The sequence below is a fragment of the Streptomyces monomycini genome (assembly GCF_022271435.1).
Classification (GTDB): domain Bacteria; phylum Actinomycetota; class Actinomycetes; order Streptomycetales; family Streptomycetaceae; genus Streptomyces; species Streptomyces monomycini.
Window position 1 is genome coordinate 344078 of the sequence record NZ_JAFIQY010000004.1, and the last position, 57671, is coordinate 401748.

The following is a 57671-nucleotide window of genomic DNA, read 5'->3' on the forward strand; positions in this document are numbered from 1 at the left end:
CGGCCGGGCGTTCTCCGGCGCGGTCAGCCAGCGCGCCACGGCCGGCTCGAAGCGGATCAGGTCGCTCTTGCCCACGACGACCGCGGCCGGCGCGTTCACGTACGGCCGCCCGTCGCGCGGCACCCGGTCCAGCACGGTGCCGAACGAGCGGTCGCCGAGGTCGTCGGTGTGCTGTTTGGTGCGTTCGCGCACCGCGTCCAGGTACGGCAGCGGCAGCGCGCGCAGCGGGTCGACGACGAAGAGGAACGCGTTGACGGCGGCGAGGAACCGGGTCACCCGGCCGGTGCGTTCCAGGTCCTCGCCCGACAGGTCGAAGAAGACCACCGGCCGGGGCCGGGCCGCGCCGCCCCCGCTGACCAGCAGCCCGTCGGCGAACTCCGCGAAGTCCGTCTGCTCGGTGTGCGCCAGCGTCTCGCCGGCCCGCAGCCTGAGGACCCGTTCGTTGAGGTAGGCGCGGTGCGACTCGGTGTGCAGCGGGGCGGCCTTGAGGCCGTGGGCGTCCAGCGCGCCGCGCTCCACCTCGCCGATCATCGAGGCGAGCAGATGGGTCTTGCCGGCGCGGGAGCTGCCGACCAGGGCCACGGTCAGGGGTTCGCCGTTGGTGAGGTAGGGGGCGGGAAGGTAGTGCTCGCGCAGGTCCGCCGAGTTGTCGCACTTCTGGAACGCCTCGCGGAGGATGTCCTCGTAGCGCAGCTTGTTGTCGTCCTTCCTCGGGAGGACGACGGGGGTGAACTCGAAGTTGGTGTGCTCGTTGCGTTCGTAGAGCTGGTCCGGCCTGAAGGGAATCCGGTCGAGGCAGTACGGGCACACCACTTCCCGGGCGTCGGACTGCGGGGGCTGCGTGCTCACCGGCGCCCTCCCGTGCCCGTACGGCCGGTGCCGAAGAGGGCGCGAAGCCCGCGGCCCGGGCCCCGGCCGCCCGGCTCCGGCACCGCCTCACGGTCGCCGCCCAATTCCAACTCCGCTCGCTTGCGCGCCAGTTCCTCGTCGAAGACGCGGCGGCCCGGCTCCAGGGGGTCGGCCGGCAGCGGGCGGCCCTGGAGCGGGTCCTGCCGGTTGAGCATCCGCAGCACCTCGACGGGGTGGCCGCGCTCTGCGGCCCGGGGCGCGAAGGCGCCGGCCAGCACGCCGAGCGAGGGCAGCCGCGCCAGGTCGCGCGGCGCCCCGTCCGGCTCCCCTTCGCGGCCGGTGACCAGGTGATACATCACCTGGGCCACGCTCCACAGGTCGTCGCGCGGGTCCGCCGTGCCGTGCCCGGCGCGCTGCTCCGGTGAGGCCCAGGGGGCCTCGCCCAGCGCCTCGCGGGGGTGTCCGGCGCGGGTGGCCAGACAGGGCTCGGGCAGCCGGACGTGGCGGCCGTCCCACCGTACGGAGTGCGGGGTCAGCCCTCGGTGCACGACGCCCACGGCTTCCAACAGCCTTACTGCCAGCACCAGTTCGCTGCGGATGCGCTCCTGCTCCTTGACCGTGGCCCGGCCCGCGAGCACAGCCAGGGGGCGGCCGCGCGCGGGTTCGTAGAAGACGAACGGCTCCCGTACGTCCAGGTGGTAACCGCCGAGCCGGGCGAACAGCTGGTGGTACGGGGCGTCGCCGAACGCCCGGCGCACGGCGAGGCCGACGCCCACTTCCGCCTCCAGCCGGTCGCGGGCCCGGTGGTCGCCGCGCACGGTGTGCGCGAGGCGGTACTGCATCACCCGCCAGTCCTCGCCCAGCGTCATCGGCCTGGTGCGCAGCACGTGCCGCTGCTGTCCGGGCGGCAGGTCGCCCCAGTAGGCCGCCAGCAGCCGGGCGGGCGCCCCCTCGTCCGTGAAGAAGGCCAGTTCCGCGCGGTCACGGGCCGGACGGCGGCCGCCCCGCGCGGCGGCCGCCCCGGGCGCCTCGTCCGCGGGCGCGGTGCCGTCGTCCGGCCTGCGGTCAGAGGTCCGCACCGCGTCCTGCCGGTCCGCCCACTCGTCCATGACGTCCCCTCATTCGTTCGCGTTCGCGTTCGCGGGCAGGTCCGGCCCGGTGGTGTCGCCGCCGCGCAGCCGGACCGTGCGCACCGAGCCGGTACGCAGCGGCAGCAGCCGGAAGACGCCCGCGTACCGGCCTGCCGGGGTCCACACCATGTCGTCGGCGCCCGTGGGTTCCTCGGTCTGCCGGGTCACCTCGGGGGCGAAGCACACCCCGCGTCCCGCGTACCGGTCGCGCGAGAGCAGCCGGCGGTGCTCGGCCGCGCAGAGCGGCACCGTGCCGGTGCCGTCGCCGTGTTCGTGGAGTATCCGGGTGACCCGGTCGGGTGCCAGGCCGAGCAGGACGGCCGGGTCCGGCCGGGACGCGGGGTCCCGGGCGAACGCCGGGGCGGCGGCGACACCGTCCCGGGCCAGCCGCGCGGTCTCGTCGTCGATCAGTGCCCGCACCTCCTGGTCGAGGGGCAGGGCGGCGGCCGCGCCGGGGTCCCGCTCGATGGCGCCCCAGTACGGGTCCAGGAGACCGGCGATGCCGTCGGCGAGGTCGCCGACGAGGGTGGCGACCAGTTCGGGCCCGCCGTCGCCCGCTTCGCGCTCCAGCCAGGGCACGGGGACGTCGTCGGGCGGCGGGGCGGCGGGAGCGGCCACGGCGTCGCTCTCCGGCGGCCGGGGCGGCGGCACCGTGTCGGCGAGCGGGTCGCGCCAGGGGGTGTCACGGCCGGTGGCCGGGCCGCCGCCGGGCTCCGGCTCCCCGTCCCAGTCGTCCCAGTCGTCCCACCCCTGGACCGTGGAGTCGTCGTACCGGGGGCCGGCGCTCTCGAAGGAGTCGTACGGGGCCGGCGCCGCGGCGCTCCGCTCGTACGGCGTGCCGAACCAGTCGTCGTCCAGCAGGTCGTCGGCCGGCGGGCTCGCGTCCCGTGCCCGGGCCGCCGGGCCGCCGTCGCGGTCCGGCACGGGTACGGGGTCGCGGCCCTCCGCCGCGGCGGCCGCGCGGCGGATCGTCCCGGCCACCGCCCGCGCGCCGTCGGCGCAGTACAGGCGGGCGTCCGCGAGCAGCCAGTCGTGGGTGACGGCGTCGGCCAGCAGCCCGTCGAGGGAGTCCAGGACGTCCCGTCCCTCGGAGCCGCCGCCCGCCGCCCACCACGCGTCCAGGGCCTCGGTCCAGCGGCGCACCGCCAGCAGCGGCAGCACGATCAGCGCCACCAGCAGGGTGCTCAGCCCGAGCCACGCGGGCACCGCGAGCGCCTGGCCCAGGGTGATCCCGGCGGCCGCGCCGAGCAGCCCGGCGCCCGCCTGCGCCAGGGCGCCCGACTGCCCGCCGCCGTCGAGGTGCCCGTCCCCGGTACGCCCGGGGCGGCGGGCCAGGGCGAGCGTGGTCAGCCCGGCGGCGGCCAGCGCCGCCAGCGGCCCCGACGCCCAGCCGGGGCCCGGCCACAGACCGGCCGCGGCGGCGACGGCGCAGGCGCCCGCCAGTTCCGTGACGGCCGCGCCGCGCACCTCGAACGGCCGGGGTCCGGCCATCCGTCCTGGCAGGTCCGGCGGGCACAGCTCGTCGAGCCGGCCGAGGCGGGCCGCGCTGCCGGTGGGGGTGGCCAGGTCGGCCACCGCGCCGAGCCGGGCCGCCGTCGAGCGCAGCGGCAGCCGCTGCGCCAGCAGGTCCTGCGTGAAGTCGCGCAGGCCGGGGCCGATCCGTTCGCGGTCGGCCTCCGGCACGCGGGGCAGGTCGATGCCGCGCTCGTACAGCCGTCGGCGCTGTTCCGGGGGGAGGCCGACGCCGTCCCCGTCGCGGAGGGTCTCGGCGACGGTCTCGCGGTACGCGGTCAGTTCCACGGCGGCCGCGTCGAGGCTCTCGGCGAGGTCCGCGTCCCCGGCCGCGCCGCGCAGCAGGCCGCCCGCGCCGCGCTGGCGCCCGTACGCGTCCTCGGCCCTCAGCAGCGCCGACTCGCAGGCCCGGTAGCGCTCGTCGGCCTCGCCGCCCGGCCGCCGCCAGTCCCTGCCGCGCACGGGCTCGGTCGTCGCGGCGCCGACCAGCGGCGCCAGGACGGCGGGCACCCCGCCCGCCTCGGTGACCGCGATCCGGCCGCCGGGGTCGTCCTGCCCGACCAGTCCGGCCAGCGCCTGCCGCCAGACCCGGTCGCGGGCCGTGTGCGAGAGGTCGTGCTCCAGGACGCGCAGGGCGGGCACGGCCACGCCGTCGGGCAGGCCCGACACCGCGTTCAGGACGGCGTCGAACACCGAGGGTGCGGCGAGGAGTTCGAGGAGCGGGCGCAGGGCGCCCTCGTCCTCGTCCGGGGCGGGGGCGGCCGCCGTGCCGCAGTGCGGGTCGAGGATCCACAGCACGCCGACGGCGGGCGGGCGCAGCGGGGAGGGCCGGTCCAGGGCCCAGGGCGTCGGCGCGGGCGGCACCGCGACGCCGTCGCCCGGTTCCGCGGGCGGGGCGCCGACCGCGACGCACAGCGCGTGGCCGGTGCCGTAGGCGAGGACCTGTTCGTAGACGCGCTGGTGGCGGGCGAGTCCGGTGGCGGTGTCCACGAGCAGGAAGCGTTCGGCCTCCTGGGCGGGGGCACCGCTGCCCAGCGCGGTGCGGACGGCGCGGTGCAGGCCGTCCGCACCGTCCAGGCCGGCGTGGTCGCCCCGCAGGTCGAGGGTGACGACCGGGGTGGCGGTGCGGGCGCTCACAGCAGGTCCTCCTCCCTCGGCTCGTCGTCCCACGGGTCGGCCCACAGGTCGTGCCCGGCCGCGTCCTCCGGGCGGTCCGCGCCGCCGGGCTTCGGCTGCGGACCGTGCGGATTCTTCGACTGAGGCCCGTGCGGATTCTTCGTGTGCGGGTCGTGCGGGTCGTGCGGATCGTGCGGGACGTGCGAGGCGTGCGGGTCGTGCGAGGCGTGCGGGTCGTTCGACTGCGCCCTGTGGAGATCCTTCGTATGCGGCTCGTGCGGGTCCGGTTCGTACGGCCGGGTCTGCCGCGTACGCGTGTCACCGGCCGGATCGTGCCCGTTGGCCTGGTGCAGGCGCGACGCGGCGGTGCCGGGCTCCCGCAGCTGGGCCTGTGCCTGGGCCAGGGCGCGCAGCGAGGGCCGGTTGGCCCGCAGGCTCCTGGGGAAGCGCAGGTCCAGGGCGCCGTCCAGGGTCGTGGTCCAGAAGTGGAGCAGCGGCTCGATCCAGTCCTGCTCGTCCTCGCTCAGGTCGTGGGCGCGCTGCCGCAGCCGGGCCGCCTCCGCCGGGGCCACCCGGCGCAGGAAGGTCCAGAACAGCCGGTCCGGCTCCCGCGGTGTGGTGCTCAGCCCGTCCGGCAGGGACTCCATCAGCACCGAGCAGAAGTCCTTGACCGCCGATCCGGCGTCCAGCAGCGCCCACCGCTCGTACGCCCGCAGCAGGTCGGACCAGCTGGAGACGTCCCGGTCGTACGGCTGGAGGGCGAGGGTCATGGTGGCCGAGTCGCCGCCGCGCAGCCGGAAGCAGACGGACTCCGGGGAGAGCGGGTCGCCGGTCACCTCGACGCGCCCGTTCCACATGGCGCTCAGCATGCGTTGCAGCACCCGCTGCCGGTCGCTCTCCGTGCTGGCGAGCCAGGAGTCGCGGTAGCCGGTGCGCTGCCGCCACTGGAGGTGGTCCTCGCGGCCCTCGCGGTCCCTGGCCCGGCCCCACAGGCGCAGCACCTGCCGTACCTCGGAGATGTCGGTCAGGCTCATCTCGCTGCGGAACAGCACGACGGTGATCGACTCGGTGACCACGGCGCGGAATTCGGGCGGCAGCCGGTTCTCGTCGCGCGGCAGCAGCAGCGACTGCTCCAGGAAGCGGTCCACGCTGCCCTTGGCCTTGGTCTGCGGGCGGACGATGAGGGTCTTGAGCTTGCCGGTGCCGTCCGGGGTGAAGCCGGCCGGCAGCAGCCCGGCCAGCTGGGAGCGGAACTGCTCCAGCCACTTCTCGTCGACCGCGTCGGCGGCCTCCTCGTCACCGGAGGCCGCCGCGAGGAGGTCGCCGAGGGACGGCAGCAGCGGCCGCTCGTGATGCACGCCGGCCTCGCCGAACAACTTCTTGATCCGGCCCTCCAGGACCTGCTTGACCTCCTTGACGACGGCGCGCGGCGAGCGCTGGACAGCTTCCAGGGCGCGTTCCCAGTGCCGCGGTTCGACGATGCGGACGAGCAGGGTGGCCTCGTCCTGGCTGTCCGGGATGCCCTCGCGCTGGAGGAGGCGGGTCAGGACGTCGTCGTAGAACGCGTCGAGGGAGTTCTGCGGCGGCAGGAGGTAGGACACGCCCGTACGGTCCTCGCGGTACAGCTCCCGGCGCCGCTCGCGGAACAGGCCGTTCTCCCCCTCCTCGTGGTCGCGGAAGGCCCGTACCAGCGCGGCCAGTTCCTTCATGGTCCGGTCGGCGATCGGCCGCCAGCGGGACTCCTGCGCCTTCCACCGCTCGTGCCACGTCCGGTTGGTCGCCCAGCGGTACCAGGCGTCCTGCTCCTGGATCGCGTTCTCCACCTCGGGGTCGCCCCAGCGCGCGGGCACCACGCCGCCCATCCGGCGGCCGATCCGCGGCACCTGCGGCGCGTCGGTGCCCACCCCTTCGGGGCGCTCGGGACGGTTGCGCCGGTTGTCGAGCATCCCCGAGAAGCCCTCCCGGGCCACCCGGTCGCGGTCGCCGGGGTTGCCGGTGAACACCCGCTCCAGCCGGAACGGGTCGTGCTCCTTGAGCAGATGGAGCAGTCCGCGGCGCGGGTTGAAGCGCTCCGCGCTCTCCACCGTGCGGCGGGCGAGGTCCTTGTCGAGCGCGCGCAGCTGGTGCTCCATGTTGGCGCGCCGGTCGTTCAGCTCCTGGCTGATCGCCCGCACGCCCTTGGGCACCTGCTCGGGCGCCCGCACCGGCCGCGGCTCCCGGATCCACACGTCCTCGATGCTCGACTCCTTGAACGCCTCGACGACGAGGGCGCGGTGGTCCTCGCCGCCCTGGCGGGCGCGGTCCAGCAGACCGCGGACGGCGCAGGCCAGCATCCGGGCGGCGACGATCTCGGCGAGTTCGTCGACGGGAACGGTCATGGAGGCCGCGAGGCTGGTGGACATGCCCTGGAGGCCGATACCGGTGGCGGCGGCCGCCGACCGGCTGGCCCCGCGGTTGACGAAGCTGGCGGCGAAGGACTGGTAGGCGTCGTCGGCGCGCCCGCGGCCGTTCTCCTCACCCAGGTCGGTGCCGATCAGCGAGGTCACCATGGCGGTGATGGAGCGGCGCAGGTCGTCGGAGCGCATACCGGCGGTACGGCTGAAGAGGAACGCCGTCTGGACGGTGGAGGTGCGCAGGCTGACCGGCACCATGTCGGGGTACTTCACGCTCAGCGAGCCGCGCTGCTCCACGTCACCGAGGTCCGCGGTGGCGTCCGCCGCGTTCTGGTCGTCGACCAGGTGCGAGAGGTCCACCAGGGCGCGCGCCGCGTTGAGTTCGGCCTCCCGGCCGCCGCCGGCCTCCGGCGGGAACGCCGACGGCATCACGACCAGCGGGTAGATCTTCGCGCCGGGCAGGTTCACCGAGTGGAAGGCGTGTCCGAGCAGGTGCAGGAAGTCGTAGAAGATGCCGGCGCCGGTGCCGCCCGCGACGGAGAACGCCACGAACACGTCGTAGCCGCGGATCTGGCCGCCGCCCAGCTCCTGGAGGTCGCCCGCCGACTTGCTGAGCGCGTCGATCGCCGCGCGCAGCGGGCCGAGCACCTGGTCGGGGCCGTTGCGCAGGGTGGCGAACAGCGCGGCCCGGCCGACGGTGGGCAGCTGGCCCGCGCCGGTGTGCAGCGGGGAGACCCGGGGCTCGTCGACCCGTGGCGGCAGCCAGCCCACGGTCTCCTCGTGCTGCGCGATGCGCAGCATCCGGGTCATCTCGGGTGAGTTGTCGTAGGTGGGCAGCAGGTTGTGCACGGCCCGGGAGGTACGGGCGAACGCCGCCGACTCCGGGCCGCGGGCGCTCAGGTGCGGCAGCCGGTCCAGTTCGGCCTCGCTGAAGTCCGCGTAGACGAACTGCAGGCAGTCCGGCAGCTGGAAGGGGACCCGTTGCTTGCCGCGGCCGACCAGGTCGGTACCGTCCGGGCCGCACAGTTCGCGGCGCAGGTTCCGCTCCAGTTCGGCGCCGATGCGGGCGCCGGTGCCGCCCAGCCCCACGAACAGCATGGGCTGGTAGATCTTCATGTCGTCGCTCCCCTCGTCCGCCCGTCGTGGGCGGCCTGTGCTGCGAGATGTGGTGCCGCCGGTGGTCCGGGCGGCCGGCCGCCCGGACCTCGGCGCCGTGGCGCGGGCGCCTCAGAACGCGGAGTCGTATCCGGACGATCCGCTCGCCCCGCCTGAACCACCTGAACCACCTGAACCACCTGAACCACCTGAACTGCCCGGGCCGCCCGGGCCGCCCGGGCCGCTCGCCCCGGCCGGTCGGCCGGTGCCGTTGGCCGGGGCGCCGCGCCGGCCCCGCCCGTTCACTCCGCCGGATGCCGCGGTGCCGCCCCGGCCGACGCGCCCGCCGAACAGGCCGGCCGTGCCGCGGGAGCCGGCCGCCGTGCCCGGCCGGCGCCCCGGGCCCGTACGCGCCCGGCCCGTGGAGTCCCGGTCCGCCCGGCTTCCGCCGCGAACGGCCAGCTCCAGGTCGTGTTCGAGCCGGGCGGGCGCGCCGCGCGACACGGTCTGCTCCTTGCCGTCGGGCCCGCGCAGGCGCAGCCCGTCGCCCTTGCGCCGGAGCCGGTACACCCGCGCCGCGCGCTTGTTGCGGAACTGGAGGCCGGGGCGGTCCGAGGAAGGGTCCTCCACCGCGAACCAGAACTTCTTCGTACGGGGAGTCCGCACATCCAGTTCGTCCAGCGCCCGTCCTCCGCGGCGCAGTTCGAGGACCAGGCCCTGCAACGAGCCGCGGACACCGCCGTACCAGACTCGGATCGCGACGACGGCGGCGAGGGCGAGCAGCAGCCCGGTGCCCCCGATGACCGCCCACCACCACCGGTCCCACCAGGTCGGCGCCGGGGTGACGGTGACGGTCAGGAAGGCGGCGCCGACCTCGCGGCCGCCGTCGGTCCGGTCGGTGACGGTGATCCGGCCGCCGGCGTCCCCCGCGGGCGCGCCCGCGCCGAAGGACACGGTGAACGGCACCGGTTCCTGCGCGCCGGGCGCGACGCTGACGGTGGCCGGGCTGATGCGCAGCGCCGCCGCCGTGGACTGGTCGGCCAGGCCGATGCGCAGGGTGTGCGGACGGCTGTCGTTGTTCCGCGCGACCAGCTTGCCGGTGACCGAGCCGCCCGGGTGCACGCCGTGGCCCTCCAGCGTCACGCCGGCCGTCACGAGCGCGGCGCCCGAGGACACCCGGGTGTCGTAGGGCCGCCGGTCCCCGACGACGCCGGGCGCCGCGATCGCGCCGGTCAGCCGCAGCGCGCCGGTGGCCGACTCCGGCACCTTCACCGACGCCCCGTACAGGACGTCACCCGCCCGGTCGTCCGGACCCTCGCCGTCGTCGCGCAGCGGGACGTCCACCGGCTCGAAGCCGTCACCGGACAGCTGGGCGGCGGCCCGTACCCCGGCCAGCTGCTCCGGATCGGTGATCACCACACCGCGCCGGGTCTGCAGGCGCATCCGTACGACGACGTCCTCGCCGGGTCTCGGCGCGGACGGCTCCAGGGTGACCGACGAGCGCAGCACGCCCTGCCAGATGGCCCGTACGGTGGCGGGCTGGTCCCGGTGGCCCGGCGGCGCGGACAGCTGGACGCGCCAGGTGCCCGGCAGCGGGTCCTTGACCCGCAGCGCCTCGACCGGCCCGTCCTGGCCGCTGACTTCGAAGCGGGAACCGTCGGACTCCCCCTGGAGGGGCACCTTGCGGCCCTTGGGGTCGTAGTAGGTGGCCGTCACCCGCGGATCGCGCTTGGTGACGGTGATCGAGCCGTCGGTCGCGATGGGCGGGATGTCCACCGTCAGCTCGCCCGGCGGCTTGCTGCTGGTGCCTTCCTCGACGCGGGCGCAGCGGGCCGCGGCGAACGCGCTCTGGAGCGCCTTGTCCACGTCCGCGGCGCCGTCGACGACCTCCGGCCGCGGGCGGGAACCGGGCACGTCGGCGCAGCCGTTGCGGTAGCCGCCGTCAGCCATCTGCTGGAGGGCCTGCTTGTCGATGCCCTTGCCGAAGCCCAGCGGCCAGATCTGCACCTGCTCGCGGCGCGCCCGGTCGAGGACCTCGCGCAGCCGCTTCTCACCCTCCTGCTTCCGGGCGGCGGGGTCGGCTCCGTAGGCGGGGCTGTCCTCGACGTTCAGCCTGCCGTCGGTGAGCAGGAAGACGACCTTGGGCGTGCCCTCCTGGCTGGTCTCCTTCAGCCGGGTCAGGGCCTGGGTGAGGGCGGCCGGGAAGTCCGTCCCTGGCCCGAGGCCGGCGCCCTCGCGGTCGGTGAGCCGGCGGGCGCAGTCGCTGATGCGCTGCCGTCCGGCGGCGTCGACGACGGTGGGCGGGCACACCTCCCGTACGGGCTGCTGCCCTTCCTGCTCCGCGCTGCCGAAGCCGATGACGCTCGCCCGGGACCGGTCGGAGATCTCGCCCTGGCCGATCAGCGCGGCCGCTTCGGCCTCGCGGGCCAGCGCCTCCTCGCCGATGCTCGCCGAGGCGTCCACGACGACGGAGAAGTCGACGGGCATGGGGCCCACGGAGGGTGCGGTGGGCGCGGCCCACGCGGGCGGCGGCCCGAGCGGCACGGCCGCACAGAGCGCGGTGAGGGCGGCGACGGTGGCGCGGCGCGCGCCGCGCCGTGTCCGCGCGGCCGCCGGTACGGTCCGGTGCGGCACGTTCACCACAGCCCTCCGGTCAGGGCGCAGCAGCCGCCGGCCGCCAGGCAGCCGACTCCCCAGCGCAGCCAGCGGTACTTGGCGCCGAGGATGCGGCCGAGCGCGCAGGCCTGCTCGACGGCCCACTGCCCGGGGTCCCGGCCCGCGAGGGCCACCCGGGGCAGCAGGGCCTCGGCGGTGGCCCCGCCGGTCAGCTGCGGGAAGAAGGTCAGGTGCCCGTCCGCCGCGGTACGGGTGCGGGGCAGCACCGCCACCACGAACATGGCTATGCCCAGCGCCCACAGCGCGGCTCCGCCGAGCAGCAGGGCGGCGCGGACGGCGGGCAGCGCCGGGAGCTGCCCGTCACGGCCGAAGAGCAGGACCAGTGCCGCGGTGGCGCCGGTCATCATGACGGACGCCTTGGTGTCGGCCCGGTTGATCTCTTCCCGTACGACCTTCAGCAGGCGTTCGGCGACGAAGTCGCTGCCGGTGCGGGTGTCGGAAGCCGGGGTGGTGGTCGGGGTGACGCAGGGGCAGGTCCAGGGGCCGGTGCCCCGGGCGGGTGTCGGTGCGGGTGCGGGTGCGGGCGGAGCGCTGGTGGCCATCATTTTCCCCAATCCAGGCCTTCGCCGCGGCCGCGGCGCGGCGCTGGGCGTTCCCGGTCGTCGCGGTGGTCGTCGTACCGGTCGTCCCGGCGCGCGTCGCGGCGGTCGTCCCGGCGGTCGTCGTACCGGTCGTCGTACCGCTCTCCGTACCGGTCGTCGGGGAAGTCCCCGGGCCGGCCGGTGCGGTAGTCGTCGCGCTCGGCGGCCGACTGGACGCGGTCGGGCTCGTAGACGCGGCCGCGGTCGTCCTTCTCGTACAGCTCGTCGTCGTGCGGCGCGTCGCGGCGGTCGGCGTACCGGTCGTCGGCGGACCGGCTGTCGGCGTACCGGTCGTCGGCGTACCCGTCCCCGTCCGGGCGGCCGCGGCGCCCCGGCTCGTGATCGTCGTAGGCCGTCTCCCGGCCGGGTCCGGAATCACGGTCCCGTTCCGGCGCGTCATCGAGCGCGGAGTCCCGTCCCGATCCCCGCCCGGAGCCGCGTCCCGAGTCCGGTGCGAAGTCCGGCTCTGCCTCCGGACCGGCCTCCGGATCGGCTTCCGGATCGGGCTCGTGCGCCCAGTCCATCCGCTGCCGTCCGCGGACCCGCTCCTGTTCGCCGCGGGGCTCGCCGCTCTCCAGCGCACGCCGCCGCGGCGGCTGCTCCAGGAAGGTGTCGGCCGCCCGCCCCACCACACCGCGCGTCGTCGACCGCAGGAGGTCGATGGCGGCCAGGGTCTGGTCGTTGAGGTCGTGGCGCTCGATCAGGCCGCCGTCGACGAAGCGGAACACCGTCTCGATCGACAGGGCCCGCTCCTCCCGGCGCTCCCGGCGGAACGCCTGCTGGATGTCCCACGCGTGGGCGGCGTCGCGTGCCATGAAGTACGCGAGCTGTCCCTCGTCACCACCGCTGAGCATGTCCTGCAGCTCGGTGGCCCTCATCCGGATCAATTCCTGTTCCTGCCGTTCCTTCCTCAGTGCCTCCACGTGCTGCCGGCGCGCGAGGTCGCCCTCGTGGTCGATCTCGGTGCGCTGCCGCTCCGCGCTGATCCCGCGTTCACTCAGGTCGATCCGTACGAACACCTCGGTCTCCAGGCCAAGTTCGTGTCCGAGGCGCAGGTCCGCCAGTTCGTTCTCCACCGCCCGGTCGGCCCGTTCCGCCTCGCTGATGCGGTAGCGCCTGGTCACTCCGCGCAGCCCCCGGAGGAGGACCGGCGAGAGGTACTGGGCGAGGTCCCACACATTGGCGCGGACCGCCGCGTACGCGTCCACGACGCGCCAGCGCACCTGCACCTCCGCGCGGAAGGACTCCGCGTCACCGGCCGCGGGGAGTTCGGTGCGGAACTCGGTCAGATGCCGGCCGACCCGCACCTCCATCACCTTGAACGCCCCTCGGAACAGCGGCCGGTTGACGTCCTCGCGGTGGTCCGGCCACACCACGCTGTGGCCGCCGTTCTCGTACATGAGCACCGCGGCCACCTGCACACTGGGCCGCCGGAACCGGCCGGACGACTCGTACTCCTGCACCAGCGGACCCGGCACCGCCCCTCCGGGCCCCTGGCCGTGTCCCCCGGGCGCGCCGGGGACCGGGCCCTGCCCGTGGCCGTGCTGCGCGCCGTTCCGGCCGTCTTGCGTCATCGTCGTCCCTCTCCTTCCAGCACCGCCCGCATCCGCGCGGCCGCCCGGGGGGCGAGCGGTGCGTCGCTGTCCCGCTCCAGCCGGGCGACCAGCAGCAGCAACCGGTCCCGGTCGCGCCGCCCCTCCACCAGCCGCGGCAGGAACCCGCACAGCACGTCGAGCTGCCGCGGGTCCTTGGCCGCCCGCCGCATCCAGCCGCCCATCTCCTCCTGCGCCGCGGCGCCCGCCCGCGCCGTGTTCAGCGTGTTGTGCACCAGGTCCGCCAGCCACGGCGCCCGGCCGGGGTGGGCCGCGACCAGGGCCGCCGCCAGCGGCCAGGAGCCGTACGCCTCCTGTACGGGGCTGTCGCCCTGGAGCCCCCACAGGTGAGAGGTCCGGGTGGACAGCGCGCGCAGCACCACCATCAGGGCGAGGTTCTGCCGGTTCTGGCGCGGGTCGCCGAGCCAGCGGGCCAGCCGCCGCAGCACCACGTCCGGCTCGGGCCCGGCCAGCAGCCGCGCCACGCTGTACGAGGCGGCGTCGGCCGGCTTGCCGCCGTCCTCCCGGCAGCCGATGCGGGCCAGTTCGTCCAGGGACTCGGCGACCGAGCCCGCCGCCATGCCGTAGCCGTGCGCGAACGCCGCGGTCTCGCGGGCGGACCGGTCGTCACCGCGTGCCCATACGCGCAGCAGGCCGCGTACGGCGGGCCGCACCTGCGGGTCGCGGGCCGTCTCGGCCAGTGCGGTGGCCGCGGCCATCTGCTGCACCGGGCTGTCGGCACGGGCGAGCGGCAGCAGCACTTCGGAGAAGCCGTACAGGTAGTCCCGGGCGCACAGGATGCCAGCGGCGACGGCCGCGCGCACCCACACCTGGGGGCGCTGGTCGTCGCACAGGGACCGCAGCCAGCGGGTCAGCGGGCCGCGGACGTTGTGGTAGCCGTCCCACGCCTCGTACAGGACGGCGAGGGCGAGCTTGCGCCCCTGGAAGCGCATCGCCCGTACGGGAATGGTGGCGTCGCCCAGGTCCTCGACGGCCTGCTCGGGTACGGCGCGCGCGGCGGCCAGCCGGGCCTCGGTCTTCGCGGTGAACAGCGGGCGGCCCGGCGCGTACTGGGGGTCGAGGGTGACGGCCAGCTCCCAGGCGAGCAGTTCGGCCGCTTCGGTCACCAGGCTCTCGGCGGAGCCGTTGAAGGCCGCGAGCGACAGCCGCAGGGCCGCTGCGCGCAGGGCGGGCAGTGCCTCGGGCAGCGTGCCGGGACGGTCGGCCCCGGCGAGCCACTCCCGCGCCTGGCGCGGGGCGAACGTGGCGCACTGGGCGAGGAGCTGCGCGTCGTCGGCCTCGCCCCTGGCGTGCGCCGCGAGGTGGCCGGCGAACCGCGCCGCCTCGCCCGGCCGCAGGGCGTCCAGGCCCAGTGCCTGTTTGACGTCGGGGCGCTCGGCGACGTCCAGGGCCAGGCGGCACAGCCCCGGATCGACGTCGGAGAGCTGGTCCTTCACGTGCTGTTTCAGTACGTCGTCGGCGGGCGGGGGCGTGCACTGCGCGCCGTAGCGGCCGCGCACCAGGCGGTCGGCGAAGTCACCGGCGCCCACGACCAGGACGCCGTACGCCCCGCGCTCGCCGAGCAGCGCACTGAGCCGGTCCAGGTGCAGGTCGGAGAGCTGCGGTCCGGCGCCGCTCCCTGGCCCGTCGCCGCCGTCCCGGCCGCTGCCCCCGGAGGCGGCCGGAACCGCGCCGGCGTCCTCGTCGGGCAGTTCGAGCAGGTAACCGCGGCCGGTCTCGAACTTCTCCCGGCCGACGCTGTCGAGCGCGGTGGCGGGGTCCAGGCGGGACACCCCGGTGGCGACGTCCCGGAGGAGGGCGAGCCCCGTGGAGGTACGGCCGGTGCCGGGCTCTCCGCAGAGCGCCAGCAGGTGGGTGCGCAGCAGCCGGGTCTCCATCGCGTCGTACCCGGGGGGCGTGCGGTAGACCCGCTCCAGGCGCTCCAGTTCCTCGGCCGGCACCGGCCCGTCGACGAACACGTCGTCGGTGCCGATCCTGACGTGTGTCTGGTAGAAGGTGTTGCCGTCAAAGACCTGACTGTCGCCCTCGACGTGCAGGCTGGTGCGGGCCTCACGGGCGGTACGGGCACCGCCCGCCTCGCCCGCGCCCCCCAGTGGGCTGCCCTTGGGGGCGTCCAGGCGCAGCTTCTCCTCGGGCTGCCCGGACGACCCGTCGCCGTCGGGCGCCTTGCCGTCCCTGGCCGTCCGCGCGTCGTCGTCCCGGCCGCCCGGCCTGCCGTCGGGCTGCGGCGGGGGCTGCTCGCCGGCGGGCGGCGCCCCCTCGTCCACATCGGTCACCTGCCGCCGCCTTCCGGTACGGGTCCGGTGTGCGGGGCGTCGGCGGCGGGTGGTTCGGGGGCGGGTGGTTCGGGGGCGGGCGTACGGGCCGGGGCCTGGGCGGGGGCCTTGTTGATGCCGACGAAGTCCCCGTTGGACCGGATGGTGTTGTTCCGGAAGGTCTGCTGGTCGCCGCCTACGTACGCGAAGTTGTACTTGTTCGCGTACGGGGCGGGTGCGGGCGCAGGGGCCGTAGTGGCGGCTGCCCCCTCTCCCTCCGGCTCTCCCTCCGGGCCGGAAGCGGGCGGCGGGACCGTACCCCTGTGCCCCGCCCCGCCGCCCTGCTCCGGCGGCGGGTCCTGGACCGCGCGCACCCCCGTCGCGCACGGCCGGTCCCGCGCCGGCACCGCTGGTGACGGCGGTGCCTCGTGCGACGTCTGCGCCGGAAGGGGCGGGAACGGCAGCCGGGGAACGTGGAACCACGCCTCGACGTCCGTCTCCTTCTCCGACACCCGCGCCCGGCGGTAGTGCTCGGGCTCGATGCAGGTGCCGCCTTCCGCCACGACGTCGTGGTAGAGCGAGTCGGACACGACGAACAGCAGCGGCGACCGTTCGGCCAGCCGCATGACGCCGCGGGCGGTCTCGCTGTCGCACAGCCGGCAGGCGAGGTCCACGGCCCGCCCGGCCAGTCCCTTGGCGTCCTGGGCGACCGGGCCCGCGTGCATGGCCACGCGCATCCGCAGCGGCTCCAGCCGCCCCTCGTTCACCTGGCGCAGCTTCTGGTAGACGCCTTCGAGCCAGGGCCCCACCAGGTGCGCGGCCGGTACGTCGGGGGCGAGCGCGACCAGTACGCCGTCGCCACGGTCCTCGATGTGGCAGGACCCCTCGGCGACCCCGGCGGCGGTGAACCCGGCCTCGAAGACCTCGTACATCGCCTCGCGCATCCGCAGCTTCGCCCGCCAGCCGAGCAGTCCGGATCCGCAGACATCTCCGTTGACGACGAGTCGGTGCAAGGCTTCCGTGCTCACTGGACCTCCTGGTTCGTGCCGACATGAAGCAGCATGGCCGGGGCGGGGTGGCGGGGCTGTAGCCGTTTACACAGCCGGCGGGGATTGCTCGGGACGTATGGGGACGGGGCCCGCCGGCGTACGACCGCCGGCCGCGCGCCCCTCGGCGAGCAGCCGCAGCAGCGCGAGGTCGAGCACGGCCAGCCGCCGGGGGCCGGTCTGCACGACGCCCTGCTCACGCAGCAGGCGCAGTGCCTTGGCCACCGCTTCGCGGGTGGAGCCGACGGCCGCGGCCAGGTCGTGCTGCGGCAACGGCAGGTCGACGTCCACGCCGCCCGACCCGGGGGTTCCGGTGCGCTCGGCCAGTTCCGTCAGCCGCGCGGCGAGCCGTTGCAGCACCTTCTCCGAGGCCAGGGACCGCCGTTCGCCGTCCGAGCTGCGCAGCCGGGAACTGAACTGCCGCATGATCAGTACGGTCGCCACGGGCCGCGCCGCCAGGTAGCCGCGGAACCGGTCGCCGGGGACGACGATCCCGTCCACCGGGCCGAGCGCGGTGACGGTGGCGCTGCGCGGGCGGTGGTCGACGGCGGCCTGATCGCCGACGACCTCGCCGCTGCCGCGCAGCGCGAGGATGAGCCGTACGCCGCGCTCCGTCTCCAGGGAGACGCCGGCCCAGCCGTTGACGATCGCCACCACGAAGGTGGTGGTGTCGTTCTCCCTGAGGACGACCTCGCCCGGCGCGTAGCTACGACCCCGGCCGAGCGCGAGCAGTGCCCGCCGGTCCTGCGCCGGCAACGCCGCCAGGAACGGCCTGCCGTCCTCGAAGAGACTCATTCGCCTCCTCCCCCCCGCTGGTCTCGCTCACCCCGGCCCCGGCGCCCGTCGGCACGGCGGACGCTCCGCCTCTGTGCATCTGGTCGCCCCAGGGCCCCGGCCCGGTTCCTCAGCCTGGCGGAGAAATGGGCTCGTCTCTGATTTCTTTCGTTACAGGCGGGGTTCTTGCGCAAATTGATCGAGCTGCGCTCGGTTGAGTTACAGAAGGTTAGGGTCGTGATCGGGCCCCGTCAACGCTTTTTCAACCCTCAACTGCCGTATCGCACAAGGGATTTGACCTCCCCGAACACCTGTACCTCACCCGGCCCGATTCCGATCATGGCTCACCACCCCCTGCGAACCGTGACCGCCACTTGACGCGCCACACACCGGACCGTCACTCTCCGACTGCGCACGGCGCTCCGAGGAGAGCGCTCACCGCGGAGGGCGGACACACGATGCACGGCCGACTCGACGAAGTGGTGCCCGCACCGGTCCGGGACCAGGTCCGGGCAGCCGAAGCCGCACTGAGCAAGACGGTTACCGCCGGCCTGCCCGCACCGGTACGGATGACCTGCGCTCAGCGCGTCGTCGCGGTGGTGGGCACCCTCTGCGGCGAACTCTCGGAGAGCGCGACTCCGGGAGCGGACAACTTGCTGAGCGCTGAACGGTGCTGTGGCGGCGCCAGTGCCGTGCTCGCCGGGTACCTCGGAGAGCATCTGATCGAGAAGTACGGCAGCGCCGCCCGTGCCTGCGATCTGTCAGCGGTGCGCGAGGGCTCGCCCACCTTGCGGTGGCGAGCGAACGACAGGGACATCGCGGAAGTGGCCGCATGGCTTGCGGGTTCAGCAGCGCAAGCGGAGGCGACACTTGAGGGCGCGGCCCAATGCGCCACGGCCCCGAGGAAACTCCGCGACGCGGCAGCAGCCGCCGCTGAGTACTCCCACCAGGCATGGGCCTGGCTCGGTGGCGACAGCGGCGGCTGGCCGTGACGAGAGCGGACATGCCGAACACCCCGTGCGCATCGGCTTCGCCGGCGGCACCCGGGCCCGGTACCGGCTACAGCCGCGGATCCACCGGCTCCGACTCCAGCGCCAGGACCGCGAAGACCGCCTCGTGCACCCGCCACAGCGGCTCCCCGTCGGCCAGGCGGTCCAGCGCCTCCAGGCCGAGGGCGTACTCGCGCAGCGCGAGGGAGCGCTTGTGGCCCAGGTGGCGTACGCGCAGCCGGTCCAGGTTCTCCGGGCGGGTGTACTCCGGACCGTAGATGATCCGCAGGTACTCCCGGCCGCGGCATTTGACGCCCGGCTGCACCAGCCGCCCGTCGCCCTTGCGCACCAGCGCGCCCAGCGGCTTGACCACCATGCCCTCACCGCCGGCGGCGGTCAGGTCGAGCCACCACCGGACGCCCGCCGCGACCGACGCCTCGTCCTCCGTGTCGACGACCAGACGGCCGGTACGACGCAACAGTCCCGTTCCGTCGTGCTCGACGAGCCGGTCCAGCCACGCCAGCTGCTCGTCGTGCGGTACGGCGGCCAGGCTGCGGCCCGGCGCGGCCAGGATCTGGAACGGTGCCAGCCGTACGCCGTCCAGGCCGTCGACGGGCCAGCAGTAGCGCCGGTACGCCTCGGTGAACGCGGCCGCGTCCACCGCCCGTTCGCGCTGCCGGGCCAGCAGGTCCGGCACCTCCACGCCCCGCGCGGCGGCCGCCTCCAGCGCGTCCAGCGCCCCGGGGAACGCGGCGCCGGACGCCGCGCCGACCGCCGCGTACTGACCGCGCAGCAGCCCGGACGCCTTCAGCGACCACGGCAGCAACTCGGCGTCCAGCAGCAGCCAGTGCCCGGAACCGGCCGCGGCGGGGTCCGCCAGTTCCGCCCACAGGCCCGCGCTCTCCACGGCTTCCCGTACGGACTTCAGCACCTGTTCGGTGACGGCCGGGTCGTCGAAGAACGGCCGCCCGGTCCGCGTGCAGACCGCGCCGCTCACGCCCGCCGCCGCGCCGAACCGTTCCCGCGCCGCGGCCTCGTCCCGGCACACCAGGACCACGGCCCGCGAGCCCATGTGCTTCTCCTCGCACACGACCTCCCGTACGCCGTCCGCCCGGTACGACGCGAAAGCCTCGGCCGGGTGCTCCAGGTATCCGTCCTCCTTGGACGTCGCGCAGGGCGCCATCGTCGGCGGCAGGTACGGCAGCAGGCGCGGGTCGACCGCGAACCGGCTCATCACCTCCAGCGCCGCCGCCGCGTTCTCCTCCTTGACCGCGACCCGGCCCATGTGGCGGGTCTCCACGACCCGCCGCCCGGCGACGTCCCCGAGGTCCAGCGGACGCCCGTCCGCGCCCCCCGGCGCCTCGCTGGCCAGCGGCTTGGCCGGCTCGTACCAGACCTGCTCGGCCGGTACGTCGACCAGTTCCCGCTCCGGCCAGCGCAGCGCCGTCATCCGGCCGCCGAAGACACAGCCCGTGTCCAGGCAGATGGTGTTGTTCAGCCAGCTCGCGCGCGGTGTCGGTGTGTGCCCGTAGACCACGGCGGCGCGGCCCCGGTACTCCTCGGCCCACGGGTAGCGCACCGGCAGCCCGAACTCGTCCGTCTCGCCGGTCGTGTCGCCGTACAGCGCGAAGGACCGCACCCGGCCGGAGGTCCGGCCGTGGTACTTCTCCGGCAGCCCGGCGTGGCAGACCACCAGCGCCCCGCCGTCGAGCACGTAGTGGCTGACCAGGCCTTCGATGAACGCGGCGACCTCACCGCGGAACGCCTCGTCCTCCCCTTCCAGCTGCGCGACGGTCTCGGCGAGCCCGTGACTGTGCTGCACCTTGCGGCCCTTGAGGTAGCGGCCGAGCTTGTTCTCGTGGTTGCCCGGTACGCACAGGCCGTGCCCGGCGGCCGTCATGCCCATCACCAGGCGCAGCACGCCGGGGCTGTCCGGGCCGCGGTCCACCAGGTCGCCGACGAAGACCGCGGTACGGCCCTGCGGGTGCCGGGCGTCCACGGCGCGGCCGAGGGCGTCGTACTCGACCTCGTACCCCAGCCGTGCGAGCAGCGTCTCCAGCTCGGAGCGGCACCCGTGGATGTCACCGACGATGTCGAACGGGCCGGCCAGGTGTCGCAGGTCGTTGAAGCGCCGCTCGGTGACGATCTCCGCCGCCTCGACCTGCTCCACCCCCTTGAGCACATGCACCTTGCGGAAGCCCTCGCGCTCCAAGTGCCGCAGCGAGCGGCGGAGTTCGCGCTGGTGCCGCTGGATGACGCGGCGCGGCATCCCGGCCCGGTCGGCACGCGCCGCGTTGCGCTCGGCGCACACCTCCTCGGGCAGGTCGAGGACGACGGCCACCGGCAGCACGTCGTGCTCCCGGGCCAGCTTCACCAGCTGGGCGCGCGCCTCCGGCTGCACGTTCGTGGCGTCCACGACGGTCCGCCGACCGGCCGCGAGGCGCTTGGCCGCGATGTAGTGCAGCACCTCGAAGGCGTCACCGCTCGCGCTCTGGTCGTTCTCGTCGTCGCTGACCAGCCCGCGGCAGAAGTCCGAGGAGAGCACCTCGGTGGGCTTGAAGTGCCGTGCGGCGAAGGTGGACTTGCCGGAGCCGGTGGCGCCGACGAGCACCACCAGACACAGGTCGGGGACGCCCAGGGGGCGGCGGGTGGGGGCGGGGACGGAAGTGGCACCGGTCATGCCTGGGCCTCCTTCGCGGGGGAATCGGCAGGGGCGGGAGTGGCGGGCGCGGCCGGTGTACGGGCCGAGGCCGGCTCCGCCTGGCGGAAGTACGCGAGCTGGGTGGGCGGCCCGACCTCGGGGTCGTCCGGGCCCACCGGCCGGAACTCCACCTCGTACCCGTGCCGCCCCGCGACCTCCCCGGCCCACGCCCGGAACTCCGCGCGCGTCCACTCGAAGCGGTGGTCGCCGTGCCGAACGTGCCCGGCGGGCAGCGACTCCCAGCGCACGTTGTACTCGACGTTCGGTGTGGTCACCACGACCGTGCGCGGCCGGGCCGCGCCGAACACCGCGTACTCCAGCGCGGACAGCCGCGGCGGGTCCACGTGCTCGACGACCTCGCTCAGCACAGCGGCGTCGTACCCCTTCAGGCGGGCATCGGTGTACGCCAGCGACCCCTGCACCAGCCGCAGCCGCTCGGACTGCCGCTCGGGCATCCGGTCCAGCCGCAGCCGGCGCCGCGCCTCCTGGAGCGCGCGCATCGACACGTCCATGCCGACGATGTCGGTGAACTGCCCCTCCTTGAGCAGCTCGCCCAGCAACTGCCCCGGCCCGCAGCCGAGGTCCAGGACGCGCGCCGCCTTCGCCTCCCGCAGCACGCCGAGGATCGTCTCCCGGCGCCGCACGGCGAGCGGCACCGGCCGCTCCTCGGTGTCGGCCGACTCCTCCACCGCGTTGTCGATCTCCTCGGCCGCGGTGTCGTCCGCTTCGGCGAGCCGGGCCAGCTCCAGCCGCTCCAGCGCGTCACGGGTCAGCGTCCGGCGGCGGGCGAGGTAGCGGTCGGCGATGAGCTTCTGCTCGGGGTGGTCCTCCAGCCAGCCCTCGCCGGCCCGCAGCAGCTTGTCGACCTCGTCGGGCGAGACCCAGTAGTGCTTGGCGTCGTCCAGCACCGGCAGCAGCACGTACAGGTGCCGCAGCGCGTCGGCGACCGTACGTTCGCCCTCCAGGCCGAGGCGTACGTACCGCGAGTCGCCCCACTCCGGGAACGTCTCGTCCAGCGGCACCGGCTCGGCCCGTACCGTCCACCCCAGCGGCTCGAACAGCCGGCGCACCAGGCCGGCGCCGCCGCGCGCGGGCACGGCGGGCAGCGCCACGTGCAGCGGCAGCGGCTGCGCGGGCAGCTCGGGGCGCGCCTTGCACTGCCCCTTCATCGCGCTCGCGAAGACCGTGCTCAGGGCCACAGCCAGCAGCGAGGACGCCGCGTACGGGCGGTCGTTCACGTACTGCGCGAGCGCCGAGTCGGGGGCGCCGCCCCGGCCCTTGCCCCGGGCGCGCCGTACCAGCGCGACCGGGTCCACCTCCAGCAGCAGCGCGGCCGTGCACCGGCTGTCGTCCGCCTCGGGGTAGAACACATGGGCCGTGCCGTGCGCCGTCGAGAACGCCTGCGCCTTCCCGGGGTGCTTGTGCAGCAGGAATCCGAGGTCGGTCGCGGGGCGCTCAGCGCTTCCGGTGGTGGTCATCGTCAGGAACACGCGTACGAGTATCGCCCGGTACCGCCCCGTTTGACGAACTGGTTTTTGCAGGTGGGAACGGGGGTGGGCGCAGGGGCGGCGGCTGCCGCGCCCCCTCGTCACAGCGGCCGCTTCCGTACCCTGCCGTGCCTGTTCCCGGCTCCCGGCACCCGCAGGGCAAGATGGGCGGCATGGAACTCCGGATCTTCACCGAGCCCCAGCAGGGGGCCACCTACGACACCCTTCTCCGCGTCGCGCGGGCCGCCGAGGACCTGAACTACGGCGCCTTCTTCCGTTCCGACCACTACCTCCACATGGGCAGCACCGACGGGCTCCCCGGCCCGACGGACGCCTGGATCACCCTGGCCGGCCTGGCCCGGGAGACCAGGAGCATCCGGCTCGGCACCCTGATGACCGCGGGGACCTTCCGGCTCCCCGGCGTGCTCGCCATCCAGGTCGCCCAGGTCGACCAGATGTCGGGCGGCCGGATCGACTTCGGCCTGGGATCCGGCTGGTACGAGGACGAGCACAAGGCCTACGGCATCCCCTTCCCGAAGGCGAAGTTCGGCCGGCTGGAGGAGCAGCTGGCGATCATCACCGGACTGTGGAGGACGCCCGTCGGCGAACGCTTCGCCTTCGACGGGAAGTTCTACCAGCTGGCGGACTCGCCCGCGCTGCCCAAGCCGGCGCAGCCGAAGGTGCCGGTCCTCATCGGCGGGCACGGCGCCAAGCGCACCCCCGCGCTCGCCGCCGAGTACGCGGACGAGTTCAACATCCCCTTCGCCTCGGTGGACGACACCGAGCAGCAGTTCAAGCGGGTACGGGCGGCAGCCGAGCAGCGCGGCCGGGACGCCGACGAACTCGTGTACTCCAACGCCCTGGTCGCCTGTGTCGGCCGGAACGACGCGGAGGTCAAGCGCCGTGCCGACGCCATCGGGCGCGAGGTCGACGAGCTGAAGGCCAACGGTCTGGCGGGCTCCCCCGCCGAGGTCGTCGAGCGCCTCGGCCGTTTCGCGGCCGTCGGCTCGCAGCGTGTCTATCTCCAGATGCTCGACCTGAACGACCTCGACCAGATGGAACTGATCGCCTCGGAGGTCATGCCGCAGGTGGCTTGAGCGGGGTGCGTGAGCGGGGGACTTGGGCAGGGGCGCGGGAGCAGGGGGCTTGGGCGGGGCCCGAACGGATGACGCCCCCGGCCTCACCCCGTCGGCGCGACCCCGCCCGGCCCCCACGGCCCCGGGCACCACTCCACGAGCAGCATCGTGGCGTCGTCCCGCAGCTCGTTGCCCTGGTCGTCGACGATGAAGTGGATCAGGCGGCGCAGCGTCTCGAAGGCCAGCTCACCACCGGCCGTGGCCCGGATGATCGTGTCGGTGAACCGCTCCAGCCCGAACAGCGCGCCGTTGGAGTCCCGCGCCTCGGTCACACCGTCCGTGTAGAGCAGCACCCGGTCGCCCGGCTCCAGGTCCGCGACATGGACGGTACGCGGTTCCGGACTCAGCGCGGCGGGGAGGCCCAGCGGCAGCTGGCCGGGCCGCTCCAGCGCCCGGTCGAGAACGGCGTGCCGGCGGATGAGCAGCGGCGGCGGGTGGCCGGCGTTGACCCAGCGCAGCCGGCCGTCGGCGAGGTCCAGCTGGAGGAAGACGCCGGTGGCGAACCGGTCGGGCAGCCACTGGCAGAGCGCCTGGTCGACGGTGTCCACCGTCTCCCGCAGGTCCGCGCCGGCCCGGCGGCCGCTGCGGCAGCCGGCCAGGGCGACGGAGGTGGCCAGACCGGCGGCCAGGTCGTGGCCCATCGAGTCGATGATGGCGGCGTGCAACGTCTCCTGCGTCATGGAGTGGTCGAACGCGTCGCCGCCCAGCTCGTACGCGGGTTCCAGCACCGCTGTGGACACCGCCTGCTCGTTGCCGATCGTGCGCGGCGGCAGGAAGGCACGCACCATTTCCGCGGGCAGCTGCATCGGCTGCGTACGCGCCTGGCGTACGAACGTGTCGCTGTAGGCCCGTTTCGAGGTGATGATGGGGGCCAGCAGGGCGGCCAGCGCGCGGCAGCGGCGCATCCGCTCGCCGTCCAGCAGGTCGGTGCGTACTTCCAGTACGCCCAGCCGCTCCACCCCGTCGACCAGTGGCAGCCAGACCCGGATGCCGCCCTCCGGGTCGTCGGCGTCCTCCACCCGCATGGCCAAGGTGCGGTACGTCCACCCGGCGAGGGAGGAGTCGACGGAGAACGAACGCTGCCCCACGCCCAGCGGGCACAGCTGCCGCTGCTGGATGTCGACCAGATAGAGGCCGACGTACCGCAGGCCGAGGGCCGTGGCGTGCCGGTTCACCAGGTCGGGCATGTCGGTGGGGGCCGCGCGCTGGGCCTGTTCCAGCAACGCTTCGAGCATCCCGTAGCCCTCGGCGCCCGGGTAGGCGTCCGCAAAGGCTTCGCCCGCCATCGTGATCACCTCCTACCGCAGTTTCGCACCGCGCCCGCACCCCCGCCGTCCGGGCGACCCGGCGGCGCCCGTCATTCCCCCACTCGGGTCGCGGACGTCCGCGGCCGCCCCGTACGCCTCAGTGCGTGCGCCACTCGTGCTCCGGCAGGAAGCGCACGTCGTACTGCCCGGGAACCGTCTCGAACGTGCCGCCGACGCCCTCGGTGTCCTCGGTGTCCTCGACGAACAGCCGGACGGCGCCCTGGGTGACGTGGAAGACCTCGTACGTGTCGGTGTGCAGATGGGCCGGGACGAGCGAACTCGATGGTCATGGGCCCTCCTGAGGGACACACCCGACGTCAGGCAACCTGACATTCAATGTGTCAGGTGCCCTGACACTTCACCTGTCCGGGAAGCAACCCCACCCGTCCCGCCCCGCCCCCCGCGTCCCCTCCCCCAAGGCTCGCCATGCCCGCATCCACGGCTCCGACCACACCTCCGCCTCCGCCCTCCCCCTGCCGCAACCTCCCTCAACTGCTCGGCGACGCCCGGCGCTGGTTCGAGGAAGCCCTCCTGGCCGCCATGGACGCGGCCGGCGGCCCTCCGGTGACCTCGACCCAGGTCCAGCTCTTCGCGGTGCTCGACGCGGAGGGCACCACGGTCGCCGCACTCGCCCGGCGCATGGGCGTGACCCGGCAGACCGCACACCAAGCCGTACACGGCCTGGTGGCGGCCGGACTGCTGGAGCAGGTAGCGGACCCCGCCTCCGCCCGGCAGCGGCTGATCCGCCGCACTCCGGCGGGCGAGCGCGCACACCACCAGGCCGAATGCCTCTTGCAGGACCTGGAACGCCAACTCGCCGCGCGCATCGGCCACGACACGGTCGAGGCCCTCCGTACTGCCCTGGAGTCTTTCTGGGGACCGCCCCCGACGGCCTGACGGGCATCCGACCCACCACCGCCCGCTCTTTACCGCCGCCCTTCAACCATTCCGCGCCGGAAAGGGCCCATTCCCCGCCTCACGGCCCGCGGCCCACGGCCCACGGTCCGCGGTCCGCGGTCCGCACGAAACGAAAATCCGATCGTGCGATAACAATGTGGTGCGATGCCACCGCCGAAGTCGACACCTCCCGGGTTCCCCGCCCTGCTTCCCGCATTCCCCCGCCTCACCCTTTCGGCTCAACAACTCGTACGCCCGCACCCCTCCCCTGTCGCGGAACGTTGATCAGTAAGTCGGAGATAGGACTTACTGAAAGAGGTATGACGTGCCCTGTCCCACCTCCCGCACAGCCGCGATCTCCACCACGGCGCTGACCCTGGCCAGCGCCCTCACCGTCACCGCGGCGTCCGCACTCGACCACGACGACCGGCCCGCTCCCCCCGAGCGCCTCAACGCACAGGCCTTCTACGCCTCGTTCGACGTATTGGCCCGCCAGATCAGCGGCCTGCGGGCGAGGATCAGCGAAGCCGACGGCACACCGGTGGCGGGCCTGCCGGTCACGTTCACCGTGGCCGGCGAGAAAGCCCTCCTCTGCGAGGCCACCACGGACACCGACGGCTACGCCGAGTGCAAGAAATCCCGCCTCCCCTCGCTCCTCGCGTCCGCCGTCAAACTGCTGACCGGCGGTTACGACACCACTTTCGAAGGCAACTCCCGGTACGCCCCCGTCTCCACCCACAATTCCGTGGCCGTGGACATGCGCTGACCCGGCCGGTCACCGACCGACTCGGCCGGAAAACGCGGGATACTCCGGCAGAGCCACGGTGCTGCTGACCTTCTCGCCCAGCTTGAGCATTCCGTTCAGGAACAGGGGGCGGGACAGCAGGGCGTTGCGAAAACGTATGCCGGTGGCGGTGCCGGGGGCGAGGAATTTCCCGGTACGGCCGCCGCCCGCCTGGCAGCCCCTGGCATACTGCCGCAGCCTTTTCTCGTACCGGGTGAAGGCCGTCCGGTACTCGCCCGGTGCTCGCGCGAGTTCACCGGCCAGCACGTATGCGGCGACCATCGCGGTGCCCGTGCCCATACCGCCGATGGCGGCCCCGCAGGCGGCGTCGCCGACGAGGCATACGCGCCCCGTGGACCAGGTGCCTACGTCCACCCGGCTGATCGAATCGAAGTGCAGGTCGGGCGTCTGGTGGAGGGAGGCGAGCAGACAGGGCACTTCCCAGCCGATACCGGAGAAGGCGTTGCCGATCAACTCCTTCTGCTGTTCGAGGTCATGCCGATCGTACGACACCGCGGGCGAGGCGAAGACCAAGAACGCCCCCGCCTGCGCCGAGTCCCGGTGGTCGACACCGATGGAGGCGAGTCGCCCCGGAACGTTGTAGCCGACCGAGCCCTTCTCCAGCTCCCCGTGACTGTCGTTGGGCAATTGCCAGGTGGCGAAGTAGTAGCCGAGGTGGTTGACGTAGCGCTCTTCCGGGCCGAAAGCGAGACGGCGGACATGGGAGTGCAGCCCGTCCGCTCCGATCACGAGGTCGAAGTCGCGTGAGGCGCCGCTCCGGAAGTCGACCCGCACGCCGGAAGAGGTCTCGTCGAGGCCGGTGACCGAGTCGCCGAAAAGGTACTCGGCGTACGGGGCGCTGTGCTCGTACAGCACCCGGGCCAGGTCGCCGCGGAGCACCTCCATCTCACCGCCGGCGAACTCCGCCGGCAGTCGCAGCAGCGTACGGCCGTCTTCGTCGACGAAGCGCATGGGGCTGCCGCCGGTCTGGATGCGGCGCAGTTCAGGGAGCAGGCCCATACGGTCCAGCACGGTCCGATGTGTCTCGCCACGGAAGTCGACGGCCTGACCGCCTTCGCGCAGCGCCGGGGCCAGTTCGACCACGGTGGGGTGGAAGCCGTGGCGCCCCAGCCAGTAGGCCAGCGCCGGACCGGCGACGCTCGCGCCGGAAATAAGGACGTTCCTGTTCACGTATCCCTCTTCCCATCTTCTCGTGCCCTAACTGTGTCCGGTGGACACTGATGCGCACTGTGTACCATAGACACAGTTGGCTGGGCAGCGCCGAGGGCGGGAGCGGGACATGGGCGACGAGCACGCCGAGACGGTGCGGCTGCTGTGGGGGCCGCACCCCAGGCCCACGCGGGGCCCCAGGCCGACACTCGACCTGGACCGCATCGCGCAGGCCGGCATCCGGATCGCCGACTCGGACGGGCTGTCCGATCTCTCCATGCAGCGGGTCGCCGCCCAACTCGGCGTCACCAAGATGGCGCTGTACCGGTACGTACCGGGAAAGGCCGAACTGATCGCGCTGATGGTCGAGGCCGCGATCGGCCCCTGCCCGACGTCACGAACAGCGCGTGGCGGCTGGCGAGAACAACTGGAGGACTGGGCCCGCCAACTGCTCACCGTCTTCCGCCGGCACCCCTGGACACTGGAAGCCACCATCGGGCCGCGGGTCATGGGACCCGGAGAGCTGTCCTGGATGGAGCGCGCCGTCTGCGCGCTGGACGGTACGGGACTGAGCGGCGCCGAGCGGATGGACGCGGCCGTCCTGCTGGTCGGTCACGTACGCTGCATCACCCAGCAAGCCCGCGCAGCCGGCCCCGCAGGCAACCCCGAGGCCCAGCTCGGGGCCATCCTCGGTGACCTGATGCAGACACGCGGCGGCCAATTCCCCGCGCTCACCGCGGCCCTCGCCTCAGCAGCCCAATCCGACGGACAAGACCAGGCGTGGGAGTTCGGCCTACAGCGCATCCTGGACGGCTTGGCCACGCTCATGGACCAGCGCACTCGATAACCACGGCGCGCCCCCACCGAAGCCAACCACCAGGCCCCGACCGGCCCCGTACGCGCTGTCCCGCCGACCCCTCCCCTCCCCGCCCCGCCCCCGCCCCCACCCCCAACCGCACACCGTCCCACCCCGACCGAAGGTCATCTCAGTGTTCCCTGCACGGGTACGTACCGGCGCCCCGTTACTTCTGCTGATTCTCACCCTTTCCGGCTGCTCTTCCTTTTGGGGCTGCACCGACACGACGACGAAGCGCGGTGAGGCCGGCGTGAAAGTGCAGGTCGAGGACACGGACGGGCAGCACTCCGGCGTCACCGCCGAGGTCGTCGGCCAGCGCCTGGAACCCCACCCGCAGGAGCCCTCCAAAGGTGACCAGGTCCACTTCACCTACCGCTTCGACGGCACCCGCAAGACATCCGGCTCCGGAGTGGATGCCTGCGCGGTCGACAAGAAGCGCGTGGCCTTGCTGTGCCAGACGATCTATTCGTCCGGTGCGTGGCCCGAGCCGGACGGCACCCTCACGGGGGACGAATGGCTCGCCGTCGAGCACCCTGAGCAGGTTGCCGCAGTGCTGCTTCTCCCCAATGACCAGTCCTACGACCCGCGAACCTGCGAACAGGACCGCAAGGACGGTGGCGGGACACATCCTCCGAAAAAAGCCGGCAAGGGGGACCAGCTGTAGGAGGCCAAGGCTGTTGCCCTCGCGGCGCGGGCCTCCGGCACCTGAACAGCTCACGCCACTCCCCCGGAGTAGCTCGCGCCGGAGCGTGCGCCCGTCAGAGCCCGTCAGAGGGTGCCGGGGGAGCATACGGCGAGGTGTTTCAGTATGCCGGTGACCCGGTCGCGGGACTCGTCGGCGACGTCCATCGCCTCCACGCAGGTCCAGTACATCCCCTCCTCGTCCGCCGCGCAGACCACGCTTACCAACGCCTCACACACCTCGCCGAGCAGCCAGTTCAGCCCCTTCAAGGCCGCCAGGGTGTCCCGTACCTCGGAGAGCTGGGCCGCCCTTGGTCCACCGATCCTCGGCGCGGGGATCAGCAGTACCGCGCTCGTCCTCCCTCCCGCATCGCCCAACCCCCGCGCCCGGGACCGCACTTCGTGCGGCCCGGATATCGCGAGATGACTGCCCACCGCCTCGGCCAGAGCCTGTGCCTGCCACGCCTCGACGACGATCTCCTGGACCGTCTGTGCCTGCGCCAGACCGCGCCGACTGGCCGCGATGATGCGCACCGCGTCCATCCGCGACCCCCTCCCTCAGACCACTGTCAGCTTCGCCGCACCTACCTGCCACTACCCAGCGTGAACTTGAAAGGCCGAAAAGGCCAGAGGAATTCGCAAATCTGTGGACAACCAAGACGATGTGGAAAGATCCTTCACTCCATAGAGTGACGATTGGCTCGTTCGGCCCCCTTCACGGGAAATCGTGTCTCATTACGTTCGATCTTCGCGGCCAGCGCCTGCAGCACATCGATCCCCAGGGCGTCACAGAACTGCAGGAGGTACGCCAGCACGTCGGCGACCTCGTCCTCGACCCGCCCGGCGGCCGTCGCGTCGCTCATGACCCGCGCCGACTCCTCCGGTGTCAACCACTGAAAGATCTCGACGAGTTCGGCGGCCTCGACGCTGAGCGCCGCGGCCAGATTCTTGGGGGTGTGGTACTGCTTCCAGTCGCGGGCCGCCGCGAACTCGGCGAGCCGCTTCTGCAATGCATGGAGATCTTCACTCATGCCCCTAGGTGTAGCACCCGCACCCCGGGCAGCCCTTCGGCGGCCGACGCGTCCCGTACCGTACCGAGCAGCCGGACGTGCCCGCGCCCGACCATCCGTACGGCGAGTTCCAGCAGCGCCCGCGCCTGCCGGTCGTCGAGGCTGCGGTCCAGCCCGTCCGCCGTCAGCCCCAGCACCTGGCGGGCGGAGAGCACCTCGCCCGCCGGGTCCATGGCCAGCACCTCCGGGCCCGTCAGGAGCACCAGCGCGAGCGCGACGTAACGCAGCTCACCGTCCCCGAGCTGCTCCAGCGGCGTCGCGGGCAGCCCGTCGCGCTCGACCAGCGCCCGTATGCCGACCGTGCCGCCGCGCTCCACCGGTTCGGCCCGCAGACCGGCGACCGGCCCGACACAGCCGGCGCGCACCGCCTCGACCAGCACCGCGTGCCGCCGCGCGCACTCCCGGCTCGTCCGTCCCAGTACGGCGGGAAGGTTGTCACAGGCGGTACGCAGCCGCCCGTCCCCGGCGGACCATCCCCAGCTTCCGCCGAACATGCCGCCGTCGTCCGCCGCCGCCTCACCGCCGCCGGAGCCGACCACGAAGCCTTCCGACGGGTCGGCCTCCGTACGCGCGTCGGCGCAGGCGGCGGCGCGAGAAGCAGCCCGGGAGGCACTACTGGAACCAGTGACGCCATAGGGCCCGGTGGTGCCATGGGATCCGGTGGCGCTACGGGGGCCGGTGGTGCCGCTCGGGTCGGTGGAACTGCCGGGCCCGCCCGGCCCGGGCCCCGGTTCAGTCCCCGATCCAGCCCCCGATCCGGTCCCGGGTCCACCGGACTCGACCGGACCAGGGGTCACGCCACGCAGCCCAGAAGCGCCCCCAGCGTTTTCCCGCCCTCCGCGGCCGGCGCCCCGTGCCCCGGCCGCGCGGGCTCCGGGCACGGCGCCGACCGCGCTCCCGTTCCCGAGTCCGCCCCCGGAGCTGCACCTGGTCGCGCCCCTCGGGCCCGGGCCGCTCGCCTCCGTACTCGCCGCTGCACCCGCGCCGCACCCGCCCGCAGGGCCTGCCCCGCGCATCACCTCCGGCCGCGGATCGCACGCGAACACCGACCGCAGCGCCACCACCACCTGCTCCGCCGCCGCGAGCACGAGCCGCTGCCCCGCCGTCTTGCCCGCAACCCGTAAGGGCAGCAGCGCTGTACCCAGGCGGTCGTCGGGCAGCGGCGCGCGCGTCACGGGTGTCGCTCCGGCCGTGTACCAGGCAGCCTGGACCGCGCGCCGGGCAGGGTCCGTCAGGGCCGTCGACAGAAGGGTCTCGCCACCGCCCGTCAGGCGCTCGCCGACGATGCGCAGTTCCGGCTCGGCCTGTACGGCGACATCGAGCCGGACCGGGCCGACCGGGCCGTCGACCGTGCAGCCGATGCGGAACCCGCGTCTGCCCTGCCCGTCGGGTCGCGCCCAGGCCGGTACGCACCCGGCCGCGCCACCCGGCGCCGCCGCCACGGCCCGTGCGAGCCGGGCCCCGCTGCCGAGCCGCGCGAGGATCTCGTACGCCTGCAGCACGCTGGACTTCCCGCTGCCGCTCGCGCCGGTCAGGAGGGTCAACGGGCCCAGCGGGAAGGTCGCGCCGCGGTGCGTCTTGAAGGCGGACAGACGTAATTCGGTGACCGCCGGGCGCACACTTTCTGTGTCCATACGAGGACGCTAGGCAACCGGCGAAAGCAAAACCGTTACGGCTGCAACGCCTTCCTACGATCGGGGTACGAGACCCGCCGGCGGCTCGGCGACCTCGGTGCCGACGGGCGTGAGCAGGAAGACGTTGGTGTCGACCCGGTGCATCCCGCTGGCGAGTCCGAAGACGACGCCGCTGGAGAAGTCCAGGATGCGTTTGGCCACGTCGGCGTCGGCGCTGCTGAGGTCGAGCAGGACGGGGATCTGCGCCATCAGGTACTCGGCGACCTCGCGCGCGTCGGCGAAGGTCTGGACCCGGATGACGACGAACCGCCGCATCTCCTCGCCCGGTTCCTCGTCGGGCAGGGCACGGTGATCGGGCCACGAGGGCCATTCACTGCCGCTGCGAAGGGGAACGACCTCGGCGAGCCCTTCCCACTGTTCGTCGGTGGCGTCGGGCCCGTTCACCGAATCACCTCTCCCGGAGGGGCTGGACAACTTCGCTATCTGCATCGCGCAATTGTAGGGATAAACACTTATACGACTTCGGGTGCGACACACGGATGGCGTCACACGGCTCCTCCATCCTGCACCATGGCCACTGATCAGCGCCGACACCCCGGGCATATATCCTGCGACGAGATCCCTTGTTCCTGTTCACTCCTCCGTCACGTAGGTCGGTTCCGTCATGAGCGTCGATCCTCCCGGCCGCGGGCTGCGCGGCCTGCGCGGGCTCCGCAAGCCGGCGAAGAAGCGGCCGGCCGCCGCGGCGGCATCCGCCGGCCGCACGGACGAGCCGTCGGCGCCGGACACCGGTGCCCGGTCCGCCGGCAGTGTCATCAATGCCACTCTTTACCGCGACGGACATCGCCTCAGTACCCACGAAACCCTCGCCGACACCTTCCGGCACCTGCGCACCACCGCCGGGTCCATGGCCTGGATCGGCCTGCACCGGCCGTCGTCCTCCGAATTGGTCACCCTGGCATCGGAATTCGACCTTCACCCGCTGGCCGTGGAGGACGCGCTGGAGGCCCATCAGCGGCCGAAACTGGAGCGTTACGGCGAGACCCTCTTCGTCGTCCTGCGGGCCGCGCGCTACCTGGACGATCCCGAGGAGGTCGACTTCGGCGAACTGCACGTCTTCGTCGGCCCCGATTTCGTGATCACCGTCCGGCACGGCGGCGCCCCCGACCTGCCCGCCGTACGCCGCCGCATGGAAGCCGCCCCGGAACTGCTCGACCGCGGCCCCGAGGCGGTCCTGTACGCGATCCTCGACGCCGTCGTGGACGATTACGCTCCGGTGGTCGCCGGTGTCCAGAACGACATCGACGAGATCGAGACCGAGGTCTTCGGCGGCGACCCGCGCGTTTCCCGCCGTATCTACGAACTGTCCCGCGAGGTCGTGGAATTCCAGCGCGCGACGCGCCCTTTGAACAGCATGCTGGAAAGCCTGACCGCGGGCTTCGAGAAATACGGCATCGACGAGGAACTCCGCCGTTACCTGCGCGACGTCGCCGACCACGCCACCCACACCACCGAACGCGTCGACGGCTTCCGCCAGGCCCTCCAGGACATCCTCACCGTCAACGCCACCCTCGTGAACCAGCAGCAGAACGCCGAGATGCGCGCTCTCGCGGAGGCCGGCTTCGAGCAGAACGAGGAGATCAAGAAAATCTCCTCGTGGGCGGCCATCCTCTTCGCCCCCACCCTGGTCGGCACCATCTACGGCATGAACTTCGATCACATGCCGGAGTTGCACTGGGTGCTCGGCTACCCCTTCGCCATCGTCCTAATGGCGGTCGTATGTACTGGTTTGTACGTCATCTTCAAGCGCCGGGATTGGCTCTGAGTAATCGGCGTCAGCGCAAGCACGCTGCGGGGGTAACGCCGCGGGGAGCATGTGCAGCGCGCCTCCTTCAGCCCGCTGGGGAGAATCTGGGGAGAATGAGCTCAGCCGCCCTCTGGCCGGTATAGCTATAGGCCGCTACCCGCTCCGGCCCTGCCAGGCCGACGACGAGCGTTCTGCATCACTGAGAGTGACGGTTGGACCGGAGAGGCAGCCGGGTGAGGGACAGTTGCTGCGAAAGTTGCAACCACCCTCGTCAGAGTCCTCCGCTGCGTAGCCGCCCAAGAAACAGCACCGCGTTGCCCACCGTGAGGTCGGGCCGCCGCCCCGTCCGGTCGATCATTGGCCTACAGCCACGGCGAGATCTTCCGCCACTACACACCAGGCAGTTCATGTCGATTACAGCTCTACAACGGGCGCTGGCCGTAGTGCAGATCGATGTGGTCATGCTGAAGTCGGTCGTCATCGACATGCAGTACGGCAACCCGACGATCGAGGAGTCCGCGCCGGAGAAGTTCCTTGTCGCAACGAAGTTGGTCGACCAGCTCGTGTTGACCTGCGCGGACTGAATTGAGTGAGACGCGAATGGGTCGGCAATTTGCCTGTGTGCGAGGTCGCTGTCCTTGACGCTGAGGTTTGGCGGCTTAGGCACTCGCCGCGTGACCAGCCGCCGCGCCGGTAAGATGCGGGCGATCACGTTCGCGGCAACGGCTCGTGTGTGCTCCAGGCCGGGGCGTGTAGGTTCGAATAAAGGGAGCACTGTGACTCTGGCAGAGCGGCCTTCGCTGGCGTGGGATGTCGCCGACCTGGTGGCTCAGCAATTGCTGGTCGTGCCGAATCCCCTGGCCGCCTGGAACAGCGACACGTTCTGGGTCTCCGTGTGGGACTCGGCCCCTGGACAGGTCCTTGTCTCCCTGCACGTTCCGTGTGAGAGCGCCGATCCGTTCATCCAGTTGAAGATCGGGTTTGCGGTGACAGAGGAAAGCCCGAAGCTCCAGGCCGAACGTATCGTCGCCGCTGTCCGGCGCCCGCACCCCCTGTACGGCGCGGTGGTCTGTGCGGGCTATCGAGAGTGCGCCGAAGCCTTCGGGTATATCTGGCCATCGTCGCTGGAAGAGTGAGTCACGAGCCACCGGTCAACTTCGGTGGCCAAGGACAGTCGCCCAGGAACTTCAGTTGCCGTGGGCGGGTTCTGCTGCTTCGAGTTGATACCAGCCCTGGGAGACCATCCAGGACTGGCAGTCCGGGTAGATCCTCGCGAGGCCGTCCGGCTGCTCTCGGATCATGGCGAAGGAGTCGGTGGAGCGTGATCGCCACTGCGGCGTCGGCCTGCTTGGTGAGCGGGTGAGTCCAATCCCCTGGAGCGAGGTGGCGGACGAGAGGGTGTCCCGTCACGCCGAAGGTTGAGCGTTCTCACCGAACTTTGACTGCCTCGGCCGGGTCTGTCCGCTCTCGGCACGTGACTGAACCAGCCGCATGACCGTCCGGTCACGCGGCTGATGAGGTGGGCTTCCAAACTGCCCTGAAGGAGCTCTCCGGCACATACCGGTCTCGGGTTCTACCGCGTCGGTCAGACCTGAAGGATCAGCGCTTCCACTTGTTCGAGCGTCGTCAGGCTGGCCTGGGCCGCGGCCCGGGCCTTCGTCAGCTTCTCCATCCACTCGATCCGCTGCTCGGCCGGGAGTGCGTCCTCTCCGAGCTGGACTCGCAGGCGGTGCGCCTCTTCGAAATCCGTCATCAGGGTATGGGCGGAGTCCACGGCCTGCTGGTAGCCGCTCTCGACGAGTTCCACACGAGCTGGCAGCTCCCGGCGCAGCGTGGCCAGCTGATCGCGCGGGTCGGCTGGCGGACCGCCGTTCGCGGTGGCAGTGGGATCCGTGCTGGTCGTGGCCGTGGGGGACGTGGTGGTGCTTCCGGAGCTGCCTGGGGCTGGGCGGCCGAGCTCCACCGGGAACGTCTCGTCGAACCAAGCCTTGTCCGCGACGTAGTGGGTGGGCCGGCCCTCGGCGTCGGGAGCGATCACCATCCCCGCGGTGATCGGCGTCCGGCCTTCCACCCAGTGCCGCTCCCCGTAGCAGACTAGAGGCTCACCGCCTTCCGCCTTGGGCGGCTGCGTCGCGTCCGGGTGCCCCAGCACGGCCTTCGCGAACGCGAGGAGGAGTGCCCTGCTGATGTTCGGAGCGCTGGTTGCCGTGTACGCCAGAGTGAGGGAGGCGAGGGCGCTCTTAGGGGTGCGCCGCACGCCCTTCCGTCCGTCACTCGCCTCGCTGCCCTGTCCAGCGGTGATGAACGGCTGCGGAGCGTGGATCAGCGCCGGCGCCATGCGCTGGACGAGGGCTGACCAAGCGGTCGCGTCGCCGGCCTCTGCCCCGAGGAGGAGCACCTTGAGCGACCGCGGGTCCTGCCCGGCGCCCTTGGCAGCCTCCGGGACGCCGAAGAAGCCGAGGGCGGAGAGGATGTTGCCCCGGTGCAGGAACAGCTGCGCGATGGCGGCGGACCACAGACGGGTACGTGCCTCTGCTGTCTTCGCCTTGGTCTGGCTCCACGCCGGCTCCTGCAGCGTGCCCCTGACAATCGGCCATAAGCGCCCTGTGTCGCGGACGGTGCGTACGGCCGACCGCTTCGGAGCCTCGGGCGGGATCTCAGGAAACACGAGTGCGGTGATGGCACGCACCGCGATGTCGCGGAGCACGGTGGGGGAGACGTCGTCGCCTACGGGCACGAGCGGCACAAGCGGGTCGAGCGGCCCGTTAGCGGTCAACGCGTCGCGCACCCCTACCAGGTCGAGGAGGTCTGCGCCGCGCGCGTCGGGGAATGCCTCGGCGAGCGCGTCCGCGAGGAGCGTTTCCCTGGCGTATGCGTCGACGAGCGTCGCGAACAGGGCGATCAGGCGCGCATCCTCGTCGTAGGGCTGGATCCCGCGCAGGTGGTCGTTGACGTTTAGCGTCCGCAGGACATGTTCCAGAGCCGCCGGCTTGGTGCAGCCAATCACGATCTCCGCGGAGACCGTGGCGATCTTCTGGGCCCGGACTGCTGGATCGGTCGCCTCCGGCTCTGGCTTGGCGGCGGTCTCGTTGAGCCGGTCGGAGAGTCGGTTCAGGACCTCTCGCTGACCCAGCAGCAGAAGCTCGGGGTCGGCCTTCTTGCCCTTCGGCGTGGGCAGGAGGGACTGGGGCATCCCCGTGACCAGGTGTTCCGGACGCACACGGAAGATGTTGAGACGGGCCAGTGCCCGGTTGTTCCCGGTCACGGCGGCCAGCCGCCAAAGCTTCGACACCGTGCCGTCGGGGCGAGCGATCTGCCACTGCTGCAGGACGTTCATGCCCTTGGAGAGCTGACCCGCGTCTACGAGGGACTCGGGCAGGTCGTAGCCGCGGGTCTTGCCGGCGCGCTCCAGGTTCTCGGCGGCGTACCGCTGCATGTGGACGGCCACCGCGTACGGCTGCTCGGCGAGAGTAAGCGCCGCCTTCGGTTCCCCGTCCTCCTCCGCGGCCCGGACCACAGGACGCGGCCGCCGGCCGCCGAGGGCGATGAGGAGGGCCTGGCGCTCGCCTTCGAGTTCCGTTACGCGGCGCTCGGCGTCCTCGTGCTTCTGCGTGACCGCCGCCAGAGCCTGCGCGGCGTACGTATCGTCGCCGGCCGCGCGGCGGTAGCTCTCCCGCTCCTTCTCAGCAGTCTTCTCGGCCTTCCTGGCCTCGTGCAGCGCCAGCTCGGCGGCGATGAGGTCCTTGACGCGCTGACTGGCCTCGGCGACGGGCGGCGACCAGCAGTTGACGGTGCGGTCGTTGAGGTCCCACGGGACCACGGCAGCGCCATGGACGTCACACATCAGCAGGAGTACCTGCTCATCGCCAGCCTGCACGAGACGGTAGGCCGAGGGCTTGAGCACCTTCTTGCCGCTCCGGCTGGCAATCAGGCCCCTGATCTCGGTGTCCGGAAGAGCAGTGGCCAGCCCCTCGGTGATCGCCTGCCGGGGAGGGGGCACGACCCCGTGTTCCGCACAGGTGTTCTCGATGGCGTCCGCGAGGTTCCGGCCCCAGACGTCGGTGCCGATACGCGGAAAAATGCCGTCGCGTCGTTTCGCGACCATGATGTCGTCCTTCCACCCGGGCGTGCCGGGCGAACACAAAAGCTCCCGTCTCTCGGGAGCGCGTCACGCGCCCGAGCGCCGAAGCCTCGTGCCGACGAGGAACGGGCCAATACCCTGCAGAAGAGTGTGCGGCGGTCCTCGCCCCGTACGGCTCACCTGCCAACGCCCGAAGAACGATCAGCCCCAACGACGCCTCGGTGGCGTCTGGACGTTTCGCAGCTGGCTCCTGCTCCGCCGACGGCGGCATGAGGCGGACGCCGGTGATGAGCCACCGACGTGCACCACGCAATCTGCCACCCGCGCCCGCGCAATGCCGACATAGTACGGCGGGGTTTCACTAGGTCAGGTGAACTAGCAACCAATCGCGCCACTCTCAGGCCGATTTGAGGTATTGCCCGATGACAACGGAGCCGTTTCAGATGGCATCTGCGGGCAGTCGCTGGTGAGCAACGCTGACCTGCGCGGTACCCCCTGGCTCAGTCGGCACGCAAGGCGGACAAAGACCTTCGTTGACACTAGACACCGACTACTCCCGCCTTCTCACCGACCCGAGCCGCCTCTGCGGGCCCGAGTCGCAGAGAGCATCGTCCTGCTTTACACCCAGCCGCTCAGCCGCGTCGTCCGCCTCACGCTGGACGACATCACCCGCGCCCAGCAGCAGCCCCTCCTCCGGCTCGGCGAGCCGCCGTCCCCCGTCCCCGAACCGCTCGTGGAACTCCTGTTCCGCTGGATCAACAGCCGGGACAATATGAACACCGCAACCAACCACGCCTGCCGGCGGCTGTTCCCCAGCCGCCGAGCCGGGCAAGCGCTCCACCCCGATGTCCTTGCGGCGCCCCTCAACGACATCGGCGTCCCCACAACCGCCAGCCGCAATGCCGCGATCCGGCAGCACGTCCTGTAGTTGCCCGCCCCGGTCGTCGCGGAGGTTCTTACTGAGCGTTTGGTCCTGTCTCATCGCATCTTGTTCGGGTTCGGCCGGTCCGCCGACTCGGGGTGAAAGAGGCCGGTGGACCGGCCGGTGCGGGTGCTGCGACAGAGGACTGTTTCATCCCGGCACCTCCCGTCTCCTCCCACGAGGGGGCGGTTCGCGGCCCTTCGCCCCTCGCCAAGAAGGCCGCCGCGCGGTACATCCAAGACATGACCCCGCGCGACCAGTACCCCAGCGACCTGTCCGACGACCGCTGGGCGCTGATCGATCCCGTGCTCACCGCCTGGCAGGCCCGGCGCCGCCAAGGCGCCCTGGGCTTCGGCCGCCCGCCCGAACACGACCTGCGCCGCCTCATGGACGCCATCCTCTACGTCGACCGCACCGGCATCCCCTGGCGCTACCTGCCCCACGACTTCCCGCCCCACCAGACCGTCTACGGCTACTTCGCCAAGTGGCAGCGCGACGGCGTCTTCACCCAGCTCACCGGCCTGCTGCGGCGCCTGGTCCGCGAGGCCGAAGGCCGCAACGGCGAACCCTCCGCCTGCGTCCTGGGGCTCCAGCCAAGGTGAGCTCAAAAGCCGCCATCAGTGGATCTTGAACGGGGATCGTCCCTGATCAGGTGGACTTTTGAGGCAATCTTCGAGTACGCCACGCGGCTGCTGGCCAACCCGCTGGCCTCGCCCGAAGACATCGAGGACCTGGACGGCTGGACCCTGCACCGGCTGCGGCACTCCGCGCTCAAGCACGACGCCGTGGGCGGTACCTCCACCCCGATGCTGCTCGCGCGTTCCCGGCACGCCTCCGTCCGCTCCCTGGAGCGGTACGCCCGCCCCGGCGTCGACACCGTTGCCCGGCGCGTCGCCGAGCGCGACTCCGCTGCCCGGCGTCGGGGCTGACCCCAGCGATTTCTCACCAATGTGAGAGTAAGGGGTGCGACGTCGGGAGGTTCTTGGTACACAGTGGTTGGCCACGCAGCGATGGGCAGTCCCTTTCCCTGGGCGGCGTCAGATGTGTCGACACGACTGCGGGGTATCCGTGTCCGAGATCGAGATCCTTTTAAGTCAGGCCGTCCCGGCGGTCAGCGCGGCTGTCGGCGCCTACGGCGCCGCGGTGCTGACCCGGGCCGAGGACGAGGTCGCCGGCGCCACCGTGCGCCTCGGGCAGCGCCTGCTCGAACGGCTGCGCCGGAACAACCCTGATCGCCCGGCACTGGATGCGGCGGTGACGGATCTGGCGGAGGCGGACGACGACCCGGACGCCGTGGCCGCCCTGCGCCTGCAGATCCGGCAGGCCCTGCGGGACTCCCCCCAGCTGTGCACGGAGCTGGCGGCCCTGCTGCCCGTGCCGAGGGCGTCGACGAGCGGTGAGCGCACGGTGGCCGTGGTCGGGGACATGACGGGGATCGTGTCCAACGGGGACGGCGCGACGAACATCTTGCGTCGATGAGTACCTCCGATACTCCGCCGGAGGACCGGGCCGGGAGGCCGGCTTTGATGGGCGCAGCCGCTACCGTCCCGAGGGCCCGCAACGTCATGATCGACGCCAACTACGGCATCGTCAGCCAGGGTGACTACGCCATCAACCTGGTGTTCCAGGAGGGCGGCTACGCCCAAATCCCCAGCCTCGCGGAGCTCCCCCTGCGTCAGCCCGAGGTGCTGGCCGCGCCCGCCGACGTCAAACTGTTCGGCCGCCAGGCACTCGTGGACACCGTCGTCTCCCAGCTGACCGAGGGCACGAGCATCCAACTGTACGGGGACGAAGGCGTCGGCAAGAGCGCGATCGCGGACGCCGTACACCAGCGCCTGCGCGCCAGCGGGACGCGGGGCCATGTGCTGCGCCCTCGAACCGGGGAGACCGGGACCTTGGCGACCCTGTACGAGCGGTTGGCCACGGTCTTCTTCGGTCACCGCTTTCTGCGCGAGGTCGACGAGACCGAACTGCGCCAGGCCGTCGCCGCCGTGCATGACGTGCACATCACCGTCGTCGACAGCACCCTGAACGAGGCCGACCTGCGCCGGCTGCTGCAGACCTTCTCCGGTTGTACCTTCCTGTTCACGTCCCCGTACCGCACCCTGCCCGACGCCGCGGCCGCCCACCACGTGCAGCCGCTGTCCCGCGCCGCGGCAATCGAGCTGCTCAACTCCGAACTGGGCCTGGAGCTGGGCCCGGAGGGCCTACAGAACCTCCAGTTCGACCTCGCCTACCACATGTCGGAGGGACGGCCGCAGCGGCTGCTGCTGTACGCGCGCTTCATCAAGGCTTCGGACGACTGGCGCGACCACGCTGACAAGGGACCGCACGACCAGCCACCCGCCTTCGACCCGGCCCAGCTGAGCCCCCGGCACCAGGCGGCGGCGCTGGCGGTAGCCCTCAGTGAACCGGCCCGACGGGTCCTGGTGGCACTGGCCACGTTCGGGACGCCGCTTGCCCCCGCATGGTTCGCACCGGTTACCGGGCTCCCCGACGACGCGGGCAGCGCGCAGGAGCTGCTCGACCGGAGGCTGGTCGTCCACACGGGGGATGGCTACGCGATCACCAGGGACGCGGCGGCCGCGGTGCGGGATCTGGCCTGGCAACCCGCGTCGGCCGTCACGGCCGTCGAGGGGCTGCACGCCGCGCTTGCGCGGCGTGAGGCCGTCGCCACCTGGCCGGACCCGCATCTCCTGCTGACCGTCGCGCAGGGGCTGAACGCCGGCCAGCAGTGGTCGCTGACCTCGCGCTTCGTCCGCGTCGCGGTTTCCGCAGCGCTCACCGCGGGCTCTGGATCGGTCGCTTTGGAGCTCTACGGCCTGGGCCGGATCGCCGCCCTGCGCGGCGGTCTCAGCAAGGACCACGCCTACTACGTCCACACCGAGGAGCAGACCCGGCACCTCCTGCAGGGTGACAAGGCGGCCGTGGCCGCTGCCCTGCTCATCCTGTCGCCACCGTTGACCGCATCGGCCACGGCTGCCGGCGGCAAGGCCAGCGGCTTCTTCGGGAAACTCGCCACGACCGTCACCACCAAGGTTGGCATCACCGCCGCGGCCGTCACGGTGGCCGGGGCGGCCGCCGTGACCGTCGTGGTGGCCACCACGGGCGACGGCAAGCCCGCGGGCTGCTCCGAGGCGCTCGCCGCGAACGAGGCATTGCGCGTGCGGGACGTGCGGACGCCTCAGGACCTAGCGGCCGGCTACCGGCAACTGGCCGGCGGCATGACCACCGCCGCCGGGAAGGCGGACGACCCGGCCGTGCAGTCCGTGTTCCGGCAACAGGCCGTTACCTTCAACGGGAAGGCCGACACCAAGGAGGCGGAGACCCCTGAAGCCAACGTGCATCCCGATGTGACGGCTGCCCTGCTGAGCTCCGAGAAACTGCGGGGCGGGATCGAGAACCTCCGGGCCCTGAGTCCGATCTGCCCGCTGGACTGAGCTTGACTCAGTCGGGGATCTTGGAGTTTCCCAGTGCGGCAGCATGATCAAAGGGCGTGCTGGGGTGGTCGCCTCGGCCTGCCTGGACCCAGGCGCCGGGGCGGGGGCCGCCAGGCGCTTCAAGCGGCGGGACCCGTTCCTCCTCCAGGGTGCTGAAGTCGACGTCGAGACGGGTGTCGTAGTCCTCCGGGGTGATCCCGATCTCATGGGTCGAGTAGACCCCGAAACGGTTGATGTGCCCGGTCAGGTACGGCGAGTTCTCGGCCAGGCCCAGAGGGTCGATCTCCCAGCCCTCGGCTTGGAGCTGCCGCACCACGTCGGCGATGTCCAGGGTGTTGTGGAAGATCACCAGGTTGGCCAGCAGCGAAGTGAACTTCACGTCCTTCTCCTGCTCGACGGGATCGTTGTGCGCGACCGTGCCGCGCTGCCCGAACCGCACCCAGTCGCTGAAGCCGTTGAACGCCTCGACCTTGTTGGTCGCGGCCGTCACCCGGCCGCGCAGCGGCGCGTCCGTGAGGTAGCGCAGCAGCTGGACGGTGCGGATCACCCGCCCGAACTCCCGGAAAGCGGTGTAGGTCGCGTTCTTGTGGGAGCCCGAGCGTAGCCGCTTGAGCAGCAGCGTCGAGGAGATGGTGCCCTCGCGGACTGAGATCGTGACCGGCATCAGGTCCTTGAAGTGCGTTTCGATCAGCTCCCAGTTGATCACGTTCCTTCCCGGCTCGCCGAACAGAGCGTCGATGTGCTCGTAGACGGCCGAGCGGGACGGGCGGAAGAACAGGCAGTCCTTCCAGTTGCGGATCCTGGGCATGAGATCGATGCCCAGCAGGTGCGCGAGCGCGAACACCGGGTAGCTCTGGCCCTGCGTGTCGGCGTGGATCGTGCCCGGCTGCACCTCGGAAGCGTTCTTCAGCAGGCCCTCGATGATGTAGACCGCCTCCCACACTCCGCACGGCACGAAGTGCGTGAACAGCGCGATGTACAGGTCCGAGATGTGGTGGTATGCGATGCCGCCCACCGCCGAAGCGCGCGGGTCCGCAGATTCCTGGACGTGAACGGGGCGGAACCCGCGTGTGGTTGCAGCCTAGCGGTCACGAGTGTGGCGGGTTCCCGCATTCGCATACACACGTGTCCGCCGCTGGGTAGCGTTTTTGCTCGTGCAGCTGAGTGTTGTAGTCCCTCTGGTGGTTACGGTGTTCGTGGCGGCTACCGGCTACGCGGCCACCTACCTGACGAATCTGCGTCTGGCGCGCCGCAAGGATCATCTGGATCGGGTCAACCGCCAGCTCAGCGAGCTCTACGGTCCGCTCTATGCACAGGCGGAGGCCGTGGACCGGGCCTGGCGCAAGTTCGTCGACGGGGGCGGGAACGTGTGGACTGCGTTGGCCCCCGTCACCACGGAGCAGGCCGCCACCTGGCGCTTGTGGATGTCAACGGTCTTCATGCCACTCAACCGGCGCATGGTCGAGACGGTCGTCTCCCACGCTGACCTGCTGTGCGAGGACACCATCCCAGAGCCCCTGAAGGAGCTGTGCGCGCATGTGGCCTGCTATGAGCCCATCATCGCCCGCTGGCAGGAAGACGGGTTCGACTCCGTCCAGGTCGACGATCATGTGTCTATCGCTGGCAATTTCCTGCGGAGGGAGTTGGACGACTACCTACGGAACTCTTTCGAGTCACTGAAGCTCGAACAGGCCCGGCTGCTTGCGCAGATGCAACGGCTGCGCTGAGAAGCTGCGTCCTTGGGGTTGTGGCTTGTCAGCGCCAGAGGGTGGACCGGCGTTCGGGGTGAGCGGTGTGGATGTACTTCATCGCGGTCTCGGCGGCGATCCCGAAGACGCGCATGAGGTGGACGGGATCCTCGGTCTGACGGGCTTCGTCGAGGATGCGGTCCTGGCGGAGCTTGGACAGGGTCAGGCCGAGCGGTCGGAAGATCTGGTTCATGACCATGGTGGAGACGGGCGGCAGTCGGTCGTCGGCCACGGTCTGCTGGCTGGCCAGCAGGTAGGGATTGGTGGTCAGGGGCCAGCGGCGATGGCAGTCGCGGAGCCAGTCGGTGGCGAGCGTGTGGGTGAGTTCGTCGAGGTAGACGGTGTGCGGCAGGTCCCGTCGGACCTTCAAGCGCCCGCGAGCGAGGTCGAGATCCGCGAGGAGGAGATGGCGGGTCTCGCGTCGGCCGAGGCCGTGGATGGCGACGAGCGCGACGACGAATTTCGCCATCGGGGACTCCGCCCGGTCGATCAGGCCGCGGAGCCGGTCGGTGGGGATGGGGACGGGCAGGCGCTCGGCGGTGGACAGCGAGAGGGTGCGGGTCGGGTCGCGGAAGATCACTCGTTCCTGTTTGAGGGCCCGAAAGAGGCTGCGTAGTGCGCTCAGGAAGTCTCGGCCCGTCGGGCCGGGCCGCTGCGTGAGCGCGGCCTGGCAGTCGTCTTTGGTGATCTCGCGCAGGCTGGTGGCGCGGGCGGCCCAGCCGGTCAGGATCGGGTAGAGGTAGCCGAGGTACTTGCGGATCGTCTCGAACGGCATTGCCGGGTGTTCCCGTCGGCCTTCGCCGCGCAGGACCAGGACCCAGCGGCGGAGTTCGTCCGCGATTTCCTCGGGGAACGTCTGGATGCGCTGGTCGATGGCCCGCTGATGGATGTCGACTTGCCGGGCCGGGTCGGGGATGACCATGTGGCGGCGAGCGAGGAACTGGAGGATCCGCCGTGCGCTGGTGCTGGGACGGTCGGCGGGCAAGGACCGGATGTCGGCCTCGTGGATGGGGGCGTCGGCGCCGAGCCAGGCCAACAGGATGCGCAGGCTGCGGGCGGCGAGTCGCCGTACTTGTTCGTCCCAGCCCTGCTGCCTCGCGTGACTCCGGAAGTCGTCGAGCAACACCTGGGCGGCGGGGGTGAGGGAGGGCAGGCGATCCAGTTCCCCAACGGCGATGCAGGTCCAGTCGCGCCGGACTTCGAACAGCGCGGTCTGTGCCGGGTCGACCAGGTGAGGCGAGAGCGTTGGTGCGGACGGGCGGGCGATGGCAGCTCGGTGCTGGGCCTTGTTCGCGAATGCGGGGTAGGCGAGTGTCCCGGGCCGGATCGCGAGTCGGGGCGCGAGATCGCCGCCGAACCACAGTTGGGTCCACGTCTCTTCCCTGGTCTCGGGGCCGTGGTGGTAGATGTGCAGGCAGCAGCCCCGGCAGATTCCGTCCGCCAGAGGGACGCCTCGGCGGCCGCAGCGGCGGCAGTCGCCGACCGGGTGCTTGCCCCAGCTGCTGCATCCTGAGCAGACGGAGCGGAAGCCCCAGCAGTCGCAGTGGCGGCAACTGCGGTGCGGTTTGGGCGGGATGACCGGGCGGCGCCGCTGGCGGGGCCGGAGGAGGCCGGCCTCGCGCAGGATGTCGGCGGCGGCGCTCTGGCTGTGGGGCAGGTCGTCGAGGACTTCCTCGGCGACCAGGTCCTCACCGTCGGCGTCCCGGACGGCCAGGGCCAGCCGGAGCATCCAGCAGGTCAACCGCCACCAGTGTTTGCTCAGCCCCTGCTCGGCGGCCTTGGCGATAGCGAGGGGCTGGAGGTCGTCGTAGTCGGCGAGGTGTCGGTCGCGGATGCGCCGGACATGCTCCTGGGCCAGGTGCCGGCGCGGGCGGAACAGCAGGAGTTGGCCGTGTACGGCTGGCCGACACACGCGCGGGCGTCGCTCGGCTCGGCCGCCGCGATGCGCTGCCGGTCCAGCCAGGACCGCGGCCGGCGTGCATCGCGCGGCCGTCCCTTGAGCGGGCGGTCGATCGGCTGTGACCTGGGCAGAGGGACGCCGGGCAGGAGCAAGGCGAGCTGGCTCGGCCGCCCGCCGACCGGATCGGCGATCCACTCGGGATCGAAGGTCCGGATGACCTGCAGACACAGCCGACACAGACCGTCGGTGTTGAGGTGGCTCTCGTGACCGCACCGACGGCACGGACCCGTGTCCGGGTGGAGCCGGTTGCGCCAGGAAGCGCATCCGACGCAGTCGGCGTACTGAGGCTTCTCGCCCCAGCCCAGACAGACCCGGCACTGCCCGACCGGCCACGCTTTGCGTCGCGCCACGGCGTCAGTTCGGCGGCAGTGAACGGTGCAACCAATGATGCACCCGCCCTTGCCAGAGCCCACCGGCACAAAGCCGCCTAGTTGATCACACAGCCACGGCTGTCTTGAGCCAGGCATCGACTGCCTTGCGCCCCTTGCCGCCAGCCTCGGGCATGAAGTGGGCGTAATGGTCCAGCGTGATGGTAGGGCTGGAATGCCCGAGCCAGCGTGCCAGCGTGACCACGGACTCGCCGGCCTCAAGGATGATCGAGGCATAGGTATGCCGAAGGACGTGAAAGCCGTCCTTGCGGGAAACCTGCCACCGGCCACCCTTTTCCCGCATGGGGATGACACCGGCCGCAGCCAGCGCAGGCTTCCAGACCTCAACGTTGAAGATGTTGGCGCGTATGGCATTACCGTACGTCGTGGTCAACATCAGGGGGAAGGTCTTCGTCTCCCGCTCGGGCTCGGGCCCTCCCCAGGGCAACTCGACTTCGACGGCAGGGTACTCTGCGAAGTGCTCGGCCAGCTCGGAAGCAACCGACTGAGGCATGTCCGCAATCCGGGTCTTGCCGCCCTTGGGCAAGGTGAAGTACAGACGACCGTGCAGGAGCTGCACCTGTCGGCGGACGCGAATGACTCCACGGGCGAAGTCGACATCATCCGGGGACAGGCCGAAGACCTCGCCTTGCCGTAGCCCACAGCCCAGCGCTACCACGACAGCGATCCGATAGCGCTCGCGAATCGCATCGCGGACCTGCAGTGCGGTCTGGAGAGACCAGGCTTCACGCAAGTCGTCGGGGGCTTTGGGCCAACGCACCGATTTGGCCCGCATCGGGTTGCGCACCAGCCGCTTGTCGTCGATGGCAGTCTCGAGGACAGCAGACAGAGATGTGAGGATCTGCCGAGCGTAACGAGGCGAGCACTCGCTTTCGAGGGTGGCGATGTAGGCGCGCAGCGTCGACGGGGCAATATCCCGCAGGGGCACCGTACCGAGGTGAGGAAGGATGTGCAGCCGCACCCGTTCGTCAACGCGTTTAATTGTTCCCGGGGCGCCGCGGACGCCCGGCTGCCAGTAACGAGTTGCGTAGTCGGCCAGGGTGATGGAGCCGTCCCTGGGGTCCACGAATTCGCCACGTTCGCTGTCAGTGCTTGACCTGCGCAGCCACGCTTTGGCGTCTTCAAGCGCGTCGAAAGACTTATCCCTGACGCCGGGTATACCAGCGACCCTGTACCGGGCCCCTTTACCGTATCGGGCGGTGCGCTCCCGCTTCCCAGTCGCTGGGTCCTTCTTTTTCTTTACCCAGCGGTCTTCTATGTAGCCAGCCAAACGTTCCTCAAGGGTCGTGAGCGGGTGAACTGATCAAGCCGAGTCATCAGCAGTACGGAGGATTGCGGGACGGGGTTGTGGGGCCGCATTTAGCGGACTCAGGGCCGTGTTGGTGCGCGAGTCGACCTCTTCCTGTTCTCGCACCCATGCGTCAAGGGCTTCCTGTCGATACATGACGCGTCCCCGTTGCCCCATGCGGAAGCTCGGCGGGCCCTGTCGCCGATGCCGCCAAACGTAGAGAGTGCGAGGTGAGAGTCCGAGATACGTCGCGGCGTTCCTCACATTCAAGAACGCACTGCGTACCGCTTCCTGTGGATCTGGCACCGGAACGGAACTCGATGGCGACTGTGAAGGCATAGATGGACCTTGGGAGATTGAAGATGGCTACAGGTGAGCGTTCAGTACACACCTGGGGCCCTTGACTATGACGGATTTCGGGTCGTGAGCGACCCGAGCGGCAGTGACGCGATACGCAATCTGGCCCCTTGTAGGCACCACACAGTAGCCGACATAAGCCCTTGCCTGCCCCCTTACCACTTCGCACGTCTCCTTCCTGGGTCGACAAATCCCACCGCCATGCGCAGCTCGAATGTGAACAGACTCAATCCTCCACGCGATTGCCGGTTTGGCTAACCGGCAATCGTCGGCTATGTTGCGCTCCCCTCACTCCAGACCGCTTCTCCCCTGCCCGTTACGCGTTCGCGCGTCCGACACTGGCTAGGGCATCACTCGAAACGTTCGGAGAACGCAGGTTGATAGAACAGTCTCCTCACACGTCGCCTAGTGGCCTTCCCGACGGCCCTCGGTCTCCGGGGTGTTTTACGTTCGCTCAGTGCCAGGAAGAGTTCCAGCCCTTTGCGGTTCTTCCTTGTCTGCCGTGGGCGAATCGGCCGGCTGGCACCCCTCGCAATGCGGGCAAGAAGCGAGGATGCCGACCGCCGGAGCCCCATCTTCGCGCCGTCACCGCCCGATACCACGTGGTGGCGCCGGACCACCCCTTCGGCGCCCCCTCAGCAGAACTCGGCCGCCGCTCAGCACACTTCAATCAACTCGCAGGGCTGGCGCTTGTCCAACGCTCCAGTCTTGCGACTCGGCGGCCGGACTCCGGGCGGATCCTTTAAGCCGCGCGTCCGAGCCACATCACGTGCCGGGACCTGAACGGCGTTCCTGCCACAGCCGAGTGACGAAAGTTGTGAACTGCGGCCAGGCCCGTGGCGCGGCACAGTGAGAAACCTGGCTGGTCGTGGAGGAGCCGTTAATTGCCCGTCACTGAGAGCCCATCAGCCGACGTAAACACGTCGGCGACGTTTCCGATGGCCGCGCATACCGAGAGCGCTGGTCTCCCGGCCCCACCGCGGCTGATGCTGCTGGCCTGCTTGCGGCCCGCTCCCGAAGGCGGCGAGTGCCTGCTGGCCGACGGCCGAGCCGTGTACGGCCGCTTATCGCAGCGCTTCCCCGAGGCCGCCCTTCGCCTCGGACTGCCGCGCACGGCATACTTCGGCGCCGGAGACGGCCATGCGACGCAGGTTTTCACCCGACATGCAGACGAACGCGTCTCCGTTCGGCTGCGCCAGGATGCCCTGGCCTGTTTCAATCCCACCGTCCAACCGCACCTCCCCCACTTGCGGGCAGCCATTGCCGCCAGCCAGCGCTCCATGTCACTGGAGATCGGGCAGGGCTACCTCATCGACAACCACCGGTGGCTGCATGCTCGTCGCCTCTTCGCTGGCGAGCGCCTGTGCCTTCGTGCGCTCGGCGACGCCCGTTTCCCTCTCCCGGTGGGTTTCGTCCTCCATATCCCCGCGATCCGGGATAGCCCGTTCCTGGAGAACTGCCGATGACCTTCCCCCTTCTTCCGGCCTCCATGCGGGTCGAGCAGATCATGCTGCTGTTGTCACCACAGCGCAGGTGGCATCCCTCCTGCGACGGCGGGTACTTGTCTCTCGAAATTGCACGGCGCGCTAACGTCGATCGGACTGTCGCGCAACTGCAGGCCAAGGGCCGGGTGCCGCGAGTGTGCTTTTATGCCCTCTCCGTCGGTAGCCAGGAGCCGCGGCATTCCCTGGAGGCCAGCGAAGCATTCGCGCTTCGCCAGTCGTGGCAGGTCGGCGGGGGGCAGAGCTACACGGACCGCCATAGCGCGACCAGCCCCGTCACACGACCGGGCTGGTGCGAAGTGCGCCATCAAGTTCGGGCCGGGTATGCAGACGGGGTCGTGGTGGTCACCGCATCTGTCATCAGCACCCGCTTCGAGGAGTACCGAAGGGAAATCGAGTGGTTCGGAGAGCACTTGGGATTCATCGACCTGGTCGTCCCTGATGTCCCAAAGGCCGAGGCGTGAGTGCTCCGGCCTGCGACGCAGGCCGGACCACCGCGGCGTTATGCGGCAGTGACACAGCGGAAGCCGGTGTCGTTGTCCTTCATACCAGCACGGGCCGTGTTCTGGAGGCTTGGCGCGGCGCTTGTGAACGGGGAGGTGAATGCACTCCCCTTCAGGTGGTACCGACCGTTGCCGGTCTCCTCCTCGCTGGAACACCACTCCCACACGTTGCCGCACATGTCGAAGACGCCGTAGGGGCTGGCGCCGGACTGGTACCGGGACACTGGGGTTGTCGCGCCGATACCGGCCCCGGCCACATTGGCCTTGGCGGCGGTGGGTTCGTTCCCCCACGGGTATGCGCGTCCATGCGGGCCGCGGGCCGCCTTCTCCCACTGCCAGGCACTGGGCAGCGCCTTGCCGGCCCAGTGGGCGTAGGCCATGGCATCGTGCCATGTCACCCACACGACAGGGTGGGTGACCAGGGCGACAGGGTAGTGCCCGCCGGGCCAGTGCTGCGGTGGTCCGTAATCGGTGTCCGACACGAACCGCGCGTAGTCCGCGTTGGTCGTCGGGTAGACGTCGATGAGGTACGCCTCCAGCCATACCGAGCGGTTGTCGGGCCCGGAGAGGTAGATGCCCTCCTCGACGAGGGTCATCACTTTCCCGTCGACAGGGTGTCGGCGGGTGCGCGCGTCAGCTCGCAGCAGTTCCTCGGCGCGCTCGTCGTGCCCTGCGGCGGCCCGCTCGGTGAGAAGTGCGGCGAACCTTTGCTGCACGGCGGGCGTGGCCTGGGCGAGGAGCGTGTCGAGGGCGGCTTGATTGCCGAGTTCGAGCACGATGGTCTCCCCGCGACGCTTCCACCGGGGAATCTGGCGGGGGTTCACGCCTACCAGGTCGGCGAACTCCTTGCCCTTCTTTCGCATGGCCTGGCGCAGCAGTTCGGCCTCACGGCCGGTCCATCTGGTCACCCCGGTCACGGTCGCGCCCTACAGGCTTTCACCGGGGATGGACAGGTACGTCTCCTGGAGCTGCCGCAAGACCGGGTGGCCGGCGGCAAGGTCAGTGTCGTCGATGGCCGCCAGGGGCCGGACGCCGACCGATGTATTCGTGGCGAAGCCCGCCACCATGCCCTTGGCCTGTTCCAGGGTGACGGCGGCGACACGGTGTTGGAAATGCTGTCGAAGCAAGGTCATGGTGACGCCGGGCAAGATGGGCGCCTGCGGCCACACGACGGTGCCCTGCCTGTCGATGAACGCCACGTTCCAGGTACCGCCCTCGGAAACGAGCCCGTCGCGGCTGACGAACAGGGCGTCGTCGAAGTTGACCCGCTGCGCCTTCCCGCGAGCGTGCAGGGCGCCGAAGAGGCCGCAGTGCTTGACTTCGGGCAGGTCCCGCTCATAGGTCACGCTCTTGACGCGCAACGGTTCCGGGGGGAAGGCGCCGGCGCCGCGCACGGATACCAGGATGTGCGGCTGCTTGGCGTCGGCCGGGTGTCCCATCTCGACCTTCGGGTCGTAGACCGTGACACGGGCGACGCAGGGCCGGCTCTGCCCTTCCAGGCCCTGGCGAACGTAATCGTGCACATGATCGGTATTCAGGTCCGCGTTCCACACGATCTTGCAGTCCCGGACGAGCCGTTCCATGTGCAGCGCGAGGCCGCGGATGCTGCCGTCGGCGTCGACACGCATGGACGTGAAGTGTCCGACGTTCGACAGGGCCAGCGGAAGCAGGTCGTCAGCGGACACAGGCTTTCCATCGAGAGTCACCATGCAGCTCAGCATGGCAGGAGCGCCCGCTCCGTCGGCACCCTGAACGGTGCTACTGACGGGTCAACGTCACTTCGAAGTCATTCCCATGCCCTGCCGATGCAGTGTTTTCTAGTCACCGAACAAACACGTTGGGTGATCGGTGGTCGAGCGGCAGCGCTGTGCCGTGGCCTGCCGTTCAGGTGGCCTCCGGGGCTACCTGAGCCGACGGCGCGTAGCCACCGCTGAGGGACGGCGACCCGGGCTAGCGTCGCAGCCGACCGCGAAACCAGCGCGCCGTCTGACCGCCCACCGCGCGAACGACCACGTAAGGACCCCATTAATGACCGATGCGCCCGCGGACCTCGACAAGGCCACCCAGCTCCGTAACAAGGTCGTCGACCAGCTCAAGGAGCGAGGCACGATCGTGACATCCGGAGTTGAGGCGGCCATGCGCAAGGTGCCCCGGCACCTGGCCGTACCGGAGGCGGAACTCGACGACGCCTACAGTGCGTACAAGGCCGTGGTCACCCAGGAGGACGAGCACGGCAACCACACCAGTTCGGTGTCCGCACCGCAGATCCAGGCGATGCAACTGGAGCAGGCCGGCGTCCAGCCGGGCGACAACGTCCTGGAAATCGGCACCAACGGGCCGAACGCGGCTTACCTCGCGGAGCTGACAGGGCCGTCCGGGCAGGTCACCTCCCTGGACATCGATCCCGAGCCTGTCGGCCGCGCCAAGAGGTTTCTCGCCGAGACCGGATACCCACGCGTCAACGTGGTCGTTGAAGACGCCGAGGACGGCTTCCCCAAGCACGCTCCGTACGACGCGATCGTGGTCACCGTCGGCGCCTGGGACATCCCGCCTGCCTGGTTCGATCAGCTCAAGGACGACGGCCGGCTCGTCGTGCCGCTTCGCATCAATGGCCTGACCCGCACCTACGGGCTCGTCCGGCAGGGTAACCACCTCGTGGCCACCAGTGCGCACGTATGCGGATTCGTCGCAGCGCAGGGCGCCGGCTCCCACGTCCAGCAGGTGATGGAACTGCCCGGCGATGAAGGTGTCACCCTGCACTTCGACGAGGGATTGCCTGCTGACCCGTCGCTTCTGGACGGAGTACTGAGCACGCCTCGCGCCGAGACGTGGACCGGGGTGACCGTCGCCAACCAGGAGCCCATCGGAACGCTCCAGATGTACCTGGCGACGCACGTACCGACGTACTGCAGCATGTCGATCAACCCCGAACTGGCCACCGGCGCGATCGGCCCGACCAACCTCGGCTTCTCGATGGTCGCGATCGACGGACCGAACTTCGGTTACATCGTCGTGCGCCGCAACCCGCAGAAGATGAACGCGGAGTTCGGGGTCCACGCCTACGGTCCCGACGGAGTGGGCTTCGCCGAGCGGCTGGCCGACACCATCCGAGCCTGGGGCAATGGCTTCCGCAAGGTTCCCGGACCGCACCTCGCCATCTACCCGGTCGGCGCACCCGATGACCAGATCACCGGCGACCGGATCATCGACAAGAAGCACACCAGGATTTCGATCTCCTGGCCGACCGCATAGCCCGCGGACCCTGCACAGACTGACCTGAACACCTCAGCGAACTAGGAGAGCGATCGTATGACCACTGCCGTACTCGAAGCCCCGGCCGCGCCGCCGGCCGAGGGCCTGACCGACGACGACTTCCAGCTCGACGTCCGCGTCGTCGTCTCCGAAAGCCCGGCCTACAACTTCAACTGCCCCACCAGCGACGGTTGCGGCGACACCTGCGCCAACGGGGCCAGCGCCTGCATCTCCTCCATCGAGGACGCGGCCTGACGCTGCTGATGTCTGTCACCGGGGCAGCAGCCACCTCTGGCCGCCGCCCCGGCGGCGCCTGCCCGCACTCCATCCGAAAAGGGGCATCAGTGGCTCACCGGTCATCTGTTTCCTATCAGTGGCAGGCTGGCGTGCTGCTACGCGCCTCCACCGCCCCACGGCCGATACCCATGCCGGACCACGACCTGTACGGCAGTACCCCGGACCAGGGGCGCCAGTGGCTGTCCAAGGTGTGGCACACCCCCCTCCCTGAAGCGATCTCCGCCGCCAGCCCGGCCTTGTGCCAGCGCGTCTGCGAAATTCTGGACGGCACCGTTGCCGACGCCCGCAGGACCCGCCGTACCGTCCGGTCCGTGGCGGCCTACCTCCTGCGCTGGAACCACCGGCCCACACCGTTCGGGGTGTTTGCCGGAGTGGCACCCGCCCGTCCGGCTGCTACGGCGAGTGTGCGGTGGGGGGAGGGCTACCGGACGGTGCTTCGGCCCGACTCCGGTTGGTTGTCGGACCTCATCACCCAGCTTGAGGGCAGCACCGCGCTGCTGGCCCGTCTGACGGTCCAGACCAACAACACCGGCCGGTCGCGCGGGAAGCGGTACGTCGTAGACGGGATGCCGACCGGTGCACGCGCCCCGCATTCCGCCCCGGTTGAGCTGTCGATCCGTCTCACCCAGCCCGTGGCCGCCGTGCTCACAGCCGCCGTCTCCCCGATCCCCTACAGCGTGCTGCTGCACCGCCTGGCCGATCAGTTCCCCACCGCGCGCCCCGACCAGCTCACCGGCCTGGTCAACGACCTGCTGAGCAAGCACGTCTTGATCAGCAGCCTGTGGCCCCCCATGACGTCGCTCGACACGCTCTCCTACGTGTGCGGTCAGCTCGACCAGGCCGACGCCGCCAGCATCCCCGACATCGCCGGCCTGGCCGCCCGGCTCGCGGCCATCCACGACCAGATCGAACACCCCACTGGCCCAGCTCCTTGGGCTCCTGACTCCTCCCTCGTCAGGAGCATGCAGGCCCTCAGCTCCGTCGCGCCGGTCCCGCTCCTGGTCGACACCGCACTGGACTGCAGTCCCGACATCCCCGAAGCCTTGCTGAGCGAAGCCGCGGAAGCAGCGCAGGTCATGCACCAGCTGACGCCCTACCCGTACGGGTATCCGCAGTGGCGCGCCTACCATCAGCGGTTCCTCGACCGGTACGGCACCCAATCCATCGTGCCCGTAGCGGAACTGGTCGCCGACAGCGGCCTCGGGCTACCCGCTGGCTTCCTCGGCTGCGAGCGCACCAGAACTCCTCACCAGGCGACCGACCGGGACACGAAGGTCTTGCGCATGCTCCAGGAGGTGATGCTCGACGACGGCCGTGAACTGGCTCTCACCCGGGCAACGATCGCTGACCTGACCGCCGACCACGCGGAACCGCTGCTGCCCGTGCCCCGGGCCGAGATCGCCGTGGAGATCCACGCCCCCACGATGGCGGCCGTGCAACGCGGCGACTACCGGCTGCTGGTCACGGGAGCGCCCCGCCCCGGCAGCAGCATGCTCGGCCGCTTCGCCCATCTGCTCCCGCCGCCCGCACAGGCGGCGCTCGCCGACTCATACGCGACCGCCACCCCCGGCGCGATCCCGGCCCAGATGTCGTTCACCCCGCGACGATGCCGAAACGAGAACGTCTGCCGCACCGCACGCCTCCTGCCCCATGCCATTCCCCTCGGCCAACACCAGGCCCCCGGCCCCGACGACATACCGCTTAACGACCTGGCGGTGACTGCCGATGCCCGCCGGTTCTACCTGGTGCGCATGTCGACCGGACAGCACATCGAGCCCCGTGTCCTGCACGCCCTGGAGGCATCCGTTCAAACCCCGCCGCTCGCCCGGTTCCTGGCCGAGATCAACACCGCCCTCAGCCCCGCCTACAAAGCGTTCACCTTCGGTGTCGCCGCCACCCTGCCCTACCTGCCACGTGTCCGGTACAAGCGAACAATCCTCGCCCCGGCCCGATGGCTGCTGTCCGCCGAGGAACTCCCCGCCCGGTCTGCGCCCATGAGCGACTGGGACAAAGCACTGGATAAGTGGCGCCTACGGCTCCGCGTCCCCGACCACGTTGCCCTGGTCGAAAACGACCAACACCTACCTATCGACTTTGACCAGCAGGTTCACCGGGCGCTACTACGCGCGTGCCTGAACCGGACCCGCCTCGCCGAGCTACGCGAAGGCACCACACCACGGGACAGGGCATGGATCGGCCGCCCCCACCAGCTACTGATCCCCCTGGCGAACACCGCCCCCACCAGCACACTCCCACCCCTGCCCAAGGTCAGCGCCACCGGCCGTCAGACAACCGAGCCGCCCACCATCCTGTACGCCCGCCTGTTCGCCCACCCCCAGCGGTACGACGAACTCCTGATCAGTCATCTGCCCGAATTACTCGACCGGTTCGCAGGTCTGTCCCGCTGGTGGTTCCGCCGCCACCGGGACGCCACCCGGCCCGACGCTGACCAGCACCTCGCGCTGTTCTTGCAACTGCCCACCCCAGACGACTACGGCCCTGCCGCTCAACGGGTCCGCGACTGGGCCGAAACCCTCCACCACCGGCGCCTGGCCGCCCGCCTGGAGATGCCCACCTTCCAGCCGCACACCGGCTGCTACGGTGACGGCCCCACTCTGATGGCTGCCCACGCGGTGTTCGCCGCTGACTCGGCCGCCTGCCTCACGCAGATCCGCGCCACCACGGACGACACCGCCGCTCGGCAGGCCCTGACCGCCGCAAGCATCGTCGACTTGGCGGTGCAGTTCGCCGGTGGACTGGCGCGGGCAGCCGACTGGCTGGTCCGCACGCTGCCCCGCGAACACGGTGTACTGAGCCGGAGCCTGACCCGGCAGTGCCTCGCCCTGGCCGACCCCGCGCACACCGCCCTGCTGGCGCTGCCCGGCGGCCCGGAAGTCGCCACCGCATGGCAGATCCGCGCCACGGCCCTACGCACCTACCGCGACGCACTGGCCGACCGATGCGATCCCCTCACCGTGTTGCGGTCGCTGCTCCAGGAGCACTGCATCCGGGCTCTCCCGCTCGACACCGAGTGCGAGCGCTCCATCGGCCGGCTCACACGGGCTTGTGCGCTGCACCATCGGGAGCGCCAGCCATGACCACCACCATCAACCCAGCCGCTACCGTCGATGCCTTCGGCGCGCACTTAGCCGCTCCCGTCCCGCCGCCCGCAAGCCAGCCCTGGGCGGCGCAGTCCCTGGCCGCCGGTGCAGTCGGCACCGCCCTGCTGCACATCGAGCGCGCCCGCACCGGCCGCGGCACCTGGCAGCAGGCACACACCTGGATCAAGAGCGCCGTCGCCACCGATGTCAGTGCCGCCGACGCCAGCGGCCTGTACCTGGGCGCCCCCGCTGTCGCCTTCATGCTCTGCTGCGCCGTGACCACCGATTCAGTCCGGTACCACGGCGCTTTGGCCACTGTGGACCGGCACGTCACCGCGCTCACCCACCGGCGTGTCGACGCCGCGCAGGCCCGCATGAACGACGGCCGTCGGGCCGCCTTCCGCGAGTACGACATCTTTCACGGGCTGGCCGGCATCGGCGCCTATCTGTTGCGTCGCTCTCCCACCGGCCACGCCATGGAACGCGTCCTTACCTACCTGGTGGCGCTGACCCGGCCCGTCTACGACCAGGGGCTCGGTGAGCTTCCCGGCTGGTGGGTCGGCCACGACCCGCACCTCACCCAGTCCCCGTCCTTTCCCGGCGGGCACGCCAACTTCGGCGCGGCCCACGGCATCACGGGCGTTCTGTCGCTGCTCGCCCGCGCCCTGCGCCGGGGCGTGACCGTCGACGGTCACGAAGCCGCCATCGACCTGATCCTCCGTTGGCTGGACACGTGGCGACAGGACGGGCCCGCTGGGCCGTGGTGGCCAGAACACCTCCGCCTCGTCGACCTCCGCACGGGCGTACCCACCCGAACCGGCCCGGCTCGCCCCAGTTGGTGCTACGGAACCCCCGGCATCGCCCGCGCGGGGCAGCTCGCCGCCATCGCCCGCCGCGACACCGCGCGGCAGCGCTTGTACGAGGGCGCCCTCTCCCGCTGCCTGACCGACCCCGGCCAACTGGCCAAGGTGACGGACGCGAGCCTGTGTCACGGCTGGGCGGGCGTCTACCAGACGGCCTGGCGCGCAGCCCAGGACGCCGCCACCCCGGTTCTGCACGCGGCCCTGCCCGGCCTGGCCGACGCCCTGTCCCGGCACGCCAGGCTCAGCGACGTTTCCAGCCTCCTGCAGGGTGACGCGGGGACCGCCCTAGCTCTGATCACCGCAGCGTACGACGCTGCGCCGGCCTCGGGATGGGACGTATGTCTGCTGATCGACTGAAACGGCCCGCGCCCCTGGAAGCGACCGTGCGCGCCGTGCAGGAGATCCTGGC

Annotated in this window: 45 protein-coding genes and 2 pseudogenes (2 of these 47 running past the window's edge); 21 read left to right on the forward strand and 26 right to left on the reverse strand. The window is 71.3% G+C overall.

Annotated features, from left to right (window positions below; all coding sequences use genetic code 11):
* The 10 genes from JXZ78_RS07755 to JXZ78_RS07800 form a co-directional block, all read right to left on the reverse strand.
* On the reverse strand, positions 1-849 hold the 5' portion of the coding sequence (locus JXZ78_RS07755; RefSeq protein WP_050502576.1) for a TRAFAC clade GTPase domain-containing protein. The gene continues 255 nt to the left of window position 1, outside the view; the window shows 849 of its 1104 coding nt (coding positions 1-849); the start codon lies at positions 847-849; the stop codon falls past the left edge of the window.
* Complete coding sequence (locus JXZ78_RS07760; RefSeq protein ID WP_050502577.1) at positions 846-1958, reverse strand: protein kinase family protein; 1113 nt, start codon at positions 1956-1958, stop codon at positions 846-848. The genes JXZ78_RS07755 and JXZ78_RS07760 overlap by 4 nt, the downstream gene beginning before the upstream one ends.
* 9 nt (positions 1959-1967) lie before the next feature.
* The gene (locus tag JXZ78_RS07765; protein WP_030020833.1) at positions 1968-4628 is read right to left on the reverse strand and encodes a hypothetical protein; all 2661 of its coding nucleotides are present in this window, start codon (positions 4626-4628) and stop codon (positions 1968-1970) included.
* Positions 4625-8116, reverse strand: a complete 3492-nt coding sequence (locus tag JXZ78_RS07770) for a tubulin-like doman-containing protein (RefSeq protein ID WP_030020834.1) — start codon at positions 8114-8116, stop codon at positions 4625-4627. The genes JXZ78_RS07765 and JXZ78_RS07770 overlap by 4 nt, the downstream gene beginning before the upstream one ends.
* 111 nt (positions 8117-8227) lie before the next feature.
* Positions 8228-10735, reverse strand: a complete 2508-nt coding sequence (locus tag JXZ78_RS07775; protein WP_238782740.1) for a vWA domain-containing protein — start codon at positions 10733-10735, stop codon at positions 8228-8230.
* A complete protein-coding gene (locus JXZ78_RS07780) occupies positions 10732-11316 on the reverse strand; it encodes a Pycsar system effector family protein (RefSeq protein WP_238782741.1) in 585 nt (194 codons plus the stop codon). Before JXZ78_RS07780 ends, JXZ78_RS07775 begins: the two co-directional genes overlap by 4 nt.
* The gene (locus JXZ78_RS07785; RefSeq protein WP_050502580.1) at positions 11313-12926 is read right to left on the reverse strand and encodes a hypothetical protein; all 1614 of its coding nucleotides are present in this window, start codon (positions 12924-12926) and stop codon (positions 11313-11315) included. Before JXZ78_RS07785 ends, JXZ78_RS07780 begins: the two co-directional genes overlap by 4 nt.
* Positions 12923-15241 (reverse strand): hypothetical protein, encoded by a 2319-nt coding sequence (locus tag JXZ78_RS07790; protein WP_030020838.1) that lies wholly within the window; start codon positions 15239-15241, stop codon positions 12923-12925. Before JXZ78_RS07790 ends, JXZ78_RS07785 begins: the two co-directional genes overlap by 4 nt.
* Positions 15238-16248: a nucleotidyl cyclase domain-containing protein gene (locus tag JXZ78_RS07795; protein WP_063726102.1), complete on the reverse strand. Its 1011-nt coding sequence runs from the start codon at positions 16246-16248 to the stop codon at positions 15238-15240. Before JXZ78_RS07795 ends, JXZ78_RS07790 begins: the two co-directional genes overlap by 4 nt.
* A 66-nt stretch (positions 16249-16314) precedes the next feature.
* Positions 16315-17061, reverse strand: coding sequence for a Crp/Fnr family transcriptional regulator (locus JXZ78_RS07800; protein WP_030020840.1), 747 nt, complete (start codon positions 17059-17061; stop codon positions 16315-16317).
* 437 nt (positions 17062-17498) lie between these two features.
* Here JXZ78_RS07800 and JXZ78_RS07805 point away from each other — a divergent pair, with 437 nt between their 5' ends.
* Positions 17499-18032: a hypothetical protein gene (locus JXZ78_RS07805; RefSeq protein WP_030020841.1), complete on the forward strand. Its 534-nt coding sequence runs from the start codon at positions 17499-17501 to the stop codon at positions 18030-18032.
* Between the two features lie 67 nt (positions 18033-18099).
* On the opposite strand, the gene JXZ78_RS07810 is transcribed toward JXZ78_RS07805, so the two are convergent.
* Together JXZ78_RS07810 and JXZ78_RS07815 are read right to left on the reverse strand one after the other, a co-directional pair.
* Positions 18100-20709, reverse strand: coding sequence for a polynucleotide kinase-phosphatase (locus tag JXZ78_RS07810; RefSeq protein WP_030020842.1), 2610 nt, complete (start codon positions 20707-20709; stop codon positions 18100-18102).
* Positions 20706-22220 carry a 3' terminal RNA ribose 2'-O-methyltransferase Hen1 gene (locus tag JXZ78_RS07815; RefSeq protein WP_030020843.1) on the reverse strand — a complete coding sequence of 505 codons (1515 nt, stop codon included), beginning with the start codon at positions 22218-22220 and terminating at the stop codon, positions 20706-20708. Before JXZ78_RS07815 ends, JXZ78_RS07810 begins: the two co-directional genes overlap by 4 nt.
* Positions 22221-22390: 170 nt before the next feature.
* On the opposite strand from JXZ78_RS07815, the gene JXZ78_RS07820 reads away from it, so the two are divergent.
* On the forward strand, positions 22391-23314 hold the full coding sequence (locus JXZ78_RS07820; RefSeq protein ID WP_030020844.1) for an LLM class F420-dependent oxidoreductase: 924 nt from the start codon (positions 22391-22393) through the stop codon (positions 23312-23314).
* Between the two features lie 83 nt (positions 23315-23397).
* Here the strand turns inward: JXZ78_RS07820 and JXZ78_RS07825 are convergent, their stop codons facing one another.
* The gene (locus JXZ78_RS07825) at positions 23398-24639 is read right to left on the reverse strand and encodes a PP2C family protein-serine/threonine phosphatase (RefSeq protein ID WP_030020845.1); all 1242 of its coding nucleotides are present in this window, start codon (positions 24637-24639) and stop codon (positions 23398-23400) included.
* A 447-nt stretch (positions 24640-25086) separates the two neighbouring features.
* Here JXZ78_RS07825 and JXZ78_RS07830 point away from each other — a divergent pair, with 447 nt between their 5' ends.
* Both JXZ78_RS07830 and JXZ78_RS07835 read left to right on the forward strand, forming a co-directional pair.
* Positions 25087-25557, forward strand: coding sequence for a MarR family winged helix-turn-helix transcriptional regulator (locus JXZ78_RS07830; protein WP_050502683.1), 471 nt, complete (start codon positions 25087-25089; stop codon positions 25555-25557).
* 325 nt (positions 25558-25882) lie between these two features.
* Positions 25883-26323 carry an Ig-like domain-containing protein gene (locus tag JXZ78_RS07835; RefSeq protein ID WP_050502684.1) on the forward strand — a complete coding sequence of 147 codons (441 nt, stop codon included), beginning with the start codon at positions 25883-25885 and terminating at the stop codon, positions 26321-26323.
* 9 nt (positions 26324-26332) lie between these two features.
* On the opposite strand, the gene JXZ78_RS07840 is transcribed toward JXZ78_RS07835, so the two are convergent.
* Positions 26333-27532 (reverse strand): FAD-dependent monooxygenase, encoded by a 1200-nt coding sequence (locus JXZ78_RS07840; RefSeq protein ID WP_030021700.1) that lies wholly within the window; start codon positions 27530-27532, stop codon positions 26333-26335.
* A 109-nt stretch (positions 27533-27641) separates the two neighbouring features.
* Between JXZ78_RS07840 and JXZ78_RS07845 the strand changes: the two genes are divergently transcribed.
* Together JXZ78_RS07845 and JXZ78_RS07850 are read left to right on the forward strand one after the other, a co-directional pair.
* On the forward strand, positions 27642-28358 hold the full coding sequence (locus JXZ78_RS07845; RefSeq protein ID WP_030021701.1) for a TetR/AcrR family transcriptional regulator: 717 nt from the start codon (positions 27642-27644) through the stop codon (positions 28356-28358).
* A gap of 142 nt (positions 28359-28500) precedes the next feature.
* Positions 28501-29031, forward strand: a complete 531-nt coding sequence (locus tag JXZ78_RS07850; protein WP_030021702.1) for a hypothetical protein — start codon at positions 28501-28503, stop codon at positions 29029-29031.
* Positions 29032-29135: 104 nt separating this feature from the next.
* On the opposite strand, the gene JXZ78_RS07855 is transcribed toward JXZ78_RS07850, so the two are convergent.
* The 4 genes from JXZ78_RS07855 to JXZ78_RS07870 form a co-directional block, all read right to left on the reverse strand.
* Positions 29136-29591: a DUF6099 family protein gene (locus tag JXZ78_RS07855; protein WP_030021703.1), complete on the reverse strand. Its 456-nt coding sequence runs from the start codon at positions 29589-29591 to the stop codon at positions 29136-29138.
* Positions 29592-29725: 134 nt separating this feature from the next.
* The gene (locus JXZ78_RS07860) at positions 29726-30079 is read right to left on the reverse strand and encodes a nucleotide pyrophosphohydrolase (protein WP_030021704.1); all 354 of its coding nucleotides are present in this window, start codon (positions 30077-30079) and stop codon (positions 29726-29728) included.
* Entirely contained in the window at positions 30076-31752 is a 1677-nt protein-coding gene (locus tag JXZ78_RS41240; protein WP_030021705.1) for an ATP-binding protein, read from the reverse strand. Before JXZ78_RS41240 ends, JXZ78_RS07860 begins: the two co-directional genes overlap by 4 nt.
* Before the next feature lie 54 nt (positions 31753-31806).
* The gene (locus JXZ78_RS07870; protein WP_167745447.1) at positions 31807-32241 is read right to left on the reverse strand and encodes a cell division protein SepF; all 435 of its coding nucleotides are present in this window, start codon (positions 32239-32241) and stop codon (positions 31807-31809) included.
* A 175-nt stretch (positions 32242-32416) separates the two neighbouring features.
* Between JXZ78_RS07870 and JXZ78_RS07875 the strand changes: the two genes are divergently transcribed.
* The 3 genes from JXZ78_RS07875 to JXZ78_RS07880 all read left to right on the forward strand — a co-directional run bounded on the left by JXZ78_RS07875 (position 32417) and on the right by JXZ78_RS07880 (position 34695).
* Complete coding sequence (locus tag JXZ78_RS07875) at positions 32417-33577, forward strand: magnesium and cobalt transport protein CorA (protein WP_030021707.1); 1161 nt, start codon at positions 32417-32419, stop codon at positions 33575-33577.
* A 443-nt stretch (positions 33578-34020) separates the two neighbouring features.
* A complete protein-coding gene (locus tag JXZ78_RS40150; RefSeq protein ID WP_275127552.1) occupies positions 34021-34143 on the forward strand; it encodes a hypothetical protein in 123 nt (40 codons plus the stop codon).
* Between the two features lie 192 nt (positions 34144-34335).
* Positions 34336-34695, forward strand: a complete 360-nt coding sequence (locus JXZ78_RS07880) for a hypothetical protein (protein ID WP_030021708.1) — start codon at positions 34336-34338, stop codon at positions 34693-34695.
* A 449-nt stretch (positions 34696-35144) separates the two neighbouring features.
* Here the strand turns inward: JXZ78_RS07880 and JXZ78_RS07885 are convergent, their stop codons facing one another.
* Both JXZ78_RS07885 and JXZ78_RS07890 read right to left on the reverse strand, forming a co-directional pair.
* Positions 35145-37664, reverse strand: a complete 2520-nt coding sequence (locus tag JXZ78_RS07885) for a hypothetical protein (protein WP_050502685.1) — start codon at positions 37662-37664, stop codon at positions 35145-35147.
* A gap of 526 nt (positions 37665-38190) precedes the next feature.
* Positions 38191-38622: a hypothetical protein gene (locus JXZ78_RS07890; RefSeq protein WP_030021710.1), complete on the reverse strand. Its 432-nt coding sequence runs from the start codon at positions 38620-38622 to the stop codon at positions 38191-38193.
* 182 nt (positions 38623-38804) lie between these two features.
* Between JXZ78_RS07890 and JXZ78_RS07895 the strand changes: the two are divergent.
* The 4 genes and pseudogenes from JXZ78_RS07895 to JXZ78_RS07910 form a co-directional block, all read left to right on the forward strand.
* Positions 38805-39155, forward strand: a pseudogene (locus JXZ78_RS07895) (transposase); the annotation flags it as partial.
* 27 nt (positions 39156-39182) lie between these two features.
* A complete protein-coding gene (locus tag JXZ78_RS07900) occupies positions 39183-39491 on the forward strand; it encodes a hypothetical protein (RefSeq protein WP_238782742.1) in 309 nt (102 codons plus the stop codon).
* Between the two features lie 139 nt (positions 39492-39630).
* Complete coding sequence (locus tag JXZ78_RS07905) at positions 39631-40041, forward strand: hypothetical protein (RefSeq protein ID WP_078624431.1); 411 nt, start codon at positions 39631-39633, stop codon at positions 40039-40041.
* 47 nt (positions 40042-40088) lie between these two features.
* Positions 40089-42002 (forward strand): ATP-binding protein, encoded by a 1914-nt coding sequence (locus JXZ78_RS07910; RefSeq protein WP_157851647.1) that lies wholly within the window; start codon positions 40089-40091, stop codon positions 42000-42002.
* A 7-nt stretch (positions 42003-42009) separates the two neighbouring features.
* On the opposite strand, the pseudogene JXZ78_RS07915 reads toward JXZ78_RS07910, so the two are convergent.
* A pseudogene (locus tag JXZ78_RS07915) lies at positions 42010-43023 on the reverse strand (Tn3 family transposase); the annotation flags it as partial.
* A 160-nt stretch (positions 43024-43183) separates the two neighbouring features.
* Here JXZ78_RS07915 and JXZ78_RS07920 point away from each other — a divergent pair.
* Positions 43184-43729, forward strand: coding sequence for a hypothetical protein (locus JXZ78_RS07920; protein ID WP_050502687.1), 546 nt, complete (start codon positions 43184-43186; stop codon positions 43727-43729).
* A 28-nt stretch (positions 43730-43757) separates the two neighbouring features.
* Here JXZ78_RS07920 and JXZ78_RS07925 read toward each other — a convergent pair whose 3' ends face one another.
* From JXZ78_RS07925 to JXZ78_RS07935, 3 genes are all read right to left on the reverse strand, one after another.
* Complete coding sequence (locus tag JXZ78_RS07925) at positions 43758-45662, reverse strand: hypothetical protein (protein WP_157851648.1); 1905 nt, start codon at positions 45660-45662, stop codon at positions 43758-43760.
* A 483-nt stretch (positions 45663-46145) separates the two neighbouring features.
* Entirely contained in the window at positions 46146-47369 is a 1224-nt protein-coding gene (locus JXZ78_RS07930) for a tyrosine-type recombinase/integrase (protein ID WP_063726119.1), read from the reverse strand.
* Positions 47370-47402: 33 nt separating this feature from the next.
* Complete coding sequence (locus tag JXZ78_RS07935; protein WP_078624432.1) at positions 47403-47726, reverse strand: helix-turn-helix transcriptional regulator; 324 nt, start codon at positions 47724-47726, stop codon at positions 47403-47405.
* 902 nt (positions 47727-48628) lie between these two features.
* Here JXZ78_RS07935 and JXZ78_RS07940 point away from each other — a divergent pair.
* Positions 48629-49210 carry a TauD/TfdA family dioxygenase gene (locus JXZ78_RS07940; protein WP_157851649.1) on the forward strand — a complete coding sequence of 194 codons (582 nt, stop codon included), beginning with the start codon at positions 48629-48631 and terminating at the stop codon, positions 49208-49210.
* The gene (locus JXZ78_RS07945; RefSeq protein WP_050502689.1) at positions 49207-49710 is read left to right on the forward strand and encodes a recombinase family protein; all 504 of its coding nucleotides are present in this window, start codon (positions 49207-49209) and stop codon (positions 49708-49710) included. The genes JXZ78_RS07940 and JXZ78_RS07945 overlap by 4 nt, the downstream gene beginning before the upstream one ends.
* A 38-nt stretch (positions 49711-49748) precedes the next feature.
* On the opposite strand, the gene JXZ78_RS07950 is transcribed toward JXZ78_RS07945, so the two are convergent.
* Positions 49749-50657 (reverse strand): formylglycine-generating enzyme family protein, encoded by a 909-nt coding sequence (locus JXZ78_RS07950; protein WP_238782743.1) that lies wholly within the window; start codon positions 50655-50657, stop codon positions 49749-49751.
* A gap of 18 nt (positions 50658-50675) precedes the next feature.
* Positions 50676-51458: an aminotransferase class IV family protein gene (locus JXZ78_RS07955; RefSeq protein ID WP_030021721.1), complete on the reverse strand. Its 783-nt coding sequence runs from the start codon at positions 51456-51458 to the stop codon at positions 50676-50678.
* A gap of 319 nt (positions 51459-51777) precedes the next feature.
* Here JXZ78_RS07955 and fxlM point away from each other — a divergent pair, with 319 nt between their 5' ends.
* The 5 genes from fxlM to JXZ78_RS07980 form a co-directional block, all read left to right on the forward strand.
* Positions 51778-53001, forward strand: coding sequence for a methyltransferase, FxLD system (gene fxlM / locus JXZ78_RS07960; RefSeq protein ID WP_030021722.1), 1224 nt, complete (start codon positions 51778-51780; stop codon positions 52999-53001).
* Positions 53002-53058: 57 nt separating this feature from the next.
* On the forward strand, positions 53059-53256 hold the full coding sequence (locus JXZ78_RS07965; RefSeq protein ID WP_030021723.1) for an FxLD family lanthipeptide: 198 nt from the start codon (positions 53059-53061) through the stop codon (positions 53254-53256).
* Positions 53257-53426: 170 nt separating this feature from the next.
* Complete coding sequence (locus JXZ78_RS07970; RefSeq protein ID WP_078624435.1) at positions 53427-56396, forward strand: lantibiotic dehydratase; 2970 nt, start codon at positions 53427-53429, stop codon at positions 56394-56396.
* Positions 56393-57619, forward strand: coding sequence for a lanthionine synthetase C family protein (locus tag JXZ78_RS07975; protein ID WP_030021727.1), 1227 nt, complete (start codon positions 56393-56395; stop codon positions 57617-57619). Before JXZ78_RS07970 ends, JXZ78_RS07975 begins: the two co-directional genes overlap by 4 nt.
* Positions 57601-57671, forward strand: the 5' end (the start) of a protein-coding gene (locus tag JXZ78_RS07980; RefSeq protein ID WP_030021728.1) for a thiopeptide-type bacteriocin biosynthesis protein. Its footprint extends 934 nt past the window's final position; 71 of the gene's 1005 nt are visible here — the first part of the coding sequence; the start codon lies at positions 57601-57603; the stop codon falls past the right edge of the window. Before JXZ78_RS07975 ends, JXZ78_RS07980 begins: the two co-directional genes overlap by 19 nt.

Coding starts and splice junctions, on each gene's coding strand:
- JXZ78_RS07760 (WP_050502577.1), bottom strand. CDS start 1,958: ATGGACGAGTGGGCGGACCGGCAGGACGCGGTGCGGACCTCTGACCGC.
- JXZ78_RS07770 (WP_030020834.1), bottom strand. CDS start 8,116: ATGAAGATCTACCAGCCCATGCTGTTCGTGGGGCTGGGCGGCACCGGC.
- JXZ78_RS07780 (WP_238782741.1), bottom strand. CDS start 11,316: ATGATGGCCACCAGCGCTCCGCCCGCACCCGCACCCGCACCGACACCC.
- JXZ78_RS07785 (WP_050502580.1), bottom strand. CDS start 12,926: ATGACGCAAGACGGCCGGAACGGCGCGCAGCACGGCCACGGGCAGGGC.
- JXZ78_RS07800 (WP_030020840.1), bottom strand. CDS start 17,061: ATGAGTCTCTTCGAGGACGGCAGGCCGTTCCTGGCGGCGTTGCCGGCG.
- JXZ78_RS07805 (WP_030020841.1), top strand. CDS start 17,499: ATGCACGGCCGACTCGACGAAGTGGTGCCCGCACCGGTCCGGGACCAG.
- JXZ78_RS07810 (WP_030020842.1), bottom strand. CDS start 20,709: ATGACCGGTGCCACTTCCGTCCCCGCCCCCACCCGCCGCCCCCTGGGC.
- JXZ78_RS07820 (WP_030020844.1), top strand. CDS start 22,391: ATGGAACTCCGGATCTTCACCGAGCCCCAGCAGGGGGCCACCTACGAC.
- JXZ78_RS07825 (WP_030020845.1), bottom strand. CDS start 24,639: ATGGCGGGCGAAGCCTTTGCGGACGCCTACCCGGGCGCCGAGGGCTAC.
- JXZ78_RS07830 (WP_050502683.1), top strand. CDS start 25,087: ATGCCCGCATCCACGGCTCCGACCACACCTCCGCCTCCGCCCTCCCCC.
- JXZ78_RS07845 (WP_030021701.1), top strand. CDS start 27,642: ATGGGCGACGAGCACGCCGAGACGGTGCGGCTGCTGTGGGGGCCGCAC.
- JXZ78_RS07855 (WP_030021703.1), bottom strand. CDS start 29,591: ATGGACGCGGTGCGCATCATCGCGGCCAGTCGGCGCGGTCTGGCGCAG.
- JXZ78_RS07860 (WP_030021704.1), bottom strand. CDS start 30,079: ATGAGTGAAGATCTCCATGCATTGCAGAAGCGGCTCGCCGAGTTCGCG.
- JXZ78_RS41240 (WP_030021705.1), bottom strand. CDS start 31,752: ATGGACACAGAAAGTGTGCGCCCGGCGGTCACCGAATTACGTCTGTCC.
- JXZ78_RS07870 (WP_167745447.1), bottom strand. CDS start 32,241: ATGCAGATAGCGAAGTTGTCCAGCCCCTCCGGGAGAGGTGATTCGGTG.
- JXZ78_RS07875 (WP_030021707.1), top strand. CDS start 32,417: ATGAGCGTCGATCCTCCCGGCCGCGGGCTGCGCGGCCTGCGCGGGCTC.
- JXZ78_RS40150 (WP_275127552.1), top strand. CDS start 34,021: ATGCTGAAGTCGGTCGTCATCGACATGCAGTACGGCAACCCGACGATC.
- JXZ78_RS07885 (WP_050502685.1), bottom strand. CDS start 37,664: ATGGTCGCGAAACGACGCGACGGCATTTTTCCGCGTATCGGCACCGAC.
- JXZ78_RS07890 (WP_030021710.1), bottom strand. CDS start 38,622: ATGAGACAGGACCAAACGCTCAGTAAGAACCTCCGCGACGACCGGGGC.
- JXZ78_RS07910 (WP_157851647.1), top strand. CDS start 40,089: ATGGGCGCAGCCGCTACCGTCCCGAGGGCCCGCAACGTCATGATCGAC.
- JXZ78_RS07935 (WP_078624432.1), bottom strand. CDS start 47,726: ATGCCTTCACAGTCGCCATCGAGTTCCGTTCCGGTGCCAGATCCACAG.
- JXZ78_RS07945 (WP_050502689.1), top strand. CDS start 49,207: ATGACCTTCCCCCTTCTTCCGGCCTCCATGCGGGTCGAGCAGATCATG.
- JXZ78_RS07955 (WP_030021721.1), bottom strand. CDS start 51,458: ATGGTGACTCTCGATGGAAAGCCTGTGTCCGCTGACGACCTGCTTCCG.
- fxlM (WP_030021722.1), top strand. CDS start 51,778: ATGACCGATGCGCCCGCGGACCTCGACAAGGCCACCCAGCTCCGTAAC.
- JXZ78_RS07965 (WP_030021723.1), top strand. CDS start 53,059: ATGACCACTGCCGTACTCGAAGCCCCGGCCGCGCCGCCGGCCGAGGGC.
- JXZ78_RS07970 (WP_078624435.1), top strand. CDS start 53,427: ATGCCGGACCACGACCTGTACGGCAGTACCCCGGACCAGGGGCGCCAG.
- JXZ78_RS07975 (WP_030021727.1), top strand. CDS start 56,393: ATGACCACCACCATCAACCCAGCCGCTACCGTCGATGCCTTCGGCGCG.